The 57671-nt window shown below is 37.2% G+C and carries 59 protein-coding genes and 4 pseudogenes; 49 read left to right on the top strand and 14 right to left on the bottom strand.

The window, feature by feature from the left end; translation table 11 throughout:
• The 5 genes and pseudogenes from V7108_RS17810 to V7108_RS17830 form a co-directional block, all read left to right on the top strand.
• On the top strand, nt 1-182 hold a 182-nt coding region (locus tag V7108_RS17810), incomplete at its 5' end, for a hypothetical protein (protein WP_335568975.1).
• A gap of 233 nt (nt 183-415) precedes the next feature.
• Nucleotides 416-853, top strand: coding sequence for a MarR family winged helix-turn-helix transcriptional regulator (locus tag V7108_RS17815; protein WP_335568976.1), 438 nt, complete (start codon nt 416-418; stop codon nt 851-853).
• A gap of 73 nt (nt 854-926) precedes the next feature.
• A complete protein-coding gene (locus V7108_RS17820) occupies nt 927-1871 on the top strand; it encodes a ring-cleaving dioxygenase (RefSeq protein ID WP_335568977.1) in 945 nt (314 codons plus the stop codon).
• A gap of 51 nt (nt 1872-1922) precedes the next feature.
• Nucleotides 1923-2900, top strand: coding sequence for a ring-cleaving dioxygenase (locus V7108_RS17825; protein ID WP_335568978.1), 978 nt, complete (start codon nt 1923-1925; stop codon nt 2898-2900).
• 265 nt (nt 2901-3165) lie between these two features.
• Nucleotides 3166-3391: pseudogene (locus V7108_RS17830) on the top strand (transposase); the annotation flags it as partial.
• A gap of 72 nt (nt 3392-3463) precedes the next feature.
• Here the strand turns inward: V7108_RS17830 and V7108_RS17835 are convergent.
• From V7108_RS17835 to V7108_RS17845, 3 genes are all read right to left on the bottom strand, one after another.
• The gene (locus V7108_RS17835; protein ID WP_335568979.1) at nt 3464-3919 is read right to left on the bottom strand and encodes a threonine/serine exporter family protein; all 456 of its coding nucleotides are present in this window, start codon (nt 3917-3919) and stop codon (nt 3464-3466) included.
• A 12-nt stretch (nt 3920-3931) separates the two neighbouring features.
• Nucleotides 3932-4675: a threonine/serine exporter family protein gene (locus tag V7108_RS17840; RefSeq protein ID WP_335569122.1), complete on the bottom strand. Its 744-nt coding sequence runs from the start codon at nt 4673-4675 to the stop codon at nt 3932-3934.
• Nucleotides 4676-5282: 607 nt separating this feature from the next.
• Nucleotides 5283-6731, bottom strand: a complete 1449-nt coding sequence (locus V7108_RS17845) for a GMC family oxidoreductase (protein WP_335510073.1) — start codon at nt 6729-6731, stop codon at nt 5283-5285.
• 263 nt (nt 6732-6994) lie between these two features.
• Here V7108_RS17845 and V7108_RS17850 point away from each other — a divergent pair.
• The 3 genes and pseudogenes from V7108_RS17850 (at nt 6995) to V7108_RS17860 (ending at nt 9815) form a co-directional block, all read left to right on the top strand.
• Nucleotides 6995-7402, top strand: a pseudogene (locus V7108_RS17850) (MarR family winged helix-turn-helix transcriptional regulator).
• 81 nt (nt 7403-7483) lie between these two features.
• Nucleotides 7484-8458 (top strand): annotated as a pseudogene (locus V7108_RS17855) (ring-cleaving dioxygenase).
• 343 nt (nt 8459-8801) lie between these two features.
• Entirely contained in the window at nt 8802-9815 is a 1014-nt protein-coding gene (locus V7108_RS17860; protein ID WP_335568980.1) for a pirin family protein, read from the top strand.
• 156 nt (nt 9816-9971) lie between these two features.
• Here V7108_RS17860 and V7108_RS17865 read toward each other — a convergent pair whose 3' ends face one another.
• Nucleotides 9972-10463 carry a hypothetical protein gene (locus V7108_RS17865; RefSeq protein WP_335568981.1) on the bottom strand — a complete coding sequence of 164 codons (492 nt, stop codon included), beginning with the start codon at nt 10461-10463 and terminating at the stop codon, nt 9972-9974.
• A 234-nt stretch (nt 10464-10697) separates the two neighbouring features.
• Here V7108_RS17865 and cdaS point away from each other — a divergent pair, with 234 nt between their 5' ends.
• From cdaS to wrbA, 11 genes are all read left to right on the top strand, one after another.
• Nucleotides 10698-11327, top strand: a complete 630-nt coding sequence (gene cdaS / locus V7108_RS17870; protein ID WP_335568982.1) for a sporulation-specific diadenylate cyclase CdaS — start codon at nt 10698-10700, stop codon at nt 11325-11327.
• Nucleotides 11328-11358: 31 nt separating this feature from the next.
• Nucleotides 11359-12684 (top strand): glycosyl hydrolase family 18 protein, encoded by a 1326-nt coding sequence (locus V7108_RS17875; protein ID WP_335509037.1) that lies wholly within the window; start codon nt 11359-11361, stop codon nt 12682-12684.
• Between the two features lie 205 nt (nt 12685-12889).
• Nucleotides 12890-13291, top strand: coding sequence for a transcriptional regulator SpxA (gene spxA, locus V7108_RS17880; protein ID WP_335509036.1), 402 nt, complete (start codon nt 12890-12892; stop codon nt 13289-13291).
• Nucleotides 13292-13385: 94 nt separating this feature from the next.
• Entirely contained in the window at nt 13386-13808 is a 423-nt protein-coding gene (locus V7108_RS17885) for a MarR family winged helix-turn-helix transcriptional regulator (protein ID WP_335568983.1), read from the top strand.
• A 63-nt stretch (nt 13809-13871) separates the two neighbouring features.
• Entirely contained in the window at nt 13872-14270 is a 399-nt protein-coding gene (locus V7108_RS17890; RefSeq protein WP_335568984.1) for a DoxX family protein, read from the top strand.
• A 91-nt stretch (nt 14271-14361) separates the two neighbouring features.
• On the top strand, nt 14362-15300 hold the full coding sequence (locus tag V7108_RS17895) for a ring-cleaving dioxygenase (protein ID WP_335509029.1): 939 nt from the start codon (nt 14362-14364) through the stop codon (nt 15298-15300).
• 25 nt (nt 15301-15325) lie between these two features.
• Nucleotides 15326-15934 carry a flavin reductase family protein gene (locus V7108_RS17900; RefSeq protein ID WP_335509027.1) on the top strand — a complete coding sequence of 203 codons (609 nt, stop codon included), beginning with the start codon at nt 15326-15328 and terminating at the stop codon, nt 15932-15934.
• A gap of 38 nt (nt 15935-15972) precedes the next feature.
• Nucleotides 15973-16917 carry a ring-cleaving dioxygenase gene (locus tag V7108_RS17905; protein WP_335509025.1) on the top strand — a complete coding sequence of 315 codons (945 nt, stop codon included), beginning with the start codon at nt 15973-15975 and terminating at the stop codon, nt 16915-16917.
• On the top strand, nt 16917-17531 hold the full coding sequence (locus tag V7108_RS17910; RefSeq protein WP_335509023.1) for an alpha/beta hydrolase: 615 nt from the start codon (nt 16917-16919) through the stop codon (nt 17529-17531). Before V7108_RS17905 ends, V7108_RS17910 begins: the two co-directional genes overlap by 1 nt.
• A 24-nt stretch (nt 17532-17555) precedes the next feature.
• Entirely contained in the window at nt 17556-17978 is a 423-nt protein-coding gene (locus V7108_RS17915) for a DoxX family protein (protein WP_335509021.1), read from the top strand.
• A 102-nt stretch (nt 17979-18080) separates the two neighbouring features.
• Nucleotides 18081-18692: an NAD(P)H:quinone oxidoreductase gene (wrbA, locus tag V7108_RS17920; protein WP_420489004.1), complete on the top strand. Its 612-nt coding sequence runs from the start codon at nt 18081-18083 to the stop codon at nt 18690-18692.
• A 98-nt stretch (nt 18693-18790) separates the two neighbouring features.
• Here the strand turns inward: wrbA and V7108_RS17925 are convergent, their stop codons facing one another.
• Genes V7108_RS17925 through V7108_RS17935 form a run of 3 tightly spaced genes read right to left on the bottom strand, consistent with a single transcriptional unit; the run spans nt 18791 to nt 20908 of the window.
• The gene (locus V7108_RS17925; RefSeq protein ID WP_335509017.1) at nt 18791-19579 is read right to left on the bottom strand and encodes an FAD synthetase family protein; all 789 of its coding nucleotides are present in this window, start codon (nt 19577-19579) and stop codon (nt 18791-18793) included.
• A gap of 46 nt (nt 19580-19625) precedes the next feature.
• Nucleotides 19626-20420 (bottom strand): 2-keto-4-pentenoate hydratase, encoded by a 795-nt coding sequence (locus V7108_RS17930; protein ID WP_335509014.1) that lies wholly within the window; start codon nt 20418-20420, stop codon nt 19626-19628.
• A gap of 14 nt (nt 20421-20434) precedes the next feature.
• On the bottom strand, nt 20435-20908 hold the full coding sequence (locus V7108_RS17935) for a flavin reductase family protein (RefSeq protein ID WP_335509012.1): 474 nt from the start codon (nt 20906-20908) through the stop codon (nt 20435-20437).
• A 526-nt stretch (nt 20909-21434) separates the two neighbouring features.
• Here V7108_RS17935 and V7108_RS17940 point away from each other — a divergent pair.
• Complete coding sequence (locus tag V7108_RS17940; protein ID WP_335509010.1) at nt 21435-22736, top strand: MFS transporter; 1302 nt, start codon at nt 21435-21437, stop codon at nt 22734-22736.
• 129 nt (nt 22737-22865) lie between these two features.
• Here the strand turns inward: V7108_RS17940 and V7108_RS17945 are convergent, their stop codons facing one another.
• Nucleotides 22866-24671: a V4R domain-containing protein gene (locus V7108_RS17945; RefSeq protein WP_335509008.1), complete on the bottom strand. Its 1806-nt coding sequence runs from the start codon at nt 24669-24671 to the stop codon at nt 22866-22868.
• 177 nt (nt 24672-24848) lie between these two features.
• Between V7108_RS17945 and V7108_RS17950 the strand changes: the two genes are divergently transcribed.
• The 6 genes from V7108_RS17950 (at nt 24849) to V7108_RS17975 (ending at nt 31215) form a co-directional block, all read left to right on the top strand.
• Nucleotides 24849-25745: an alpha/beta fold hydrolase gene (locus V7108_RS17950; protein WP_335568985.1), complete on the top strand. Its 897-nt coding sequence runs from the start codon at nt 24849-24851 to the stop codon at nt 25743-25745.
• A gap of 24 nt (nt 25746-25769) precedes the next feature.
• Nucleotides 25770-26939: an acyl-CoA dehydrogenase family protein gene (locus V7108_RS17955; RefSeq protein ID WP_335509004.1), complete on the top strand. Its 1170-nt coding sequence runs from the start codon at nt 25770-25772 to the stop codon at nt 26937-26939.
• 75 nt (nt 26940-27014) lie between these two features.
• On the top strand, nt 27015-27992 hold the full coding sequence (locus V7108_RS17960) for a VOC family protein (protein WP_335509002.1): 978 nt from the start codon (nt 27015-27017) through the stop codon (nt 27990-27992).
• A gap of 105 nt (nt 27993-28097) precedes the next feature.
• Entirely contained in the window at nt 28098-29150 is a 1053-nt protein-coding gene (locus tag V7108_RS17965) for an AbrB family transcriptional regulator (protein WP_335569123.1), read from the top strand.
• A gap of 1079 nt (nt 29151-30229) precedes the next feature.
• Entirely contained in the window at nt 30230-30943 is a 714-nt protein-coding gene (locus tag V7108_RS17970; protein WP_335568986.1) for a pirin family protein, read from the top strand.
• The gene (locus V7108_RS17975) at nt 30943-31215 is read left to right on the top strand and encodes a hypothetical protein (protein WP_335568987.1); all 273 of its coding nucleotides are present in this window, start codon (nt 30943-30945) and stop codon (nt 31213-31215) included. Before V7108_RS17970 ends, V7108_RS17975 begins: the two co-directional genes overlap by 1 nt.
• Before the next feature lie 96 nt (nt 31216-31311).
• Here V7108_RS17975 and V7108_RS17980 read toward each other — a convergent pair whose 3' ends face one another.
• Nucleotides 31312-33504 (bottom strand): glycoside hydrolase family 3 protein, encoded by a 2193-nt coding sequence (locus V7108_RS17980; RefSeq protein ID WP_335568988.1) that lies wholly within the window; start codon nt 33502-33504, stop codon nt 31312-31314.
• Nucleotides 33505-34040: 536 nt separating this feature from the next.
• Between V7108_RS17980 and V7108_RS17985 the strand changes: the two genes are divergently transcribed.
• The 7 genes and pseudogenes from V7108_RS17985 to V7108_RS18015 all read left to right on the top strand — a co-directional run bounded on the left by V7108_RS17985 (nt 34041) and on the right by V7108_RS18015 (nt 39168).
• On the top strand, nt 34041-34673 hold the full coding sequence (locus tag V7108_RS17985) for an FMN-dependent NADH-azoreductase (protein WP_335508992.1): 633 nt from the start codon (nt 34041-34043) through the stop codon (nt 34671-34673).
• A 100-nt stretch (nt 34674-34773) separates the two neighbouring features.
• Nucleotides 34774-35001 carry a Gfo/Idh/MocA family protein gene (locus V7108_RS17990; protein ID WP_335568989.1) on the top strand — a complete coding sequence of 76 codons (228 nt, stop codon included), beginning with the start codon at nt 34774-34776 and terminating at the stop codon, nt 34999-35001.
• A 25-nt stretch (nt 35002-35026) separates the two neighbouring features.
• The gene (locus V7108_RS17995; RefSeq protein ID WP_335568990.1) at nt 35027-35515 is read left to right on the top strand and encodes a hypothetical protein; all 489 of its coding nucleotides are present in this window, start codon (nt 35027-35029) and stop codon (nt 35513-35515) included.
• 127 nt (nt 35516-35642) lie between these two features.
• Nucleotides 35643-36968 (top strand): glycosyl hydrolase family 18 protein, encoded by a 1326-nt coding sequence (locus V7108_RS18000; protein WP_335568991.1) that lies wholly within the window; start codon nt 35643-35645, stop codon nt 36966-36968.
• Nucleotides 36969-37044: 76 nt separating this feature from the next.
• A complete protein-coding gene (locus tag V7108_RS18005) occupies nt 37045-37368 on the top strand; it encodes a 2Fe-2S iron-sulfur cluster-binding protein (protein ID WP_335568992.1) in 324 nt (107 codons plus the stop codon).
• A gap of 361 nt (nt 37369-37729) precedes the next feature.
• Nucleotides 37730-38359, top strand: a pseudogene (locus V7108_RS18010) (SDR family NAD(P)-dependent oxidoreductase).
• Between the two features lie 155 nt (nt 38360-38514).
• Nucleotides 38515-39168 (top strand): carboxymuconolactone decarboxylase family protein, encoded by a 654-nt coding sequence (locus tag V7108_RS18015; RefSeq protein ID WP_335568993.1) that lies wholly within the window; start codon nt 38515-38517, stop codon nt 39166-39168.
• Nucleotides 39169-39226: 58 nt separating this feature from the next.
• Here V7108_RS18015 and V7108_RS18020 read toward each other — a convergent pair whose 3' ends face one another.
• Nucleotides 39227-39538: a winged helix-turn-helix transcriptional regulator gene (locus tag V7108_RS18020; RefSeq protein ID WP_335568994.1), complete on the bottom strand. Its 312-nt coding sequence runs from the start codon at nt 39536-39538 to the stop codon at nt 39227-39229.
• Nucleotides 39539-39932: 394 nt separating this feature from the next.
• Here V7108_RS18020 and glpX point away from each other — a divergent pair, with 394 nt between their 5' ends.
• The 8 genes from glpX (at nt 39933) to V7108_RS18060 (ending at nt 46609) form a co-directional block, all read left to right on the top strand.
• Nucleotides 39933-40880: a class II fructose-bisphosphatase gene (gene glpX, locus V7108_RS18025; RefSeq protein ID WP_335568995.1), complete on the top strand. Its 948-nt coding sequence runs from the start codon at nt 39933-39935 to the stop codon at nt 40878-40880.
• A gap of 36 nt (nt 40881-40916) precedes the next feature.
• Nucleotides 40917-42335 carry an MFS transporter gene (locus V7108_RS18030; protein ID WP_335568996.1) on the top strand — a complete coding sequence of 473 codons (1419 nt, stop codon included), beginning with the start codon at nt 40917-40919 and terminating at the stop codon, nt 42333-42335.
• Nucleotides 42336-42463: 128 nt separating this feature from the next.
• Entirely contained in the window at nt 42464-42985 is a 522-nt protein-coding gene (locus V7108_RS18035; RefSeq protein WP_335568997.1) for a YbaK/EbsC family protein, read from the top strand.
• Nucleotide 42986: 1 nt separating this feature from the next.
• Nucleotides 42987-43796 carry an inositol monophosphatase family protein gene (locus V7108_RS18040; RefSeq protein WP_335568998.1) on the top strand — a complete coding sequence of 270 codons (810 nt, stop codon included), beginning with the start codon at nt 42987-42989 and terminating at the stop codon, nt 43794-43796.
• 263 nt (nt 43797-44059) lie between these two features.
• A complete protein-coding gene (locus tag V7108_RS18045) occupies nt 44060-44266 on the top strand; it encodes a hypothetical protein (protein WP_335568999.1) in 207 nt (68 codons plus the stop codon).
• 127 nt (nt 44267-44393) lie between these two features.
• A complete protein-coding gene (locus tag V7108_RS18050) occupies nt 44394-44927 on the top strand; it encodes a sigma-70 family RNA polymerase sigma factor (protein ID WP_335509746.1) in 534 nt (177 codons plus the stop codon).
• Between the two features lie 2 nt (nt 44928-44929).
• Entirely contained in the window at nt 44930-45337 is a 408-nt protein-coding gene (locus V7108_RS18055; protein ID WP_335509748.1) for a PadR family transcriptional regulator, read from the top strand.
• A 6-nt stretch (nt 45338-45343) separates the two neighbouring features.
• Complete coding sequence (locus V7108_RS18060; protein ID WP_335569000.1) at nt 45344-46609, top strand: FtsW/RodA/SpoVE family cell cycle protein; 1266 nt, start codon at nt 45344-45346, stop codon at nt 46607-46609.
• Nucleotides 46610-46895: 286 nt separating this feature from the next.
• Here the strand turns inward: V7108_RS18060 and V7108_RS18065 are convergent, their stop codons facing one another.
• Nucleotides 46896-47756, bottom strand: a complete 861-nt coding sequence (locus V7108_RS18065; protein ID WP_335509752.1) for an AraC family transcriptional regulator — start codon at nt 47754-47756, stop codon at nt 46896-46898.
• A 505-nt stretch (nt 47757-48261) separates the two neighbouring features.
• On the opposite strand from V7108_RS18065, the gene V7108_RS18070 reads away from it, so the two are divergent.
• Both V7108_RS18070 and V7108_RS18075 read left to right on the top strand, forming a co-directional pair.
• A complete protein-coding gene (locus tag V7108_RS18070; RefSeq protein WP_335569001.1) occupies nt 48262-49146 on the top strand; it encodes a YIEGIA family protein in 885 nt (294 codons plus the stop codon).
• Between the two features lie 27 nt (nt 49147-49173).
• Nucleotides 49174-49362, top strand: a complete 189-nt coding sequence (locus V7108_RS18075) for a capping complex subunit for YIEGIA (RefSeq protein WP_335509756.1) — start codon at nt 49174-49176, stop codon at nt 49360-49362.
• Between the two features lie 326 nt (nt 49363-49688).
• Here V7108_RS18075 and guaC read toward each other — a convergent pair whose 3' ends face one another.
• Complete coding sequence (gene guaC / locus V7108_RS18080) at nt 49689-50672, bottom strand: GMP reductase (protein WP_335569002.1); 984 nt, start codon at nt 50670-50672, stop codon at nt 49689-49691.
• A gap of 230 nt (nt 50673-50902) precedes the next feature.
• On the opposite strand from guaC, the gene V7108_RS18085 reads away from it, so the two are divergent.
• The 6 genes from V7108_RS18085 to V7108_RS18110 all read left to right on the top strand — a co-directional run bounded on the left by V7108_RS18085 (nt 50903) and on the right by V7108_RS18110 (nt 56218).
• Entirely contained in the window at nt 50903-51106 is a 204-nt protein-coding gene (locus tag V7108_RS18085; protein WP_335509760.1) for a hypothetical protein, read from the top strand.
• Nucleotides 51107-51671: 565 nt separating this feature from the next.
• On the top strand, nt 51672-52394 hold the full coding sequence (locus V7108_RS18090; RefSeq protein WP_335569003.1) for a CAP domain-containing protein: 723 nt from the start codon (nt 51672-51674) through the stop codon (nt 52392-52394).
• A gap of 294 nt (nt 52395-52688) precedes the next feature.
• Entirely contained in the window at nt 52689-53621 is a 933-nt protein-coding gene (locus tag V7108_RS18095) for an LCP family glycopolymer transferase (protein WP_335509764.1), read from the top strand.
• A 176-nt stretch (nt 53622-53797) separates the two neighbouring features.
• Nucleotides 53798-54415, top strand: a complete 618-nt coding sequence (locus V7108_RS18100) for an FMN-binding negative transcriptional regulator (RefSeq protein WP_335509766.1) — start codon at nt 53798-53800, stop codon at nt 54413-54415.
• Nucleotides 54416-54661: 246 nt separating this feature from the next.
• Entirely contained in the window at nt 54662-55177 is a 516-nt protein-coding gene (locus V7108_RS18105; protein ID WP_335509768.1) for a TetR/AcrR family transcriptional regulator, read from the top strand.
• Nucleotides 55178-55297: 120 nt separating this feature from the next.
• Entirely contained in the window at nt 55298-56218 is a 921-nt protein-coding gene (locus tag V7108_RS18110) for a hypothetical protein (RefSeq protein ID WP_335569004.1), read from the top strand.
• 136 nt (nt 56219-56354) lie between these two features.
• On the opposite strand, the gene V7108_RS18115 is transcribed toward V7108_RS18110, so the two are convergent.
• Both V7108_RS18115 and V7108_RS18120 read right to left on the bottom strand, forming a co-directional pair.
• A complete protein-coding gene (locus V7108_RS18115) occupies nt 56355-56897 on the bottom strand; it encodes a chromate transporter (RefSeq protein ID WP_335509772.1) in 543 nt (180 codons plus the stop codon).
• A gap of 20 nt (nt 56898-56917) precedes the next feature.
• A complete protein-coding gene (locus V7108_RS18120) occupies nt 56918-57541 on the bottom strand; it encodes a chromate transporter (protein WP_335569005.1) in 624 nt (207 codons plus the stop codon).
• Between the last annotated feature and the right edge of the window lie 130 nt (nt 57542-57671).

Raw genomic sequence — 57671 nt, forward strand, 5'->3', positions numbered from 1 at the left:
ACTTTCTTGACAGAAGACCAGAAAACTTGAAAATGGGGGATTTTTCTTTGCATAGTCGGAAAATATCCGCTTATTTACCCCGAAACGAGCACCATTCTGCATTTAACCGGAAAATCTCCGGTTATTTTATCTTTGCTGGTTACTCGATAAAGGACAAAGACATCCTATTTAAAAGAGAGTGAGTTTTTTCTCAAAATTCCAAGGAGAACCTCATATTGATGCATTACGGTGAACCGTATCACAAGTAAGTGGGGTTTTATATAAATAGGGTTTTTATCATTATTATCAAATCAATGGTTTTTTCATAAGAAGCAATTAAGCCATAATTGAATAAATATCTTGAATTCGAGATTTTTTTCTTGCATTCTATTCACTTGAGGTGTAAAGTGATAGTAACGAAAGGAAATGAGTCATATTGAGAAATAATACACTTGGTTCACTAATTTGGCTGCGTATTGCACGTTTTACACATCAAAGTAATTTATTATCAAATGATTTCTTGAAACAGTTTGGGATCACAGCTGCACAGTTTGATGTATTAAACCAAGTTTCGACTTATCAGCCGATCACACAAAGTCAACTTGCCGCGAAAGTAACGGTGTCGGAGGGCGGAATTTCACGTATGCTCACTAGACTTGAGCAAGAGGGATATATACAGCGTAAGCAGGACTGGAAAACCAAATGGATAACACTTACTTCGAAAGGGGAAGGTAAAATGCATGAAGTTTTTAAACATCAACTTACTTTCCAAACGTCCATTCTCAGTGAGTGCTTAGCAGAGGAAGAGCAAAAAACACTATACAAACTGATGACAAAGCTCCAAAAGCACACTGAGATTAAATTAGAAAGATAAGGATCCTTTTAATTGGGAATTATTATTTTTTCACAGTCACTTGACTAGTTAACTGAAGGGGATGAATAATTTTATGTATAAAATTCCAGGACATCATCACATTTCAATGATTACAAAAAATGCAAGTAAAAATAATCACTTTTACCGTCATGTGCTTGGGCTGCGTCGTGTGAAAGTGACGGTGAACCAAGATGATCCATCCATGTATCACTTATTTTTTGGAGATAAAACAGGCAGCCCGGGTACTGAATTATCATTTTTTGAAATTCCACTAGTCGGTCATACACATCGTGGTACAAATGCCATCACAAAAATTGGTTTACTTGTACCATCAGAAGCAAGTTTAGCCTATTGGAAAGCACGTTTTGAGGAACACGGTGTGACCAATAGTGACATTACAACGTATGCCAATCATCCAGCTTTACACTTTGAAGACTCTGAAGGTTTACGTATGGTACTTCTTGTCTCAAACGGTGCGAGAGTACAACACTGGGAAACGTGGGAAAAATCCGATGTTCCCAAGGAGCACCAGATTCAAGGAATGGGCTCTGTGGAAATAACGGTACGAAGAATTGATAAACTAGCAAGGACACTTACAGACATGTTTGGTTATACAGAGATAAGCCGAACAGATGACGAAGCGATTTTTCAATCCATAAAAGGAGAGGTTTTTGGAGAAATCGTTGTGAAATATTTAGAAGGCCCTTCTGAAAAACCAGGTCGCGGCAGTATTCATCATTTAGCGATTCGTGTAAAAGACGATGAAGAACTCGAATTTTGGGATAAGAAAGTACGAGCACGCGGCTTCCATTCATCTGGCATTGTGGATCGCTTCTACTTCAAGAGCCTGTATTTCCGTGAATCAAATGGAATTCTATTTGAAATTGCAACCGATGGGCCAGGGTTCACGATTGATGGAGATATTGAAACCCTTGGAGAAAAATTAGATTTACCGCCATTTTTAGAAGACCGCAGAGATGAAATTGAAAAAAATCTAACACCTATTGAGAAGTTTTAATGAACAAACCAGCTTACCATAAAAATTTGAATTTTTTAGGAGGAAATTATAATGAACCATCTAAAAGGAGTACACCACGTAACTGCGATTACAAGCAGTGCAGAAAAGAACTATGAATTTTTTACTTATGTTTTAGGTATGCGTTTAGTTAAAAAAACAGTCAACCAAGATGATATTCAAACCTATCATTTATTCTTTGCCGATGACAAAGGCAGCGCAGGCACAGACATGACATTTTTTGATTTCCCAGGTATTCCGAAAGGTGTACATGGTACAAACGAGATTTCAAAAACCTCTTTCCGTGTACCGAGTGATGCTGCATTAGACTATTGGCTAAAACGTTTTGATCGTCTAGAAGTCAAACATACTGGAATCAAAGAGCAATTTGGCAAGAAAACACTCTCTTTCGTTGATTTTGATGATCAGCAATATCAATTGACTTCAGATGAATTCAATAAAGGCGTGGAATCTGGTACACCGTGGCAAAAAGGTCCCATTCCACTAGAATATGCCATTACTGGTTTAGGTCCGGTATTTGTTCGTATTGCGAACTTTGATTACTTTAAAGAAATGCTGGAAAAAGTTCTATTATTTAAAGAGACTGCACAAGACGGTTCATTCCATTTATTTGAGGTGGGCGAAGGCGGAAATGGTGCCTCAGTTATTGTAGAATATAATGCGGTTCTTCCTCAAGCCCGACAAGGTTTTGGTACGGTTCACCATACGGCATTCCGTGTAGAGGATCGCGCTGTTTTAGAAGAATGGATTGAACGACTAAGTGGTTTTGGATTCCAAACATCCGGTTATGTAAATCGTCACTTTTTTGAGTCATTGTACGCAAGAGTGGCTCCGCAAATTTTATTTGAGTTTGCTACCGATGGTCCTGGTTTTATGGGAGATGAACCTTACGAAACACTTGGTGAAAAATTATCGTTACCTCCTTTCTTAGAGCCTAAACGTGAAGAAATTGAAAAATTAGTTCGTCCAATTGATACAGTGAGAAGTACGAAGGAACTCATCAAGGAATAAAAGGTAAAATATTCAACCAAACAGCTATTTATGAATAATCTCTAATAATGTGTTTAGCATGCTTTTAAATGTATCAGATGGTTCCCAGTGGATGACTAAACCACGAAAAGATGAGGCACAAAATAAGTCGGACATATATTAACTATTATGTGTTCGACTTTGTGTCAGCTTGCCTAGATTGTAGTATTAAAGCTAGGGAAAGGGTGAAACCGTAAAACTTTTCTAAAAGAGAATCCTTAGGTAGGTAAAAACTCTTTAAAAAAACAAGGTGTTCCAGAGTATGTCGCGAAAAGGAAACTGTTTAGACAATTCGCCCATGGAGAGTTTTTTCGGTTTATTGAAACAAGAAATGTACTATGGTGAACCACTGTGCTCTTTTGAGGAATTAAAAAAGAGAATTGAAGTATATCAATTATTATAATAACAAGCGTATAAAGCAAAAATTGGCAGGTATGAGTCCGGTTCAATACCGTAACCATACCTGCCAATAGCTGCTTAATATAAAACTCTAACTTTTGGGGGTCACATCAATTAGTAGGCTCTTTTTTCCTTTTTTCAATAACTTACTTGTGAAAACCATTTAAATGAATTTTCTTTCTTATTGTTAAAATCCGCATGACCGCTTCTGACAGCACCAGGCCAACAGCAATGGCACCTGCTGTCATAATGGCTTTTACGCCAATCTGAATTCCTAAGTTATAATGATCTTCAACAAAGTTTCTTGTTGCATCATAGGCTAAGCCACCAGGTACTAAAGGAAGGATACCTGAAATACTAAATACAATAACAGGAGTCTTGTAGATCTTCGCAAATATTTGGCTAATTACGCCAATGGAAAAGGAGGCGATTAAGGTAGCTTGCACTGTATTATAATCATGGTTCATCAACGTACTGTGTAAAAGTCTGCCTACCATACCAACAATGCAACATTGCAAGATATTCTTTTCTGGTATATTAAATATTACAGCAAAGGCCCCTGAAACAATAAAAGTACTCAATAGTTGTATAATCATGTCCATCTATTCCTCGATCTATTTAAAGAGTGAAAAAACAATCGCTGCACCAGCCCCAATGGCAAATGCAGTTAAGGCTGCCTCTGCACCTTTTGATAATCCAGAAACAAGATGCCCTGCCATTAAATCTCTTACAGCGTTCGTAATCAGAAGGCCAGGTACTAGCGGCATAATACTTGCGACTATAATATTAGATAGGTCCTGTCCCAAACCAATATATTTGAAGAAATAAGACATTAGACCCACAATTAGCGCTGCTAAAAATTCTGTAAAAAATTTAATATCTACTAAACGATCAATATAACTCACACAAGAAAAACCTGCACCACCGGCGAGGAATGCGGGAAAAAAGTCATTCCATTCCCCATTAAACATGACGAGGGAGAAGCCGCTCACGATGGAAGCTGAAATAATCTTTACATATAAAGGATATTTTAGGTTTCCTTTCTCGATTTTTCTTAAAGTAGAGTAGGCCTGCTCTGCTGAGATTTCCCCGCTGCTAATTTTCCTGGATATACTATTTACGATAATGACTTTGTATAAATCCGTAGACCGATTTGAAATTTGTACTAATTTGGTTTGTTCAGTTCCACTTAATGAAAATATAATTCCAGTCGGTGTCACATAACTGTTTGGGTTGTTTTTCCCAAAAGAACTAGCAATTCTCATCATTGTATCTTGAACTCGGTATGTCTCTGCTCCGCTTTCTAACATAATTTTTCCAGCAAGTAAACACAATTCTCCTAATTCATTAGTATTCATTCTTATATCCAACTGTTATCCTCTCCATTAAATGACATAAGACTATTGTTATCTTTCAACTTATTTGGGATTATATACATTTCAAGAAAATAAAGAATATATATATAAACACATGTTTGATTTGGTGAATATTCGGTGAAGATTTAGTATAGAAAAATAATTGAGATACTTAAATATTCGAAGGGTAATATTAAAGTTACTCCAATTTATTTGTTTTATATTTAGATTTATTAAGATAAAAATGGGGAGACCCCCAACTTTTTAGAATACCTCTCGAGGAAAGCGCCCGATTGTGGAAGACCGATTAATTGATTTCAACTGATGTTTATTGCAGAACTTTTTAGAATCAGATGTTTAAAAAACGTCTGATTTTTTAGTTAACAAAACTTGATGTTATAGGAAATTCAAAAAAATATTGGTTATCGTTTTAAGACAAAAAAAATTTCTAAAGAGGAAACAAAAGGAAGACGGGAATTCTTCTTTTTGCTTTATATATGAGAGGATTGAATGCTAAGATAATGATAAATACATTTATAAATCTATTAACATAATCTCAATTCTTCATTTTATAAAACTAAGAATTTTATAACATTTATTAGTTCAACACTCAACTAGACTGACGAAATATATGATCTGCAAGTCTAATGGCTAAAGCAGAGCCAGAAAGTGTGGGACCAGCTGCTGTAAGGGTTGGAAGAACACTGTTATCTGCAACATACAGACCCTGAACTCCATGTATTTGGCCATGACGGTTTGTTGCCGATGTTGCAGGATCATTCCCCATTCGACATGTGGAGGCCTCATGCATATCAGCACCCGGAGGTCGGAGCACTAATGAAGACTCATCAAGAGTCACTCCCATAGCTGCTGCCGATCGTCTAATTCCTTGTTCCACTTGTTCAGCTGTTTGACGATCTTTATTACTTAATGAATATTGCACTTGCTGCATTGGTACACCATATTCATCTTTTTGACTTTGTTCAATATATACACGGTTTTCACGTCTAGGTTCTACTCTTCCAAAGGTTGCATAAACAATCATCAACTGGTCTTTCAACTCTTTATCTTCGAATTGCTGGTAGGACCAATATTGGTCAGGACCAAGAATCTGAATTTGATAAGGATCCTCTTCAGTCTCAAATTTCAATATCGATAAATTACCGAGTCTATCAGAAAACTCTCTTCGACTTACTGTTCCTATTCCAATCATCGATACATGACCTGTTAAATAACGACCGATTGCATCCCCTTTTATGTTAGAGTTAAGCAATAAACGCGGAGTTTCTAGAGTACTTGCAGAAACCACTACATTTTTTGCCCGAATCGTATGGGATTTTTTATTAGCGTCATAAACATCGACACCAGACACTTTTGCCCCCTGAGTTCTGACTCGATAAACATAAGCGTCTACAGCAAGATCATAAGGGCGATCAAACAAGGCGGCAGCCATCGCATTAATCGAACTATACCAAGCATTGGAATGAACTTCTCCCTGCCTGGAAGGTGCTAAATCAAGAGCAAGCGGCATATCTTTTGCTTCCAAAATTCCAGCAGCATGGAGCCGCCTTAACATTCGTTCTTGTAAAGATGAACCTTTCGCCCAATCAGTTGTTACATTTAGTAATCTTTCTGCCATCCTATAATAAACATCTAGTTCATGGCGATTAATTGGCCATTCTCTCAGTTCTTCATCAATCGGTCTTGGAGTTGCGCAATTCCAAAGCAACGACCTTCCTCCTAAAGCATATATCATCGTAGCGCCAGAAAATTGAGGCAGGCGCTTACCTAGAGGTGTGGAATTGTATGCAATAAGTTGATCACGTGACGTGTTTACATTTTGTGTAGGGATATTTTGTCCATGGGAATGAAATAACTTATCTCCCTTTTCCAATATTCCAATCTTTTTTGCTCCTTGGTTTTTCCACAGCTGACAAAGTCTTTGTAAAGCAGCTCCCCCTCCAGGACCAGAACCTACAATTAGAACATCATATTCTGAGACTGACATTTCACTGAGAGTTTTGGTTGGAATCCAGTTATTCGCATATCGTATTACCACAATAGTCACTCCCTGTTCATGTTTTTCTTTTCATTAAAAGGTATGTACTACTGTTTATCCTATATACCAATTAATCTCCTGGAAATCCTAACTGCAAGTTTATTCTCTCGTATTATAGGAGAAGAAAAGTTCAGCATGAAATTTATAGACGGAATAAAAATATCTTTAATTCGAGATATTTTTATCGCCTTTTATTAACTTGAGGTGTAAAGTGAAAGTAACGAAAGGAAGTGAGCTGAGAAAAAAATACACTTGGTTCACTAATTTGGTTGCGTATTGCTCGATTTACACATCAAAGTAATTTATTATCGAATGATTTCTTAAAACAGTTTGGGATTACAGCTGCACAGTTTGATGTATTAAACCAGGTTTCGACTTATCAGCCGATCACACAAAGTCAACTTGCCACTAAAGTAACGGTGTCGGAGGGTGGAATTTCACGTATGCTCACTCGACTTGAGCAAGAGGGATATACAACGTAAGCAGGACTGGAAAACCAAATGGATAACCTTGACGAAGAAAGGGGAAGATAAAATGCATGAAGTTTTTGAACATCAACTTACTTTCCAAACGTCCATTCTCAATGAGTGTTTAACAGAGGATGAGCAAAAACACTATTCAATCTGATGACTAAGCTACAAAAACATGCTGAGAATAAATTAGAAAAATAGGGTTCTATTACTAGTGGTAAATGCGCGTCTATTAATTTTTTGCTTATCACTTGACTAGTTAACTGAGTGGAGGGATCATCTATGTATAAAATTCCAGGACATCATCATATTTCAATGATTACAAAAAATGCAAGTCAAAATAATCACTTTTACCGGCATGTGCTTGGGTTACGTCGTGTGAAGGTAACCGTGAACCAAGATGATCCATCGATGTATCATTTATTTTACGGAGATAAAACAGGTAGCCCAGGTACTGAATTATCGTTTTTTGAAATACCACTAGTTGGTCATACACACCGTGGTACAAATGCTATCACAAAAATTGGTTTACTCGTACCATCAGAAGCGAGTTTAACTTATTGGAAAGCACGTTTTGAGGAACACGGTGTAACCAATAGTGACATTATAACGTATGCCAATCACCCAGCTTTACACTTTGAAGATTCTGAAGGCCAACGTATGGTACTTCTTGTCTCAAACGGTGCGAAAGTAGAACACTGGGAAACTTGGGAAAAATCCGATGTTCCCACCCAGCATCAAATTCAAGGAATGGACTCGGTGAAAATGACGGTACGAAGACTTGATAAACTAGCAAGCACACTTACAGACATGTTTGGCTATACCGAGACAAGCCGTACAGATGACGAAGCGATTTTTCAATCCATTAAATGAGAGGTTTTTGGAGAAATCGTCGTGAAATATTTAGACGGCCTTTGTGAAAAACCAGGTCGTGGTAGTATTCATCATTTAGCGATTGGTGTAAAAGACGATGAGGAGCTTGAATTTTGGGACGAGAAAGTACGAGCACGTGGCTTTCATTCATCTGGCATAGTGGATCGCATCTACTTTAAGAGCCTATATTTCCGTGAATCAAACGGGATTCTATTTGAAATTGCAACCGATGGACCAGGTTTTACCGCTGATGGAGATGATATCGAAACACTAGGTGAAAAATTATCGTTACCTCCGTTCTTAGAGCCTAAACGTGAAGAAATTGAAAAATTAGTTCGTCCAATTGATACAGTGAGAAGTACGAAGGAACTCATCAAAGGGTAAAAGGAAAGGCTGTGTTATTATCAATTGTTGATTTTCGTGTAGGTATGAGATTGCATAGGCGGAGAAATTCCTGCTATTTATATAGAGGAAGCTTAAGAAGCAGAAATAAGCGGAGACATTCCGATTAACTGCTCTAAATAAGACAAAATCTAAAGACTTGGATAATATAAACGGAAAAAATCCCCTTATCTTTAAGGAAATATGGGTATTTCCCAATTTAGCCGGAATTTTACCGTTTATTTTCAAGCACAGTGAAATCAAGATTCAGTTATAACAAAGCCCAAGGAAAAATAGTAAACTTATTCAAACACAACAGGGTGGCTTTTAAAGGAGAGAAATAGAAATGAATAGTAAAATCATGAAAATACAAAAATTAGGATTTCCATGGGAGGCCGAAGATCCGTTTCTTATGACAGTACATCATAAAGATGCATATCCTTCAGGAAATGATCAGCAGGGTCCTAACGTTTCATTGGAAGGCAGAAATCTTGGCGAAGATTTTACGCTGCGTGATGGTTTTAGAATGTATCATGGCAAAACGGTTCCGGGATTTCCTGTACATCCCCACAGAGGTTTTGAAACGGTAACCGTCGTTCTTGAAGGTCTTATTGATCATTTTGATTCATATGGGTCCGTAGGACGATTTGGGAACGGAGATGTTCAGTGGATGACAGCAGGTAAAGGTGCACAGCATACTGAAATGTTTCCGCTCGTCCATCAGGACAAAGGCAACCCGCTTGAATTCTTTCAGATATGGCTGAATCTACCTGCAAAAGATAAATTCGCTGATCCTGAATATAAAATGTTATGGGCTGAAGATGTACCGGAAGTACAATCAGCGGCTGCTAATGGACAGAAAACGACCATAAGATTGATTGCCGGAAGTATGGAGGGCAAGTCTAGTTTAGAACCAAACTCTGCTTCTTGGGCAAACGATAAAAATCATCATGTGGGGATTTACGTTATTCATATGGAGCCGGATGCAGTCTTCACCCTACCATCAGTTTCAGAGACAATGACGAGAAATATTTACTATTATCAAGGAGATAAACTAAATATAGACGAAACAGCGATTGAAACGTACAACCGTGTAAAGCTTGCCGGTGATCAGGAAATCACGATTACTAATGGATCATCTGATAGTTATATGCTGCTCCTAGAGGGTGAACCGATACAAGAACCTGTCGTAAGCTACGGACCGTTTGTAATGAATACTGAGCAGGAAATTCGCAATGCATTCAAGGATTATCAAACTACACAATTTGGAGGCTGGCCGTGGGACCGTCCAGATCCTGTAAATAAGCGTGAGTCAGGAAGATTCGCACGCCATGCGGATGGAAGAGTTGAAAAAAGGTAACTACTATACATTGCAATTCGAATATCAGATACTATGTAAAAATAGTGTTTAATATTCGTTTTTTATACCCATTTTTTGAATTCGAATTACAGTAAGAACTATCCCAATTAAAAAGGAGAAAAGCCCGATAACCGGGTTTTTCTCCTTTTTATAAAACTAAGCTATTTTTTCCATTCTAATCATGAATTTTATATCTTCATTACGAACGTTTAATAATCTTTCTAGCACAGCCAGCTTAGCGTTTACTTCCTTGACTTCAAATACAGTAACAACATTTTTTCTCTTTAGGTTATTAATCATTTCTGATACCACTTGTTTAAAAGTTTGTGAATCAACTAATAAATATTGAATTAATTCGATTGCTGCTTCTTTTTCTTGTTTATTTTTAATGGCAAAAATACTTTGGACATCAGGCTCTATTACAAAAAGAGATTGTAAATCTTCTGAAATTCTTATAGTAACGTAACTTGGTTTATTTCCATAATACTCATTATCCCTAATTCGAATTAGATCAAGTCCTATCATAAATTCATAAAAAGAAGTGTTCTTATCAATACGAAACTCGTTAATTTCAATGTTTGATTTTTCTTCTATAAATATTTCTTTTTCAAATCTTGTTTGAATTACTTTTGATTCTAACATATTCATTTTTCTTACCTCGCTTTAAAAATATGATTATATAAAAAGTAACATGTATACTTTAAGTAACCTAAATACATTATAGTAAACATGAGAAAATAAATCAAATAAAGTTGCGTGAGATTATGTCGGAATGCTCATAAATAATTTTTAAACGCCAAACTAATACTATTTCTAACAAGTACTGTAAAAATGGAAGGGTTGTATTAAAGGCTTTTAGCTAATGGTTGGAGGAATATCTAAATGGAGAGTAATTGTGATTTTTCACCATTAAAGCAAAATTTGGAGGATGGTATTAAAAATATAATTAATTTACTCGAATCCAATTTAAATGTCTTAGATAACGAAAACTACTGTGTATTAGGAAGTCTAGAGGATGTAAAAGAACATTTAATGAAAATTGAATCGATGGCAGCCTCCTTTTATTTAAATTGCTATTTATCATCCTTTACTGATAAATATGATGATTTATCTATCGCTGCTCAAATCCTATCGAAGAACCGACATGGTGCACTTATTGTAGTGGAACGTAGTGATCCTGTTGGCACTCTTATCCAATGGGGAACAACAATAGGAGCACAGGTAACACCAAAATTATTGGGATCCATTTTTTATCCTGGAAATCCATTACATGATGGGGCAGTTTTAATACGAGGAAATACAGTCGTCTCTGCAGCAAATGTACTTCCGCTGACAACAGCAGTAACTGGAGATAAAAAAGTTGGAACGCGCCACCGGGCAGCCCTAGGAATATCCGAAAAAAGCGACGCACTTGCTCTTGTCGTTTCTGAAGAAACAGGGAAAATTTCATTTGCGTTAGATGGGAAACTATATCCAATAAACACAAGAAACCCTATTATGTTTCAGGCGTGAGAATGATTTTAAGGAATTAGGAGATAAATTTATGGTGAAAAAACTTAAATTGTTATTCATTGCAGTTTGTATCATTCTGTTGACCCCAAGTTTGACCAATGCTCAAGTCTTACATGAAGTGAAGCCTGGAGATAGTTTAAGTAAAATTTCAAAACAATATAAAATAAATAAAGATGAACTTGCAAAGGTAAATGGTGTAGCTAAAAATATTGGACTCGTTCCTGGACAGGCAATTCTAATACCGGGATCTACTTACATCGTACAGCCAGGAGACAGTTTTTGGGAGATAGCAAAACGCCATGCGATTAGTGAACAAACGTTAATGAATCAAAATGGTTTGACAAGTCGAGTCATTGTTCCTGGACAAAAACTGACTATCCCCCGTCCACCCAAAGTGGATGTTTGGACTGGAACCTACTTTGTTCCAAAAGATAAGAGTGCGAATACTTGGATGATTAATAATTATAAAAGTACCCTTTCTAGTATTTTTGTGTTTGAGTATAAACCTGATGTACAAGGTAATCTGATTGAAGTGCAAGAGAATGAAGCACATAAAATTGCATGGAAAAAGAATCTGGCTCCATATGCGACTTTATCCAATTTAAGTGAAAAGGGATTCGACCCTGAGCTAATCCATAAATTATTTAGTACGGATTGGCTGAGACAAAAATTTATTAACAATATCTATTCCCTATTGGATAGCCATCACTATAAAGGTGTTGTTATCGACTTTGAACAAGTTAGACCTAAAGATCGAAACCTCCTTAACCAATTTATTAAAGAATTAGCAGATAAACTCCATCCAGCAGGAATGGAGGTCATGATGGCTGTCCCGCCTAAAAAAGGAGACCAGGAGCCATCCTATTCTGCAGGTTATGATTATCAAACGCTTGGGAAGTATCTGGATCGATTATTTTTAATGACGTATGATTGGCATTGGCCGGGTGGACCATCAGGCCCAATCGCTCCCATTGATGAAGTAAAAGCAACACTTGATTATGCTGTATCCGTTGTAGATAGAAAGAAGTTAATGCTTGGAATACCTCAATATGCTTATGATTGGACAATAAAAGAGAAGAAACAGTCTGGAAAAGCTTATTCTACTCAGCATGCTTTAGATTTATTAACAGGCTATCAAAGTGCTGTTCATTATGATGAAAGGGCGGCAGCACCATGGTTTCGTTATGTAGACAGTAAGGGAGTATTACACGAGGTGTGGTTTGAAGACCCACGAAGCCTGCTTACTAAGTTCCGGTTAGTTGGACAATATGGACTAGGTGGAATGGGGTGCTGGCACTTAGGTCTAACGATGCCTCAAACGGAGAAAATGCTGCTAGAGGAATTTAATGTGCAATAAACCTGCTCCCCTTTATGAAAAATTACATAAAGGGGTTTTTATTATTATTTTATTATTTGCCGTTGACAAATGTATAAGGTGATATATAATAAAAATATCTCTAATTCGAGATAAAACAATTCGAGATACGCTGATTTAAGATAAATGGGAAAGCTAATGGATAGAAGTCGAACTGACGAAAAAACATAATAGGAGAGTGTTCATAATGGTAACTTTATATCTATCACCTAGTTGTACTTCATGCCGAAGAGCAAAGGCATGGTTTGACGAACATCAAATTCCTTACAAAGAAAGAAACATTCTTTCTGAAAAGCTTTCAGTTGATGAGATAAAGGATATCCTTCGTTTTACAGAAGATGGCACCGATGAAATTATCTCGACAAAGTCAAAAACATTCCAAAAGTTAAATGTAAATATCGATACGATTTCACTTGGAGAATTGTATACACTTATCAAAGAGAATCCAGGGCTATTAAGAAAACCTTTAATCCTTGATGAAAAAAGATTACAAGTAGGCTTTAATGAAGAAGAGATCCGGAGCTTTTTGCCGCGTAAAATGCGTGTATTCCAACTGGATGATGTCTATAATTTTGAAGAAGCTCAATAGAGAAAATTAGATAACAGCAATTTGTAAGTATGTATTGACAATATCTTTAATTCGAGATATATTAATTAAGGATATTTAATCAGGAGGTGTAAATATGGAAAGAAAATGTACAAATCAGCCTTTTTTACTGCTCATGCAAACCTCAAAAGCCATACAGGAACGGCTAAGAGATGAAATGTCCAAATTTAATCTAAGCATTACAGAGTTTTCAGTCTTAGAAGCACTTTTTTACCAAGGAAAACAAACCATTCAGCAGATTGGAAATAGAATCTTGATCTCTAGCGGTTCTATGACATATGTAATAGATAAACTTGAACAAAAAGGGATAATAAAACGAAATGACTGTAGAGAAGACAGGCGGGTTATTCATATTACTTTAACGGCTGATGGCATGAACATGATGGAAAACATCATGCCGAAGTATCAAGAATTGGTTGATTCTTTTTTTGGAAATTTAACAGATGATGAATCCGAGTTATTGGTCAACGCTTTAAAAAAAGTAAATAACAAAATTTAATCGTATTTTTTTTTGGTAAATATCTCGGAATCAAGATAAAAAGAAAATAGGAGGTCTAATTTAATGATAGGTATTGGATTATTAATGATTAGGTTAGTGATTGGGCTGTCGTTCATGGCTCACGGAGCACAGAAATTATTTGGCTGGTTTGGCGGTTATGGTTTAAAGGGTACAGGAGGATGGATGGAATCACTCGGATTAAAACCAGGTGTGACAATGGCTCTCATGGCTGGTCTGGCAGAATTAATAGGAGGATTATTGTTTACTTTAGGATTCCTTACCCCGCTTGCAGCGATCATGATTGCAGGTACAATGGTAATGGCAATTGTTAAGGTTCACGCTCAAAATGGTTATTGGTCCACACAAAATGGCTATGAATATAATTTGACAATCATTGCCGTTGTCATTGGGGTAGCATTGATTGGACCTGGTAAATATGCTTTGGATGCATTATTCTTCTAAATTATCTCGAATTAAAGAATCTCAATTTAAAATGTTTATCAATAAATTAATTAAAAAATAGACATCATACTATAAAAGGAGTGTCTTCAAAATGAGTAAGAAAACTATGGGAATACATCATATTACTGCAATTGTAGGTCATCCACAGGAGAATGTTGATTTTTACGCAGGTGTTCTAGGGCTGCGTTTAGTAAAACAAACGGTAAACTTTGATGATCCTGGCACGTATCACCTCTATTTTGGTGATGAAGGAGGAAAACCTGGAACCATCATCACCTTCTTCCCCTGGGCTGGAGCTCGTCAAGGAAAAATCGGCGGTGGTCAGGTAGGAGTAACCTCCTATGTTGTTCCCGAAGGTGCACTAGAATTTTGGGAAAATAGATTAGAAAAGTTCAAAGTCCCTTTTACGAAGACAGCACGATTCGGCGAACAATATTTGCAATTTGATGATCCACATGGTCTTCATCTTGAAATTGTGGAGAGAGAAGAAGGGCCAGTGAATGAGTGGAATTTTGGCGGAGTAACTCCAGAAGTTGCCATCAAAGGGTTTGGCGGAGCCACTTTATTATCCACTCAGCCTAATAAAACGGCTGACTTGTTAGAAAATGTTATGGGCCTTGAACTCGTGGGAAAAGAAGGAGAATTTGCACGTTATCGTTCTTCAGCTGATATCGGAAATGTCATTGATCTAAAATTAACTGTTAATGGACGCGGGCAAATGGGTGTGGGAACTGTACATCATATTGCTTGGCGGGCTATTGATGACCAGGATCAATTGGATTGGCAAAAATATGTTGCAGCGAATGGTTACGGCGTCACTCCAGTACAGGACCGAAATTATTTTAATGCCATTTATTTTAGAGAACATGGGGAAATCTTATTTGAAATTGCAACCGATCCTCCAGGCTTTGCGCATGATGAATCACAAGAAACAATGGGCGAGAAATTAATGCTGCCTGAACAGTATGAGCCACATAGAGGACAAATTGAACGTGGGTTGCTATCATTTCAAGTAAGAGAACTAGACTAATTTTATTAGGAAAGGGTATGATTTCTTGCTTTCAATTGATCCAGCCTCATTGTCCGAAAGAGAAAATTATAAATTTTTAACTGGCAGTATTATTCCAAGACCGATCGCTTTTGTTACCACGCTTTCAAAAGATGGAATTTTAAATGGTGCACCTTTTAGTTATTTTAATATTGTTTCATCAAATCCCCCGATGGTTTCGCTATCAATTCAGCGTACAGAGGGGCAGCCAAAAGATACAGCGAGAAATATTCTGGAGTCCAAAGAATTTGTGATTCACATCGTTGATGAACAAAATGTTGAAAAGATCAACCAAACAGCAGCAAGTCTTCCTGCTGATGAGAGTGAAATAGAATTAGCTCAACTAACACCTATAGAAAGTGTGAAAATTTCTGTACCCGGCGTAAAGGAGGCCAAAATTCGTATGGAATGTTCATTAGAGCATTCCCTTGAATTAGGCGGTTTGGATTCACCTGGGTGTGACCTTATAATAGGAAGAATTGTTCAGTTTCATATTGAAAATGACATTTATGAAAAGGGAAGAATTGACCCTAGGGGCTTAGCGGCTGTTAGCCGGCTGGCTGGAACCAACTATGCAAAAATCGGCGAGCTGTTTTCTATTAAAAGACCTAAATAAAATAGTAAAAAAGCCTGAGGTGAAACGGAGGGAATACAATGCAGAAGACATCTGGCATCCATCATATCACAGCGATGGTCAATGACGCTCAAAGAAATATTGACTTTTATGCTGGTGTACTTGGGTTAAGGCTTATTAAGAAAACAATCAACTTCGATCGTCCTGAAGTGTATCATCTCTATTTTGGAAATGAAATGGGTGAGCCGGGAACGGTTATTACCTTCTTTCCTTGGGAGAAGCAGATAAAAGGGCGAATTGGACAAGGGCAGGTCGGAGTAACAAGTTATCTCATCCCAAAAGGCAGTTTTCCGTTTTGGGAGAATCGATTGAAAAAATTCAATATTGAAACGCATGTCTCTAATCGCTTTGGAGAAAAGTATCTTTCCTTTCAGGATCCAGATGGCTTGCTGCTGGAACTTGTGGAAAGAGAGGAAGGACCGATCAACTCTTGGAGTTTTGGCGGTGTCCAAGCAGAAAACGCAATTATAGGTTTTGGTGGTGCGATTCTTTACTCTGCTCAGCCGCATAAAACAACAGAAGTCCTAGAAAATGTAATGGGCTTAGAATGTATTGGTCAAGAAGGTGATTTTCTAAGATTTAAGGCAGAGGGACATATCGGAAACACTGTCGATATTCAGCTGAATCCAACTGTGCGGGGCCTAATGGGGGCTGGCACTGTTCACCATATAGCCTGGAGAGCGAAGGATGAAGAGGATTTACTCAGATGGAGATCACTTCTCCAAGACAAAGGCTACTATCCAACAGAAATTCGGGAACGAAACTATTTTAAAGCAGTGTATTTTCATGAAGAAGGTGGCATTCTTTTCGAAATTGCTACCGACCCGCCAGGTTTTTCTGTAGATGAACCTGTCACTGAACTTGGAGAAAAACTTATGCTGCCATCTTGGCTAGAATCTAAACGAGAAGAATTAGAAGAGACTTTACCGCCGGTAGAGGTTCGAGTTCTGGAAGGAGATAAATAATGAAACATATATTCAATAAGGGAAAAAATCCGTCAAAGCCAACGTTGTTACTGCTGCATGGTACAGGAGGAAATGAATTAGACCTGCTGCCACTTGCAGGAATGATTGATGATGAGGCAAATGTATTAAGTGTTCGTGGAAACGTATTAGAAAACGGCATGCCTCGGTTTTTCCGCAGATTAGCAGAAGGTATCTTTGATGAGGAAGATTTAATTTTTCGAACAAAGGAATTGAACGAGTTTCTAGATGAAGCTGCCCAAAAGTATGAGTTTGACCGCGATAATATTCTTGCAGTGGGTTATTCAAATGGAGCCAATATTGCTGGAAGTTTATTATTTCACTATCAACATGCACTAAAGGGCGCGATTCTTCATCATCCAATGGTGCCGCGAAAAGGAATTGACCTGCCTGATTTAACAGGGAAAGCAGTTTTTATTGCAGCCGGGACGAATGATCCGATTTGTTCTCCGATGGAATCTACAGAGCTTCAGTCTTTATTAGAAAAGGCAAATGCGAAGGTAGAACTTCATTGGGAAAATAGAGGGCATCAACTAACGAGAGAAGAAGTAGAGGCTGCTGCAGCTTGGTATCAAAAGCATTTTATAACTAAATAAAAAAACTAACGGGGGAAATACTAGATGTTAAAACATGAAATTGGAGCACTTTTATTACGCATTACATTAGGAGCAATCTTTTTTATTCATGGAGTTGTAAAGTTTCAAGGCGGAATAGAAAACACGGCTGGCTGGTTTGAAAGTCTTGGCTTACCAGGAGTAACTGCATACAGTGTTGCATTACTCGAAATAGTTGGGGGCATTCTATTAATCGTTGGATTGGCAACAAGACTTGTAGGAGCTTTATTTGCCCTATTAATGATTGGGGCAACAGTAAAAGTAAAACTAGCAGTTGGATTTTTAGGAAATGGTCAAATGGCCGGTTATGAATTAGACTTAGCATTTTTAGCAATAGCAGTTTACCTTGCAATCAATGGGAGCAAGCTATTATCAGTTGGTCAATTGTTTTTTAAAAAGGAATCGAATGAGATAAAAAGAGCAGCTTAATAGTGAATGGAAATTTTAAAAAAAGAAAACAATAGGTGGTGTTACAAAATGGGTTTCTTATCTCGATTATTTGGTAATAAAACTGAAAAGGAGGAAGAAAAAATGACAAATGTAAAATTAGCCGTGATTTATTACAGTATGGGTGGAACAAATTATCAATTAGCAAGATGGGCAGAAGAGGGTGCAAAAGAAATTGGTGCCGAAGTAAAAGTATTAAAAGTGCCTGAACATGCTCCGCAATCTGCTATCGAAGGAAATCCTGTATGGAAAGCTACAGTTGAAAAAACAAAAGATGTACCAGAGGTTACATTAGATGACTTAGAATGGGCAGATGCGATTATTTTCAGTGTGCCTACTCGCTTCGGTAACATGCCGGCTCAAATGAAGCAATTCCTAGATACAACTGGGGGTCTCTGGTTTAATGGAAAACTAACGAATAAAGTGGTAAGTGCCATGACTTCTGCACAAAACCCTCACGGCGGTCAAGAGGCAACTATTTTATCTCTTTATACATCGATGTATCATTGGGGTGCCATTGTTGCTGCTCCTGGTTATACAGATCCCGTTACATTTGGAGCTGGCGGTAACCCATATGGAACAAGTGTAACAGTTGGTCAAGATGGAAAAATGATTGAAGATGTTCAAGCAGCTGTTAAACATCAAGCAAAGCGTACGGTTACCGTTGCTGAATGGGTGAAGAAAGCGAACCAATAAAATCTAAATCAAATTAAAAAGCTAATCGAAGCCTTTCGATTAGTTTTTTAAATGGAAAAGTTTATCTGTGTATTTCAATTTACTTTTACCAAGTATAATCAGCTTGGTATTGTTTCGAGTTGGTCAACCCATAGTATCGTTAATAAATTCGGCAGTGTGGACATTTCATTATGAATCTGAATATATCTATTACACTTCACAGTCGCCACACACTCAATAAAAGAATGCCGATCTTCAATTAATACTTTATAGCTGCCAACATTCGGTAACGAATAATTCGGCAGTAAACCGTTCTTTTGACAATACTTAGTTTTATAAAAATCACCTAATAGACTTGGTAATTCACTAAGCTTTCGTTCTGTTAAGTAGTTTCTAATTAAAGTCGAACTAATTTTTTTATTATTCCACTTTAGTTCTTCAACAACAGTTAGGCCTGCTCGCTGTTTAGCAGCATAAACTGCCAGTGTTTTAACAGTACCACTTGCTTTTGCTCCATATGTATAGTCGAAGCCGCAAATAATTTCCTGGGCATTCATACCTATAATATAATCATCTAAAAAATCGTTCGCTTCTACTTTAGCTAATTCCTTTGTAAACTCTACGATATAAAAAATGTCTACTTCAAGCCTTTCCAACTTTTCAACCTTTTGTTCTAGCGGCTCTAGATATGAGACTTCTTTGTCCGAAAATAACACACTTTTTGGATGCGGGAAAAAAGAGAGGACAGCTAATGATAAATTTTGTGCTTTTGCTTTTTCTTTAGCTGTTTGAATTACTTTTTGGTGCCCTAAATGCACACCATCAAAATAACCAAGTGCCATCGCTGCATGGGGAGCTGATTGTTTAATCTCTTGTAAGTTATTAGCATTCACATAGATTACCCTCATTGCGATTCTCTCCTTTTTCTTTTAATTGTGTTACACCATAAAATTTTTATTTTTTCACTACTGCCTTCGAAATGTTAATGCTTACTCTCCCGAGTATACCGAAGTCAACTTCAAATTCATCGCCTGTTTCAAAGGAAACAGCTTTTGATAGAGCTCCTGATAAAACAAACATGCCTGGCTCGATAGAAATGCCAAATGTACTCACTTCATTTGCTAGCCAAACAACTGCATTGAGTGGGTTACCTAACACGGCAGAGCTCGTTGCCTTGTCTAAAAATTCACCATTTTTCTTCACAACCATTGGGATATTAGTAATGTCTTCAATATCTTTAAGCAGCGTATGCTTTTCGCCTAAAATTGCACCTGCTGAAGAACCATTGTCCGCAACTGTATCCTCGAATTTTATTTTCCAATTTGCGATACGGCTATCGATTACTTCTACTGCTGGTATAACATAAGCCGTGGCATCGATTACATCTTGCGGTGTCACTTTTGGCCCTTTTAACTCTTTATTGAAAACAAATGCGATTTCAAACTCTACCTTTGGTTGAATAAAGGACTCAGCAACTAAACCATCTGCTTCGTCATATACCATCGTATCTAAAATAAAGCCGTAGTCTGGTGTATATACATTCAACATTTCCTGCATCGCTCTACTTGTTAAACCAATTTTTAATCCTTTTACTGTCGCCCCTTTGTCAATCTTTTGCCGAATTTGCGCTAATTGCACTGCATAAGCATCAGCAACTGTAATATTTTCATAGGTTTCAGTTAAGGGAGCGATTGGCTGTTTCGTACGTTCTGCTTCAAGCAATGCCTCAGCCATTATTTGAATATTCATAGAAAATTCTCCTTTTATGACTTAACTGTTTCTACCTCAATCAATTCACGATATTTACCACTGAAGAATAATAACGGATTTTTATCCTCAAGACGTAAATCGACTACTTTACCAATGAATAATGTATGGTCACCTTCTACATGTTGTGATACAACTTCACAAGCGATTTGAGCGATAGCCCCTTTTAGTACCGGCAGCTCAGCTAACGTTTCAAATTCTACTGCTTCACCAGGCTTCCCAGCAAAATGACGTGAATAATGCTCTTGGTCTTCCGCTAAAATATTTACAGTATATTTTTTAGACTGTGAAACTTTCTCTAAAAATTTTGCTTTATGTCCAATTGAGATTAAGACAAGCTTCGGCTCCAATGATACGGACATGAAACCGTTTGCAGTCATTCCATGTGTTTCTCCCTCGTTCTCAGTTAAAAGAACTGTTACGCCTGTGGCGAACTTTCCCATTGCATCTCTAAATAATCGATCATCCATCCCAAATTCCTCCATTCTTAATCGAATGATTTAATCATAACGGAGTCTATTTAAAATTGTCATTGCTATTTTTATTGAAAATTGAGAAAAAAACAATAAAATTTATGCGAAAACAGATTTGAATTTTTTGTGAAAGATTTTTTAAAAAAGTCAGATTTGTCAATATATCTTAATGTAAAAATTTCAACTTTTTGGAATTAGAAATTTAATCGTTTCTTTCTTGTTCTCTTTCAAACCCAAATTAGTATCAATTTTTTTTTCTTGTAAATCTCTTTTTTTTCAAATAGAATTCATTTCATGGAAGATTCGTATACTGAATTTTCCCATTAAACACCATTATTGTTTTAAAGAAAGTAAAAAAAATGCTGAAATGAATGCATTTCTAGCAAAACAAATGGAGGTGTGAAATTATCCTAACATTTTATTGAAACCGCTAACAATTACCTTAAATAATTTCAGAAAAATCTAACAACTTGGTTGCGAAATGATGTGGATGGGAAAATACAGTAATACAAGGGGGATTTACATGCATATGCGTTGGGTTGTATTAGGATTTCTATTCTTGCTATCAGTTTTAAACTATACGGATAAATCAGTTTTAGGATTAGCCGCAGAACCAATCATGACTGAACTAAATCTATCTTACGATCAATTTGGTTTAGTAGGAAGCAGCTTCTTCGCTGCATACGCTGTCGGTAGTATTGTTTTAGGTACATTAACGTATCGCTTCAACTCAAAATATTTATTAATGATGATTGCTTCTGGATGGACAATTTCATTAGCAAGCGCTTATTTTGTAGAAACGTTAACACACTTAATTCTACTGCGTGTTGTCTTAGGTTTCTTCGAAGGTTCTACGCTCGGTTTTTGCCTGGTACACCTTGCACGCTGGTTCACTAGTGCACAACGTGGTGTCGCTACAGCTATTATGACTTCTGGTACAACAGTTGGTACGTATTTAGCTGCCCCACTCTTAGTTGCGGGGATTACAAACTTTGGCTGGCAGCATACTTTCGCATTGTTAGGGGTAGCAAGCTTTGTATGGGCACTGTTCTTCTTCTTTATGAGAGACGAGCCAAAGCAGCCGCTGGTCGAAGACGTAAAATCCTTAGCTTCTAACAAGGAAGTACCATTCAAGTATATTTTAAAAGTGTTAATCAACCCGTATGTATTGTCAATTTTAGTTGTAGGTTTCGTGTCAATGTGGATTACAACTTGGGTTCTTACATGGGCACCAACCTACTTAACACAAATCGTTGGTCTTGAGCAGCAAAGCATGAGCATAATCTTCGCTGGAATGGGAATTACAGGTACAGTTTTCGCAATTTGTGCAGGTAAATTTACAGACGTCTTATTCAAGAAAAATAAAAGCCTTATCAAATCTTATGATCGTGTATTGGTTACAGTATTACTTGTTGGTGCGGCCTCTTACTCAATGACAACAATCGTATCTTCACCAGTCTTAGCATGTATCTTCTTAGGGGTGGGCTTAGTAATGAACACAAGCTTATTACCGTTAAATGCTGCCATTAAAACGTTAATCATTCCGAAAAACTTAGTAGGCAGTGTAACCGGTATTTCATTATCTATTGCAAGTATGGCTGGTATAATTGGACCATGGATTACCGGTTACTTAATTACTCTTGCAGGCGATGACGTTCGCTCTGGCTTCAACTCAGGGGTATTAGTGATCGTTAGTTTATATGTTGTATCCGCAATCGTGTTATTAGCTACACGTAAATTAAAAATTACAACAACTGAAAATGAAGAGGCACTTCGTACTACGGAAGAAAAGAAAATGAGCCTAGATGTTTCTGTAGAACAATAAACCCCAACATGATTTTTCCCATCAAAAAGACTGTAGACGAATTTAAAAAATAAGTTTGTCTACAGTCTTTGTTGTTAATAGGGGAATTCACTATTTGCAGCTAATATACCCACTTTAAACCTCGTTATTTTATCGTGCAAATTCCTCAAAGCATAAACTATCTGACAATATTAGCGCTTGAATCACTAATAAAGTATACGCTGCCGTTGAGGCGTTTTTTAGTGAAATTTGCAGCAGCTCTTCAATTTGCTTTATACGATATTGGATACCGCCGATTGATAACGTCAACTCATCCATCGTTTCTTTTAAGCGCTGGCTATTTAATAAATAGACGTAAAGCGTGTACAATAGCTCCTTTTTACGAGGATCGTCGAAATTGTATAAGTCTTTTAACGTCTTTTTCGCCATTTCATGGAGCTGTTCGATACTCATGTTTCTTACGATATCGCCAAGCATTCCTAAATCTTCGTAATCTGTCAGCAACTTTTGATTTGGGAAGCGCTGTGCGACACGCGCCTCTTGCAGGGAACGTTCGAAATCTTTAAAGTTGCTAAACGTTCCGCTAAGGCCGATTGAATATTTAAAATTGCTGTTTTGCTTCTCCATTTTTTGAAAAATTTTCGTGATTTTCTTTTGCCAGCCTTGTTTATCGCTATTTAGTGAGTTAAGGAGAGCAATTTCTTCCCCGAGTACTGCAAAAATACAAGGTAAATCCGACTCTTTTGCCAACTTTGACAGCTGTGTGAGCTGATCATGAATGTCAATAATTTCGTTATTTTTCTTTTTCTTTTTCACACTAATAATACCTGTCGAAAACGGCGGCCGAAACATAAACGGTAAAAACTTATAGTAAGATTCGATATCTTTAATATTTCGATTATGAATTAAGCGCTCTAATAGCGAGCTGCGCATACGCTGTTGCTCTTCAAACTGCGCCTCCTCGTATAAAATACATAACGCCACGACCGTCGAAATACGCTCTAAAAATAAGTGATCGTTTTCATCCATACTCTCTTCATCAAAGTAAAAAAAAGAACAAGTGGCATAATTTTTTTTATTAATAAGAACGGGTGCCGTCAACTTCCAATATTTAGTGCCTTTATAATGCGAAACGTTGTGCTTATCATCAAAATGCGATAATTTCGCCTTATCTTTTTTAATTACGATCTGCTGTTCTTCGGTTAAACCAATTTGACTTAACGGACTGCCGTGAATATCCTCAATTAAAACCGGGATGTTCAACAGCTCATACGCTGCCTGTACAATTTCATCCATTGAATGCTTATCTGTTACTTTTTGTGTCAGCTGACCATGAAACATCGAAATTTTTTCGAGCATTTGCTTATGATGCAAAAGTGCATCATATGTCATTTCAAGCTCAGATAAAATGTTGTCGTTTAGATAAAGGTGAATAAGATCCTCCTTCTCTTTGAGCCAATCGCGCTCCAAACGCACTTTAAACTCGCAGCATGGATCACCTTTTGCGACGCACTTGTACTCAACGGCAATAATTGACTCGCCAAACTCATATGTCAATGCACCACTCGCAAAGCCGCATAACATATGACAAACACATTCATTTGCTAAACCGTAATTTTTAAGGTGTAATGCTGCTTCGAATGATTCTATCCATTGTCCCCACGTATCGATACATTCAATTGTGCCGTCCGGATGGCGCACAATTTCCCCCATGAAAATAACATCTTTTACGTGACCTAAGCGCGAATGTCTTTTGCCGACAGGACTCATCGAGTTTTTATTTTGCATTCTATTTTTTGCTGATTCCATCCCAAACTCTTTACCAAATCGGAATAAAAAACCTTTCGTTTTATGAGAGCCAATGTTGTTAAATAAATTGTTTTTTAATGTGTGGAAGGCATTTGCCGACATTAAAATATTTTTTGTTTCGCTAGAATCAAATGCAATTTCACTCATTAAAGTCACATCCCCTAGGTTTTTCTATTTACCATGTTACTAAAGGTAAAAACACTTTTCAATAAATTTTAATGATTCAAACTATTCATTCAATAAAAATCGCTATTATGTTTGGATTTTTTTACAGTTATACTCAAAACAGAAATTAACAGCCAATCAGCACAAGGAGGAAAAAGGATGACAATTTTTGAAGGATTTCATAATAGTTACGTATTAGCAAATGGTGTACGTACACATTATTCCTGGGCAGGAACAGAAGGACCAGCTGTAATTTTATTACATGGTGCAGGACCTGGAGCCTGCGGCGCAGCGGGTTGGCGTTTTATGTTGCCTGTATTAGCTAAAGCTGGCTTCCGTGCATACGCAGTAGATCAACTATCAATGGGATTCACAGATGCACGTCCTCACGCGTGGCCGGTAAAAGGTCATCAAAGTTTAGTGGATCATGTACATGATTTTATTGAAGCATTATGCCTAGATGAAGTATCACTTGTCGGCAACTCACAAGGTGCTTACGTTGCAGCTAAATATGCAATTGACCATCCTGAGAAAGTAAATAAGGTTGTTTACATCGGCAGTAATACAATTTATCAAGCAATGCAAGAAGTACCAATAAGAAAGCTACGTTCATTCCTAGAAGTGATTGGTTACGATTATACAGAAGAATCATTACGTAAATTTATGTATCGCAATTCAAGTGAAGACACAGTCATTCCTGAAGAACTAATTCAACTGCGTCATCAAGCAGCCACTCGCCCTGGCATAAAAGAATCAAATCAAGCGTTCGATGCTTACTTAGCCAGAATGAATGAAGAACCAAAGCTTTGGGATCGTTACTGCATTAAAGATGCTTTACCAAAATTAAAAATTCCTGGCATATTCATTTGGGGTAATCAAGATACTGTCGCACCAGTGGAGACAGGTTATAAGCTTGAGAAATTATTACCGAACATTAAATTCGAATATATCGAAAACTGTGGTCACCAAGCACAAACTGACCAGCCAGAAGTCGTGAACAAACTTGTCATCGATTTTTTAGCAGTTGAAAAAGACCAAGCAGCTACAGTACAATAAACTATTTTTGAAAGGAATGATCAGATGTTAACAGTAGTTGAAAATAAAGCTACTTATGAAGAAATTATGCAAAAAGCAAAGCGTATCGGTGAAGCTGCAGAGTTAGAAGCAATCGAAGCCGATTTAAACTCGACCATTTCTTCACGCCTCGCGGACATAATCCGCGAGGAGGAAATTCATCGTTTAATTTTACCGAAAGAGTTCGGCTATCCTCAACTTAATTGGCGCACATTCGTTGATATGGTAAGCACAGTTGGTTACCACAACTTATCTGCTTCGTGGTTAACATACTTCTTCTCCGTGCACAACTCTTGGGTATGCTACTATCCGAAGCACATTCGCGATGAAGTCATTAACCAAGGCGGCTTCGTAGCTGATGTATTTGCACCAATCGGCAAAGTAGAACCAGCTGAAAATGGCTATATTGTTTCAGGTAAGTACAATTTTGTAAGCGGAATCAACTACTCCGATTGGGTTGGCGTTGGAGCAATGATGAAATTCGAAGACAACGACAAGCCTGAGCGTGTAGGTATTTTATTAAAAGTTTCTGACTTAGAAGTTGTGAAAACTTGGGATTCATTGGGTCTTCGTGGATCAGGCAGTAATACATTAATTGTCGATAATGTTTTCGTTAAGCCTGAGGCAATATTACGCTTTAACAAAATTATCGAAAAGAGCCAGCCACCGTATGAAGATTTCGATCAAGACTACTTATACTACAACACACCATTCTACCCTGGCTTTTATGTAGGGTTCGCAGCCATGGCCGTTGGCGGTGCAGAGCGTGTACTTGACGAATTCGAAAAGCATACAGCAGGCCGCGTACGCTTCTCCGGTATAAACGAAAAAGATTCTCCAACGAGCCAACGTGTGCTTTCGGAGTTAAAGCTTGAAATGCTCTCGGCTAAAAGTCTATTAAATGAATACATCGCAATGATGGAAAAGGATAAAGGCGGCCCATACGAAGGGGCAAAATATAAAGCGATCCGTGCAATGATCATCGATAAGTGTACACAAATCGGCGTAAAATCACTACTTACTTTAGGTGGACACGCATTATTAAAAGGTCACCCAGTAGAGCTATTCACTCGTGACTTAATGGCAATCGCAGTACACATTACTTCTTTATATGAAGACGGCATTTTAGGTTACGGCAGGCATTTATTCGGCGTTAATACAAACATTCAAGGGTAATAGAAGCATTCGAAAATGATTCGTTTTTCTTATATTCTTTTATAAAAAAACAATTAAACTATGAGGTGAATATAATTGGAAAAATTTCTTTACGCACCGGAAATTGCAAAATTAGGACACGTAGCTTTAGTGTCAGAAGATCTTGAAAAATCTTTATGGTTCTTCCGCGACACAATCGGCTTAGAAGAAACAGAGGTTATAGATGGCGTACACTACTTACGAGCGTGGGGGGACTTCGAACACCATACATTGTCCATTACAGCTGGTGAAACTTCTTACATCGATCACATCGGCTGGCGTACTAAACGCCGCGAGGACGTAGCAACGTTTGCAAAATTATTAGAAGAAGCTGGAACAGAAGTCCGCTGGATAGAAGCTGGTGAAGAAGTAGCGCAAGGTGAAGCAATCCACTTCGACTTACCAAGTGGCCACCGCTTCGAACTTTACTACGATATGGAAAAAACACCTGCTGATGCAACTCGTAAATCAGTACTTAAAAACCAAACTTATAAATCGTGGGCGAAAGGTGTATCTCCACGCCGTATCGACCATGTAAACTTACAAACTTCTCACGACAATGCTGAGATTGTGAAATATTTACAAGAAGCATTAGGGTTTAAGTTGCGCGAATATTTTGTAAATCCAGACGATGTACAAGTAGCAAGTTGGTTATCAGTAACAAACTTAGTACATGATGTAGCAATTATGTCTACTTCACGTTCAAAACAGCCAAACGAAATGCACCATATCGCTTACTGGTTAGACAACGCACAAGACTTACTGCGTGCTGCTGATATTTTATGCGAAGCTGATGTACAATTCGTAGGTCCTGGTAAACACGGTATTTCTCAAGCGATGTACATTTACGTAAAAGATCCAGGAAGTGGCTTACGTCTTGAAATCTTCACAAACGGCTACTTAATCTTCGAGCCGGACTGGGAACCAGTGAAATGGACTTATGAAGAATATTTGAAAAATGGTTCTGCATACTGGGGTGATCGTCGCCGCGATGACGTAGATCGTGAAGCACAAGTAAAAGAATTAGTGAAATAATATAACTAAACCACCAGTATTCATGATAATGAACGCTGGTGGTTTCTTAAGTAATAAATATAGATAGGAATATTTTTATAGGAAGGGGTGTTACGGTTGAAGGCGATGTTAAAGGTGTTAATCTTATCTTTAATTGGCGGTTATATTTTTAGCCTGCTGCACATCCCTATTCCATGGATGCTTGGCCCAATTGTTGTCGTCATGTTAGCCCAATTTTTTTATAAAGGACCGCTCAATTGGTCCGGCCAAATGCGTGATATAGGTGTCGTCATGGTTGGTACCGTAATAGGTGTACAATTTAACACCGATTTATTCGGCATGATGGGCTCAATTTTGTTTTATATGATAACGTTAAACGTTATTTTAATCGGCGGTTCAATCGGCATTGCCTGCTTAACGAGCCGATGGGCAAAAATTCCGATGAAAGCAGCAGTACTAGGCGCTATTCCAGGCGGTTTAGGTCAAATCGTCGTATTTGCAGAAGAAGAAAAAATTAAAGAAATTGGCGTTATTTCTTATTTTCAAGTAATTCGGTTATTGCTAGTCGTTGTATTTGTACCATTTATTGTCTCTGGTCAAGTAATGAGCAAGCCGCCAACTGATGCGAAGCTAACGATTAGTTTAGTATTATTAATTGCACTTGCATGGGTTTGCTCATATTTAACGAAACGCATCCATTTGCCAGTCGCATTTTTCATCACGCCAATTATTTTGTTAATTACGTTGCAACTCGCAACACCCATCGCAATGCCACAAGTACCTGGTATCGTCATGGACGTTGCACAGCTGCTCATCGGCGCCCATATCGGCTTAATGCTCAAGCCGCATATGATTAAGCTTCCAGTACGTGTACTTGCAGGCGGCATTTTCAGCGCATTCGCACTGATTGCACTAACATTCGGCTCAAGCTTCTTAATGTCATTTACATTGGACACAACATTCGCGACAAGTTTCCTAAGCACAGCCCCAGGCGGCTTAGATCAAATGGTATTATTAGCAGATGCAGTTAATGCAGAGGTCTCACTTGTTTCGATGTTCCAAACGTTCCGGCTGCTGTTCATCTTTATAATAATTATGCCTTTGATGAAAGTGTTTTACCGTTGGCGAGGAAAAAAAAAGATTGTCTACAACCAAGAAAGAAGTGTAGTAAAGTATTAATATGTAAGGGAAATTCGAAAAGTTTTTATTAGAATCAAGAATTATGACCAAGGCGCTCTAATGATTGAATTTAAATCAGTGGGGCGTTTTTTTTTGATATTAATTAGGATGAAAGTTAATCATAAATAATAGAAGGAACTCGTCAAAAGTTTAATATTTTGGGCTTGAAGCTTAACCAGTTTAAAGAGGGTCCGCACTTATTGGGTGGGGAATCAGGTTAAGCACAAGCTCTGTGATAAATAGACGGAGAAATTCCGCCTATTGACTCGAAATTTAATAAAAATGGAGATTTTGCTTTCCATAACCGGAAAACCTCCGCTTATATATCCCTGAAACGAGCCCCATTCTGCAGTTAACCGAAAAAACTCCGCTTATTTATTTTACATTGCTGGTGGACAGGACATCTTATGTAAAAGAAAAGCACCCAAAACGGAACCACTTATTAATCAGTTTGGAGCAGCTTTTTTTGACATTGAAATTTACTTCGAATACAATTATCTTGAATTAAAAATAGATGAAGGAACAGTCCAATTCTTAAAATCCATTCGTCCATGCGTTTGTGGATAAAATATCAGGCATAATGCTAAGTAAGATGGAGTTGGATTATATAGCAGAAGAAATCCTGTTATATGTTCCAACTTTTTGTTTTTTGAGGACAAATCGCAAGAGTATCCAAAAAGATTTGTCTTTAATCGAGGGTCTTGAGGACAAATCGCAAGAGTATCCAGAAAGATTTGTCTTTAATCGAGGGTCTTTAGGACAAATCGCAAGAGTGCCCAAAAAGATTTGTCTTTAATCGAGTGTCTTAAGGACAAATCGCAAGAGTGTCCGAGAAGATTTGTCCTTAATCGAGTGTCTTAAGGACAAATCGCAAGAGTATCCAAAAAGATTTGTCTTTAATCGAGTGTCTTAAGGACAAATCGCAGAGTGTCCGAGAAGATTTGTCTTTAATCGAGTGTCTTAAGGACAAATCGCAAGAGTATCCAGAAAGATTTGTCCTTAATCGAGGGTTTAAAGGACAAATGCATGAGTGTCCAGAAAGATTTATGAATAAAAAAATTAGATAGGAGTGTTAAAAATTGATTCAACTTTATCCTGCAGTGACAAGATACACAGTAAAAAATGAATGGCTGGAGAGTAATCTAAGTTTTTCTTTTGGTGAGTATTATGATACTTCCAATATACGATTTGGTCCACTGCGTGTTTTTAACGACGACACAGTTCAAGCTGGACGCGGCTTTGGTATTCATCCACATCGAGAGGCGGAGATTGTTTCTATCGCATTGAAGGGACAGCTCAAACATGAAGACAACTTGGGTAACTCGGGAATTATCAGCTATGGAAATATTCAGCGTATAAGTGCTGGAACAGGAGTACTCCATTCAGAATTTAATGCTTCTAATGAGGAAGAGGTACGATTTTTACAGCTATGGTTTACACCAAATGAAAAAAAGTTAACACCGTCCTATGAAGATATTTCCTATGATGTTGAACAATTAGAAAATAACTTATTACCTGTCATCTCCCATACTGCCTCCGAAGGTGTGGCCGGAATCCATCAAGATTTAACCCTTTATTTATCGAAGTTAGATGGAAAGAAGACCTTAAACTTTCAGCAGGAAACGGGCAGGAGGATTTATGTCTTTACGATAGAGGGGGAGATTTCAATTAATGGAGACACTGTTTTAAAGTCCCAGGATGCTGCTCGGATCACAGACATTCACGAAATTACGATCCAGGGAAATGAAGATAGTTTCTTTTTATTAATTGATTTACCAGGGGGTGACTTCTAATGTTGATGATTCGTCATTCTATTGGCAGCCGATTGTTGTGTCAGACGAATGTATACTATGTTGAAAAAAAGGATGACCGATGGCAGATTTCACTTCCTATTGATGAGGAAACCGCTTCAAATGTGTTGGAATTTAGGGATGAGTTAAATATATTTGATGCAAAGGAGAACGAAAAGACTTGGTATTATTCGTCTGATGCACAAGTAAAATTTCAACCTAATGAAAATAAATTGGTAATCCTTGCAGATCATAAAACTGTTTACCCGGTATAGTGATTAACTCTATTAAATTGAATGAAAATAAAAAAGTCTGATGGGAAATCATTCCACCAGACTTTTTTATTTGGATCAAACTATTTAGCATTTTTATTATTTTGAGGATTTCTCGGCATGAGCAGGTTTTCCAGTTTCGCCAGCATGCTCAGGTTTTCCTACTGCTTTTCCTTGATTGTAGGAAAGTCCAAAACCAAACCAATACTCCTGTCCAGCTTTGTTTTTGTACACATAAGATGGGTCTTCTTCATATCCAGGAATGTCCCCATTTTCATTCGCTACTGCCTCTTCGTCCGCAGGGATTGTAAATGGAAGTTTTCCAGTTGGATTAAATTTACCACGGATCACATCAACTAATGCTTCAGCTTTTACTCCAAATGTACTGATTACTGCTGCTGCATTTGGTTCAATTTCATCAATTAACCATGGGTTTGTCATGTTAATCGCAGTAATTGTTGGAACTGTTTTTTGAATTTCTACAATGCGATCTACATTTGCAATTCCTGTTTCAGGCCCTAATTTAATGGAAGGATTTGCTGTTGTATTGTTTGGATGTACCCAAACTAATGCATGTGTTGCTTCCTCTAAATTATCGACAACCTGAATCGACTTGTCATAGTTTGCAATTGTTTTTCTTAAAGCTTCTGAACTGCCTGCTGCATTATTTCTTGTGAATACTTCCACATAAAGCTTAATCTTTTTGATTTGGCCATTATTTAATGGAAGTAGTTTTTTATCATTACGTAAAAGAACGACTGATTTACGGTGTGCTTCATCTGCAAGTTTCTGAGATTCAGGATTAGACGCAACTTGAACTGCATTTTCAGGATCCACATAAGGATCTTCAAACAATCCTAATTTCATCATTTCTGTTAGTAAGAATTCAACTGAATCATCCACAAACTCGATTAATTCAGGTTCAGCAGCGATTGCCTGAATAATATATTGTGGATCTGCTTCACCAGAGAAAATATTCACTCCAGCTTTTAATGCATAGGCAACTCTTTGGGCACGTGTTAAATCTTCAACACCCCAAGGCATTGCAGTTGTAATACCTGTATCCGTGTTCACATAGCCTTTGAAACCGAGCTGGTCACGTAATAGATCGCCAATAATCGCTTTATTATAAGCAAAACCAACTTCTTCGAACGGTTCATCAGTGCCTAATTGACCTGGTGCACTATGTTCATTGCTTGGATACGCATAGTAAGGCATGATTGATGTCGTGCCTGCTTCAATCGCAGCTTTGAACGGAGGGATATGGTACTTAAGTAAGCTTCCCTCTGTTGGATATGGATTAAAGTTCCCATCTAAGTAATGTGGGTCCTTCCCATCATCACGTGCTCCGCCGCCTGGGAAATGCTTCGTTGTTAAAGAAACACTACTTGAAGTTAATTGATCTCCTTGGAATCCTTTCACAATTGCATAAATCATATCTGCCGCAAGTTCAGGGGACTCACCAAATGTTCCATTTGTCCTACCCCAGATTGGGTCTGTAATGATATCAGCCATATACATATAACCCTTTTGGATTCCAGAAGCTCTCCATTCTTTTGCAGCAATTTGACCGAATTTCTTAACCAACTCAGCATCTCTTGTAGCTGCTAGGCCAAGTTCACCAGGCCATACAGAAAATACTCCACTTGCTTCCGCAAACCCAAATGCCAGGTTATTATTGATATGGTTTCGTGGATTAGACGTCATCACGACTGGGATTCCTAATCTTGAGCCTTCTGCTTTTTCCTGCAGTTCGTTTGTCCATTGTGCTAATACATCAGCCTTTGGATTATCACGAATGATGAAATAGCGCAAGTTTCGCTCAAGGATCCCTGTTGTCGCTGCAGATGCATCTAACACTGGCTCATCAAAATAATAATTCGGGTCACCAGGCTGGGCCCACATATTTGTATCGCTCCATGTATCTGTCTCACAAAGGAGTGTACCTTCTTCTGGAGGGCATTTAGCTGTTCCAAAGCCGCCACCCTGCATAAACTGTGAGGAAATGAGCATTAAACCAGCTTTTTCTTCAATGGTCATTTGTTCTAATAAATCTTGTACTCTTACTTCTACTGGTAATCTCCAGTCTTCATATTTATCTAATTGTTTATTCGCATTTAAATCTTTGAATTTTTTACCATCTACCTCTAAAATTCTCTTTGCTCTCGCCTCTACATTCTTTACGATTACATCCTCGTTTGCACTCGCTTGCGGAATAACGAGTGGTACGAATAACAACGCTGATAATAACATAATCGTAACCCTTTTCCATTTGGACGATTTCGCCATCATAACTATCCCCTTCTATAAATGATCATTTAAAAAGCAAAATAATAGTTTTCGACACCTATCCTCCTTTTCAATTGAAGTGCTGCCAAAAAACTAGGAGATAACGCTTTCATAAAATGATTGTATAATTCATAATGTTCTGCCTATTAGGGAATTTTTTCAGGTTTTTTTGTGTTTTTTTTACTTTTCATAAAAATAGGAAAAAGGTCTATAGTCCATTCTGTTTATAATATTGTGGAAGCTCTAACCTCTTATAGACCTATTATCCTATTTGAACTGTTTAAAGATATTGATTTTTTACTCATTTGAATTTCTGATCTCATGCAGATCCTAAAACAGTATATCCGATATAGTAATTAACACGACTAAGTGAATAAAAACAAAAAGGTCTGATGGGAATTATTTATATATCAAAATTTATGGAAAGTACTAAAACAGGAAATATCTACTATGGACAGGAATACTAGAATCATATATTATTAATTCGAGATAATTAATTTCAAAATAATAAACTTCAAGATAAAAGGAGAATAATATAAATGAATATATTAGTAGTGAAAGCAAACAATCGTCCAGCTTCTGAGGCTGTATCAAGTAAAATGTATGAAACTTTTATGGAGAACGTAGAGGGTGCAAATGTAACAACTTTTGATGTTTTCGCTGAAGATATGCCTTACTTTGGCCAAGATTTATTCAATGCTTTCGGTAAATTGGAGTCAGGCGAAGAAATGACTGATCTAGAAAAACGTCTTCTAGCTGCAAAACAAAAAGCAATGGATGCTCTTACAGCAGCAGACTTAGTTGTATTCGCATTCCCATTATGGAACTTAACCATCCCAGCACCATTACAAACGTTTATTGATTATGTATACCAAGCTGGTTTTACATTCAAATACGATGAAAATGGTCAAGCAGTACAATTAATGACACACAAAAAAGCAATCATCCTAAGTGCTCGCGGCGGCGTTTACTCAACACCAGAAGCAGCACCAATGGAAATGTCTGCAAATTATATTAAAAACGTAGTTGGGGCTGTATTCGGTATGGAAATCGTAGACGAAGTCATTATCGAAGGTCATGCTGCAATGCCAGCTCAAGCTGAAGCGATTATTGCTGAAGGACTAGAAAAAGTAAAAGAAGTTGCAAAAAAATTATCACCAGTAGCTGTATAATAGTAATGTAAACAATGGCGCTTGGATCTATCCAGGCGCCTTTTTTTGTGTGTTGAATTTTGGGAAAATAGAGGAAATGCAATAATACAGAAATTAATAATTGAGAAATTTTCAGGGAAGAATAATTGACAGGTTATTATTTCAGTACTTTATGGGAGAGGTAGAAAGTGCATACGCACATACAGCCATTTTAGCTCATGAAGGAATTGGAGTAGAGGATGTGGCTGAAGCTACGGTGAAATTTAAAGACGGCAGGTTAGGAACCATCGTTGGAACGACAGCTGGCTACATAGATGGTGATGAAAAAGAAAGTATTAGAATAGCATAATTAAAATAAACGTGAGGTAATCAAAGTGAACTTGTTAGAAGCCAAAGTTATCCAAACGAAGTTAGAAAAAGAAATATTTATAGATCAAAGCTCAAACATTGAAATAAAGATATTACAATTTCTTGAAAAGGACTTACCCTATTATGAGTTTATGATTGGGTTAGGGTTTCTTCGTATAAGGGAAAATGAGTATTTTGGAACAGAAACAAAGTATTTTGGTATTCGCTTTACAAATCACATGGAATCTTTAATCGCTTTTGAACCTGATAAACATAGTATTTTTGCCACAAAGAACGAACAGGAAAAAAGTGCAGTTACGGAATTAATTATGTATGTATTAACTAAATCCTCCTTTTTTAAAGAAGTGGTATCAACTATGTTTAATAATCTTCAACATGAAAATGTAGTTTGTGAAAAGGAAGAGAATGAAATTGACGCAAAACAGGTACAGTTAGAAAAATTGTTAAATGTACAAATTGAAAATGTTAAATTTCATATTGATATGAAAGATTAAGTATTGGACCCTTAAAGATTTTTAAGGGTTTTTGTTTTGATCTTAATTGGGCTTGGATTAATTTTCCTATTCATATTATAGGATCGCAAACAAATACTATTTATATGAAATGAAAAGGAGAGTCAGTATGGTTAAACCTATCTCAATGTTTTTGATATTTTTAATTTTATCTTTCAATTATTCCAATGCTGCATTTGCTCAAGTCATTCATAAAACCAGATTGGGAGACACCTTAAATAAAATTGCCTCCCAATATAATAAGAAAATCAATACAATAGCAAACTTAAATGGTTTACAAAAAAACCATCATCTTGTATTGGGACAAGCTCTCTTGATTCCAGGTTCTTATTACATAGTTCAACAAGGCGATAGTTTGTTCGAAATTGCCAACCGTCACGCTATTAATACAAAATCTTTGATGAATTATAACAATCTAAAAACATCATTTATTATCCCTGGGCAGAAATTATCTCTTCCTCCTTCTTCAAAAAAGAATATTTGGACTGGAACTTACTTTATTCCAAAAGATAAAGATACAAATACTTGGATGATTGAAAAATATAAACGAACCCTTTCAGGGCTATTTGTATTTGATTATCGGCCAAACGAAAAAGGACAGCTTATTAGAGTCAAAGAGAATGAAGCTCATAAAATTGCATGGAGAAGGGATTTATATCCTTATGCCACCCTAACAAACGTGAGCAGTAAAGGGTTTGACCCAGATCTAGTTCACAAGGTAATTAGTGATCCTGCATTAAGAAAAACCTTTATAAGTAATATTTATTCATTGTTGGATAGTCAAGATTATCAAGGGGTAGTTATAGATTTTGAGATGGTAAGACCTGAAGACAGAGAAAATCTAAATCAGTTTATAAAACAATTAGCTGCAAAACTTCATCGGTTTAAAATGCATGTTTTAATAGCCTTGCCTCCAATGACAGGTGATAAAATACCACAATATTATAGTGGGTATGATTATCGAACACTTGGAAAGTATGCAGATAAATTATTTTTAATGACCTATAACTGGCATTGGCCAGGTGGTCCTTCTGGTCCCATCGCACCGATTAGTGAAATTCGCCCGGTGTTAAATTACGCAATTTCTGTTGTGCCAAAGTCCAAACTTATGCTGGGCATACCACAGTATGCCTATGATTGGACAATCAACGGTGAAAATCGCAAAGGGGCTGCCTATTCTACACAGAATGCCATTAATCAGTACATTAAGCATGAAAGTGAAGTTTTCTATGATGAAAAGGCTTCATCACCATGGTTTAGGTATGTAGATGAAAATCAAAAATTACATGAAGTATGGTTTGAAGATCCTAGAAGCCTTCTAGCTAAGTTCAGGCTTGTTAAAGAATATGGATTAGGAGGGATGGGGTGTTGGCATTTAGGTACCTCGATGCCACAAACAGAAGAAATGTTACTCAGTGAATTTAATGTTGAATAGGAAATAGCTGAAAAAATCTCATCGGATCATTCATCTTTAAGAAAGAATTCAAACCTATTTTAAGGGGAGGATAGATATGCCCAAAATCACCGTTATTGGATATAGAACTTTTGAAGTGGAAAAAGGAAGAAAGCTGGTACTAGCATTAGAAGACAACGGTGTAAATATTCTCCACCAATGTGGAGGGAAAGCAAAATGTACAACTTGTAGAGTAGAAATAATGAGTGGTGAAGTTTGTGCCGAAACAACTATCGAAAAAAACGCTTTTAGTAAGAAGGGAATATTTGAGGATAATTTACGACTATCTTGTCAAGTTCGAGTAGATGGAGATGTAGAAATTATCCCAATTATGACAGTGGAAAATTCAGGACTAGAACCAGGGCCAAGACCAGAGGAATGAAATTATACTAAGAATAGAAAAAGTAAAAGAAGCAGCAAGAAATTATGGGCACTTTGTTAAGTAACTCTATTGTTTTTTTAAAATATAGCTTGGTGATCGATAACCGACAATTTTCATACAATCTGAATGGTATGGAATACTTTAACAAATACTGATGGTTGAAGATGTTTTTTCTGCATCTAGTGAATTTTTTAAATAAATATATACCGTAAGAGGAGGATTCAAATGAATTTCCCAGTTTTAGAAGGAAAAGTAGCAATTGTTACCGGTGCGGCAATGGGGGTGGGTGAAGCAACAGCGAAGTTATTCGCAGAAGCAAAAGCTTATCATAGCAGATTTTAATGAAGAAAAAGGACGAGCAGTGACAGATGCTATAAATTCAAGTGGAGGAGAAGCTGCCTTTGTAAAAGTAGATATTTCAAAATCTGAAGAAGTGCAAAAAATGGTTAGGTTTGCAGTCGATACATTTGGGAAATTAGATGTAGCAGTAAATAACGCTGCTTTAACACCAGATGACAAACCAGCACCTGAATTTGATGAAGCGTACTGGAATCGCTTAATGTCAGTTGATTTAACTGGTACTGCACTTTGTATGAAATATGAATTACAACAAATGCAAAAACAAGGAAATGGTGGCTCTATTATTAACATTTCATCTGTTAGTGTATTCCGTCCACAGCCACATAATATTGCCTATGTTGCGGCAAAGCATAGTGTAGTTGGCATGACAAAAGTGGCTGCATTGGAAAATGGTCCACTTAACATTCGTGTTAACTCGGTTGCCCCAGGTGCAATAGATACACCAATGCTTCGTGGTGCATTAGAGCAATTCGGTTTGAAAGAAGAAGAATATGCTCCTCAGCTAAGTTTATTAAATCGTTTTGGGCAGCCAGGAGAAATAGCATAGGCTAGTCTTTGGTTAGCATCTGACGCATCCTCTTTTGTGACAGGCACAACAATTCATGCAGACGCAGGTTATACTTCTCGCTAATAGGTGCAAAAAAACGAAGAGATTGCTTCTTCGTTTTTTATTGGATATAAGTGATGGTGTAATAAAGCAAACATAAAAATTTGCGTTTTGCAATAGAAAAAGGAACCTGTTAGTATCTTGCTACTTATCTTTATTAGAAAGAAAGGATGTCTATAATGACAAACCATTTATATGATAAAGGAAATTTAAAAAATCTTAGTAAACTTAAAGACTTAGCACCAGAACAGCTGCAAGCCTTTTCCGAATTTAATACCGCGGTAATGACAGAAGGTGCACTTAGTAAAAAGGAAAAAGAAATCATAGCGGTTGCAATTGCCCATGTAACGGAATGCCCTTATTGTATTGATTCACATACACGTCGTGCAAAAGCAGAAGGTGCTTCTCTAGAAGAATTAGTGGAAGCAGTCTTTGTCGTAGCTGGTGTAGAAGCTGGTGGAGTTGTAACACATAGTACACATATACATAATGCGATGGACCCAGAAGCTGATGATAGTCTTTATCGACGATCTAATCTTAAAAAACTTGTAAAATTAAATAAATTTGCTCCTGAAGGCTTTAGGAGGTACTCCGCGTTTAGTAGAACAGCGTTGAAGGACGGAAAATTGGGTGGGAAGTTTAAAGAGATTATTGCTGTGGCAGTCGCTCATGCTACTCAATGTCCATATTGTATTGATGTCCATACGAAAAATGCAGTAAAGCTTGGAAGTACTAATGAAGAGCTTGGTGAAGCAGTAATGGTTACGTCCGCATTACTTGCAGGAGGAGCTTATGCTCATCTAGCAAATTTGATCCAAAGCTATGGTGAATAACGATAAGGTATTAACATACAGTGAAAAACCTCTCTGGAAATTAGAGAGGTCATTTAATTTATAACCATTTTTCTGCCCATTCTTCTAAAGTTTTGAGCGATCGTCCGAGTTCTGTTCCTTTTTTTGTTAATGAATATTCTGTTCGTACCGGACGGTCTGCAATGACATTTCTTAATACAATTCCATTTTCCTCGAGCTCTTTCATCCGTTCATTTAGTACTCTTTTACTTAAGTCTGGAATAAAGGTATGGATTTCACTAAATCTTTTTGGCTCCTCCATTAATGTATGAATAATGAGACCTATCCACTTCTTTCCCATAATATGATAGCATTCTTCAACTTTATTGCATAACTTATGTTCTGTCTCCATCTTTTTACACCCCCCCTAATTGTATCTTGGTTATTTTTAATAACTGTATATTAATAATAACAAAATCAGTTGTTAAAATAAAGTATTTACTGGAATAAAGTTACCAAATAAATAGACTACGCCCTTATTTGTTCACGAATTTGACACATATTAATTGACAGCTAAATTTAAAAAAGTTATTATGGTTACATTAAGTTACCAAGTAATAAATAGATAAAAGGTTATCATGTTTAAGCGATAAAATTAGATTGTCGGGGGTGACACATTAGGGAAGGTAGGCATTATTTTTTTTATCTAATATCTCGAATTCGAGATTACTTAATTCGAGAATAATAAATATGGAATAAATTTAGTAAGAGAAAATTATTTTTAACAATAAATGGAGGTAGTAAGAATGGATAGAAATTTATCAATGGAACTTGTTCGAGTAACGGAGGCTGCAGCACTGGCTGCCGGACGGTGGTTGGGCAGAGGTAAGAAGGAAGAAGCAGATGCAGCAGCGACACAAGCTATGAGGGAAATGTTTAATTCAATTCATATAAAAGGGACGGTTGTTATAGGGGAAGGTGAAATGGATGAAGCACCGATGTTGTATATTGGAGAACAATTAGGTACATGTGATGGGACAGAAGTTGATATTGCTGTAGATCCTTTGGAGGGAACCAATATTGTTGCTGCAGGTTCTTGGAATGCTCTTGCTGTCATTGCCGTTGCAGAGCGAGGAAATTTATTACATGCTCCAGATATGTATATGGAGAAGATTGCTGTGGGTCCAGAATCAGCAGGGAAAATTGATATTAATGCACCTGTGATGGAAAATTTAAAGGCGGTTGCAGCAGCTAAAAATAAAAAAATCGAAGATCTTGTTGTGGCTATATTGGATCGAGAAAGACATGAAAAAATGATTGAGGAAATCCGAAATTCGGGAGCAAGAATTAAACTGATGCAAGATGGTGATATTGCTGCTGCAATCAATACAGCATTTGATAATACAGGTGTTGATATCATGCTTGGCTCTGGTGGTGCTCCTGAAGGTGTAATTGCAGCAGCTGCACTCAAGAGCTTGGGTGGAGACTTTCAAGGCAAGCTGATTCAACAAACGGAAGAAGAAAAAATTCGGTTAACTAAAATGGGCATTACCGATTTTAATAAAGTTTTGTTAATGGGTGATATCGTAAAAGGCGATGATGCCTATTTTGCTGCAACAGGTGTAACCAATGGGGAGCTTTTAAGAGGTGTGCAATATAAAGGGAAAGTTGGAACAACACACTCCGTTGTTATGCGTGCAAAAACAGGGACAGTTCGTTTTATCGAAGGGCAACATAGTTTGGAGCAAAAATGATAATCTTTTTTGGGATTAAAGAAATGAGGGATTTAAATGAGTCAAAGTGCAAGTCAAAAAAGGATAGATGCTGAAACAGTCTCTTCAAGTGACAAGGTTAGACCATTTGGATTTAGAGATAAAATTGGCTATATGTTTGGGGATTTTGGGAATGATTTCTTCTTTATTTTAGTAAGCTCCTTCTTAATGGTTTATTATACCGATGTTTATGGGATTAGTGCAGCTTTTGTTGGGGTTCTCTTTTTAGTAGCACGGTTGTGGGATGCCATTGCAGATGTCACCTGGGGGAGGTTTATTGACACTAGAAAACCTAGTAAACATGGTAAATTTAAACCTTGGATTTTTAGAATGTCATTTCCTCTGGTTATTTCTGGAGTATTAATGTTCGTACATATCCCTGGAATGTCTAACGGGTTTTATGAAGCATATGCTTTTGTCACTTACATTCTATGGGGAACGTTATATAGTACGGTTAATATTCCATACGGTTCAATGGCCTCAGTCATAACCAATGATCCAATTGAGCGAACATCTTTATCAACATACAGAACGATGGGTGCGATGTTGGCAAGTTTAATAATTAATGCAGTTGGACCTTTACTTATTTTTGTGGACAATCAGGCAAGTGCAGATGGGTTTTTAATGGCAGCTGTAATTTTTGGTATTCTATCTTACGCGTGTTACCTTGCCTGTTATAAATTAACGACTGAACGGATTGTGCTGGATGAAAATGAGTCAAAAGCTAAGCTAGGTCAAACAATTAAAGGACTATTTAAAAACAAGCCATTAATTTCAATCCTTGGAGCATCACTAATATTCATGATGAGTACGATGCTGATTGGTGCAGTTAACGTCTATTTGTTTAAAGATTACTTCAGTAATACAGCCGCATTAAGTATTGTAGGGATCATTCAATCTGTAGCTGTATTTATTGCCATTCCCTTAGTAAAACCGTTGGTGAACAAATTCGGCAAAAAGGAAACAACTTCAATAGGTATGTTACTTGCAGCAGCTGTATATATTCTCTTATTTTTCCTGCCGAATATATCTACAACTCAATACATTGCCTTATCAGCTATTGGAATGTTTGGATATGCCTTCTTTAATACGATGATATGGGCATTTGTTACAGACGTCATTGATTACCATGAATTTTTAACTGGACTAAGAGAAGATGGGACTGTATATTCATTCTACTCCTTTGCCCGCAAAGTTGGTCAAGCCATTGCTGGTGGAATTGGCGGGTTTGCGATTACAGCCATTGGTTATAATTCGGCTCGTGAAGTACAAACAGAGGGTACCTTGGAAGGAATCTATGCATTGGCTACCATCGTGCCTGGTATTATCTATCTATTGATTTTTTTAATATTAGTCTTTCTATATCCATTAACGAAGCAACGGATGAAACAACTTACCATTGATTTAACCGAACAAAGGAAGAATAAAAAAAGATAAAGATTTCAATAGGGTATTCATATTGGTATTCAGGAATTAGTAGGTATGATTGGGTAGTGAGCATCTTTTCGCTTTTCCTAATATGTGTTATTATTTTCCATAACATATATTAGGAAAGGATGGACAGGATGTCAATCGAAAGTGTAAAAGCTCATTTCAGGCAATGGGACAGAGAACAAGATGTGAGGGAATTTGACACATCGAGTGCAACAGTGGATTTAGCAGCCGAAACAATTGGAGTTATTCCAGCCCGCATTGCAAAAACATTATCCTTTAGAGGTGAAGGGGAAAAAGCCCTTTTGATTGTCGCGGCGGGAGATGCGAAAATTGATAACAAGAAATTTCGTCATACCTTTGGGTTCAAGGCCAGAATGCTGACTCCAGAAGAGGTGCTGGAGCAGACCGGCCATGCAATCGGTGGAGTTTGCCCATTCGGGTTAAAAAATGAACTAGATGTTTACTTAGATGTTTCCATGAAAAGATTTGATACTCTTTTCCCAGCCTGTGGCAGTACCAATTCTGCAATTGAACTAACGAATGTAGAGATTTATCGCTATTCATATGCAAAAGAATGGGTGGATGTTTGCAAAGGTTGGGAAGAGTCTGAGCAAGAAGAGAAAGTAAAAAAGAGTATTATTTACGAGGTATAACATGATAGAAGAAAAACGTGAAGTCATCTATCGACAAGCTAAAAGATGGATTTTAGAGGCAGGAGAATTAATCCGCAAGAAAATAAATGATCCACTGATTGTAGAGACAAAATCAAATCCGAAGGACCTCGTTACAGAAATTGATAGAGAGACAGAATATTTTCTAGCAAAAAATATCAAGAGTACGTTCCCAGATCATTTTTTATTTAGTGAAGAAGGCTATGGCGATGATTTAAAAACATTAGACGGCGTGGTCTGGATTGTGGATCCAATTGATGGCACGATGAATTTTGTAAAGCAAAAAAGAAATTTTGCCATCTCGATTGGGATTTTTTATAACGGGATTGGCGAAATCGGTTTGGTTTATGATTGTATGGGTGGTAATCTTTACACAGCTATGAGGAGGAAAGGCGCCTATAAAAATGATGAAAGATTACCTGAATTAGCCCCAAATCTTACGCTTGAAGAATCGATTCTCGATTTTAATCATTATTTGTTATGTGAAAATGATGTAATCGATGAAACTGTTATGCAGCGGTTAGTGGAAAAAATCCGCGGAGCAAGATCGTATTGTTGTGCCGCTTTAGCACTTGCTTACGTTGCAGAAGGAATTGTCGATGGTTATTTGACCAAGAAACTTGCCCCATGGGATATAGCGGGAGGAATGATTATCGCCAATGAAGTGGGTGCTGTTACAACCAAATTGGATGGGAATCCCGTCAATCTGTTGATGAATCAAGCTACTTTAACATGCCATCCTGCTATCCAGAAAGAAATCATTCATGATTATTTGAGAAAAGGGAAGAAGTAAATAGGAGATTTGCGATGGGATATTAAAAAAACTCGGATTTGGGGCTTTGACAAGCGGACCCAAATGGCGAGTTTTTTTGATAAATGAAGTTTTCCAACTTTATAGGTTACGAATGCAAAAGAAAACTAGGAACAAATCTATGAACCCTTAATAAGCAGCCAGTCTCACTTTTCTGTTATATTAAACAAGACCGCTACTTTAATAGCTAAAGTTTGAATATTATAGTGATGTAATTTTGAATAAGGAAATTAGGGGTGGACCAATTGAAAGACTTTCTTTTAGGAATAATTAGTATTTCATTAACAGTTCTTATCTACGAAGGGGTAACGACACGTATGGGTTTTAATTATGAGTTGTTTAGTGATGAATTTAATTTTTTATCATTATTGATTGATATAGGTATTTACGCTGCAATTTTTATGCCCATTTATATAGTTACAAAAAAAGTGATATTTAGAAAAGTTAATTAATCTTAGTCAAAAGAAGCTTTAGGATAAGGTTAACTTATTCTTGGTTTCTTTTTTTTTTGAGAAAAATAAAGAACTTAAAAACTTCCTGCCCTGTTACATCGTCAAAGTATAGGAAGGAGTGAAGGTAGTGGAAGAATTGATTATAGATGGGCTTTTAACAGAAGATAAAGAACTCCTAATGGATGGAATCATGAATCAATATGGACAGGAGATCCTACAGCTGACCTATTCCTATGTTAATAATAGAGCAATTGCAGAGGATTTAACGCAGGACATCTTTGTTAAATGTTATAAAAGCCTCCATACATATAGCGGTAAATCTAAATTGAGAACATGGCTGTGGCGGATTGCCATCAATCATTGCAAAGATTTCCACAGAAGCTGGTACAACAAGAATGTGGTCATAACGGGTGAAGAGATTCCTAGTAACGGTACCAAGAGAGAACTAATCGAGCAGACTGTGATTCAAAAGGAAGAAGATGATGAATTATTAGCCGCAGTAATGAATCTCCCGATTAAATATCGGGAAGTGATTTACCTCTTTTATTATGAAGAGCTTCCCCTTAAGGAAATCGCACTGGTCATTGATGCAGGGGTGAATACCGTTAAAACCAGACTAAGACGGGCCAAAGAACTTCTAAAAGAAGAATTGGAGGAATAGGTGTGGAAGATCGCTTAAAGAATTTAAAGAAAGTCATGGATAAAAGAACATTTACAGACTTGAACTTTTCAGACAAGCACCAAAAGGCAATACGCAAAAAGATAAACCATTTGGAAGTGAGTGATGAGGAAATCCTGTTAGCACTTATGCAGCTTCTTGTTCAAGAAAAAACAGGGCATGAATTAACTTCACTTCTACGGGCAAGAGGAATACAAAAGTTCGAGAATAACGAAGGTTTTTTGTATACCCTGTTACATCGTCTAGAGCAGTCTGGGAGCATTGAAACCAACTGGGACGAGAATGGGGCTAAATATTATTGGTTAAAGGATAAAGGCAGGAAGTTATTAAACAAAGCTGAACAAAAGCGAACAAAACGCCGATTTGTATTTAAGGAATTGTTAGAGGGGTAAATGATCATGACCAATAATAAAAAACAAATATTCTTAAATGAGGTCACTGACCAAATACGATCAAAGGAAGCCAAAAATTATGTGGCGAACGAATTAAATTATCATTTAAGTGAAACAAAAAGGATGTGGGTGGAGAAGGGATTATCAGAGGGTGAGGCGGAAGAAAAGGCCGTTGAGCATATGGGCAGCCCGACAAAACTGGGAATCCAAATGAACAAGCTGCATCGTCCGAAGGTGGATTGGCCGCTATTAATTCTGTTAGCTGCAGCTCTAGGACTAAGTTTCTTGCCTATGATAACTTTGGGCTATTTGGATAGTCGTCACTTTTTAATTAATAAAATTCTCATTGTCGTTCTCGGAATCATTGCTACAGTGGGGGTAATGCTGATTGATTATAGAAAATGGAATAAGTATGGTTGGTTGTTTTATATAATGGGTATTTTCTTGTTGGTGATTATACGTCTTTTTTCAAACACGGTGATTAATGGGCTGCATCTTTTAAGTCTGGGACCTATTACAATTGAAGGTTTAATGGCTTTGCCCTTCTTCATTCCTGCATGGGCTTCGTTTTTCAATCATAACAAATTAAAGGTTTGGCAATTCTTTCTATTATTCGTGTTCCCGATTTTTCTATTTCTCTCATTACCGAGTTTTTCAACTATTTACATTTATTTTGTGATGGTATTTGCAATGCTTTGGTGGAGTAAATTCAGTAAAAAGATAAAATGGTTGGTAACAACAGGCACATTTGGCTTACTATTATTAACTGGCATAGTAGCTTGGCAATTTATTCAGCCTTATCAGATGGCAAGAATGCTAGCCTTTATAAATCCAGAAAAATATGCGGATGGCGCGGGATTCACCATTCTAAAGATTCAGGAACTTCTGTCAAAAGCGGGCTGGTTTGGAAGCACTTCATGGGGATTTATTCCTGAAGCCCATACTAATTTTGTCTTTGTAAGCTTTACTTATTATTATGGCTGGCTTTTAGCGATTGTACTAGTGTTAATCCTTTCGCTTTTTGCTGCTAGAATGATGGTAATCCTTCCAAAGGTCAAAGATTCATATGGGAGGCTTCTGCTGATTGGTGGAATGGCCCTTTATGGGGTGCAGTTCGTTAGCAATATTGGCATGGCTTTGGGAGTATTCCCATTAACATCGATGTCTTTGCCATTTTTGAGTTACGGGTTAATGCCCACTGTTCTAAATGCCGTAATAATAGGTGTTGTGTTAAGCGTTTATCGCCGTAAGGATTTGGTATTTTTACGTTAAAAGAGAAGAACCCCTGATACCGGACTGTTATCAGGGTTCTGCTTTTTTTATTATGGTGAAATTTGATAAAAAGTATATGGGGTTCTGCGAACCTTTTATAGTGACCGTGCTCCCCGCATTTATGTGCATTCGGTCGCTATAGAGGTCTTATAGTGACCGTGGATTTTATATTTTTAAGTTACGGTAACTATAGAGGTCTTATAGTGACCGTAGCTTCTGCATTTTTGAGGTTACGGTCACTATAAAGTTCTTTTACTGATTCTCGCTCTTTCTTTTATAAGTGCCTTTATTTAAGCGGAATCCAAATTTCAGAGTAATATTCAGGATTAGATGGATTGCCATTTGAATAGACCTCTAAGTCTGGTGTACCAGCATGCTCATAATGACTTGATGGAAACCATTCTGAGAATATTTGTTTCCAGGCATGATGCATAGCATCCGGCATAGCTCCGTGAACTTCGAAAACTCCCCACTTTGACGCAGGGATCTCCAGCTCCAAGAGACCTTTAGGTGTATCACCAGTATGATCTGTTGCAATCCAGTAATCCATAAATTGGGACTCTGAATCTCGTTTATCCACACATACGCCAAGGACTCCTTTGATTTGTCCATTATTCAACTGGAATAATAAATCATTGGTTCCATCTTGATGAACATCAGCCCACATTTTTGGTATCATAACTTGATTTTCTCCATTGACGCATGAAAACTCACGCTTTACGCCAACGACTTTAAAGCTTCCTTTTTCCACAATTTTGTAATTCATAGGTTCCGCTCCTTTCAAATTTACCTGAATGGTCAAGCGATTGTATGATGTTAACTTTCCGCTGTTACTTCGTGCTTGACTTGGTGTCAGACCGTGCTGCCTGCGAAATGCCTTTGTAAATGACTCTGGAGTGTCATAGCCATATTTAAGGGCGATATCAATCACCTTACTTGTTGTTGTAGATAGCTCTTGTGCTGCTAATGTTAGACGCCTGCGCCGAAGATATTCACCAACAGGTATATCCGTAAGGATGGAAAAGATACGTTGAAAGTGAAATTCCGACATATTCGCCTGTTTGGCAATTGTTTCAACGGAAAGTTGTTCTAGTAAATGTTCTTCTATATAGTCTAATGCTTTTTGTAAAGATTGAATCATCCCCATATCGCTCACCCCTAGTGTAAATAGTAACACCCATTCTTATTGCAATCCTGTCATTTTCTGCTTTGTTTAAACAGATTTCCTTCAATTTTATTTTTCGGTATCTTTCGCTAAAAGTCCATATTCGTTTGAAAAATAAAAGATGAGCAAGATTATTAACGGGATCCTTTCTCTATCACAAACATTTGAAAAAATGTACTTAAGCTAACTAGAAAAAATATTATCTGATATTCAGAGAAGGAAGATTTTTAAAAAAGCGAGTACCGTAAGCCATTAATTAAAGGCGAGAACATACTGACTAAATATTGAGTTATAAACTTCTATTGCTGACCAAAAAAGAAAAACAATCCTATAGAGCCAATTTACATATAGAATTTTGCTTGGTTAAGGTAAGTTTATATTAAAATCATAAATTTTTGCAAAACGGTAAAACATATATCCTGTCTCTATGTTTTTTAAAAACTTTCCATGGAGACAAAATAAGATGTAAGGGAAGGAAAGGAAAGGGATGGATAAATATATACTGCCAGTTATAGTTGGCACCTTGTTGGGTTTTGTGGCAAGAATCATATTGTTACGTACAGATTTCCGTCAATACCCTACATATCCGACAGGGAGAATTATACACCTTTCATTTGGATTTATCGCTGCATTTATTGGAGCTGTAGCTGTACCCTCTATTATGGAATCAGATTGGGCTGCCGTCACATTTTTGGGACTTGCCGCTACACAGTTTCGGGAAGTACGAAAAATGGAAAGAGAAACACTTGAAAAGATAGACTCCATGGAATTGGTAAAGCGTAGGGTAGGGTTTATTGAAGGGATGGCACAGGCATTTGAAGGTCGAAATTACGTAGTTATGTTTTCTGCTCTTATTGCCACATTGTTTTCTGTTTATAATATTTGGTTTGGAATCATAATCGGACTTATCCTTGTACTATTTGTAAGAACTAGGATAAAGGGGAAACTGTTAATGGAAATGGCCGATATTTCAGAGGGTGATATTCGGTTTGAGGGCCCAAATTTGTTGGTAAGTGATATTCATATTAAAAATGTTGGATTAGAGGAAAGCCGCAAGGTTATTATGGAACGAGCAGTTGGGGCTATTATTACCCCTGAAAATGAAAATAGCGTTGTAACATTATCTCATCTTGGGCAGAGACAGGCCATGTTGCACCATTTGGCAAATGTACTAGGTTCCTATCTTGATTCAGGAGAACCGGATTTGATTCCCCTTTCCAAGAGAAATATGGATGATGGAAGAGTTGCCTTGTTTTTCCTACCAAAAGAAAAAGATTTTAAACAAATTAAAGAAGTTTTAAAACATGTTCCTATCCTTGATAGCGCCATTCGTTTACCACGTCAATCTGATAAGGGAAAAGGAAGCAGTTAAAAGAAAAAAAGAAGAAGGAGCAACAACATGGGGCAACCAACGAAAATTCTTGCGGTTATTACAACAAAAAAGGAGAATATCATGCCTGGTGGTGCACCGGTTTTTATTACGGAGAATAGAGAGACACTGCAAAAGATGGGATTTTCCTTATCCAAAACCCTTAATGCATCTGCACATGAGGTGGATTTAGACACAATGATCATCGTAGCACATTAGTGTTTTATTCAAAAATGGAGCCTTAAGCTTTGAACTAGTTAGTTTAAGGCTTCTATATTTGTGTGTCCATGGATAAAATGGTTCCTATGCTAATGGGCATAATTATAATAGTTTCTAATTTTTGGTAGTGTTGGAGGAATGAAACATGGAACGGATCTCTGTTGGGTAGTCACATATATGAAAAACAGTCATCATGATGCAAATCAAACCAACCCACTTAAATTTCAATGTTGATAAGTGTAAAAATCAAACTTGTTTTAAATAAGGAAGAGAAAAGATGAGCAGGGTACCACTCAAATTCCCTCTCAATTCTTATTTAAGGTAGACTAATATATGTTATCCCCGTTAAAGATGGAACTTTTAACGACGACATAATCAACATAGCGAATGGCTTCCAACTTATTTCCCCCAGCATAGGAAATAGAGGATTGAAGATCTTGCTCCATTTCGGTCAGTGTGTCTTGTAAAGAGCCTTTATATTCAACAAACATTTTTTTACCCTCTACATTCCTCTTTTCACCCTTTTGAAACTCGGAGGCCGAACCAAAGTATTCTTTAAAGCACTTCCCATCCTGCTCATATGTTTCTCCTGGAGATTCTTCATGACCAGCAAATAAGGAACCAATCATAATCATCGATGCCCCAAACCGAATAGATTTGGCAATATCCCCATGTGTCCGGATACCTCCATCTGCGATTACTGGTTTACTAGCTGCCTTTACGCACCATCTTAGAGCCGCTAGTTGCCAGCCTCCCGTTCCAAATCCAGTCTTAATCTTTGTAATACATACCTTCCCCGGCCCGATACCCACTTTGGTTGCATCTGCCCCTGCATTCTCTAATTCTCTGACTGCTTCCGGGGTTCCAACGTTTCCTGCGATTACAAAACTATTAGGAAGGTATTGCTTAATATGTTTGATCATCTTTACTACTGCATCAGAATGTCCATGTGCGATATCGATCGTTATGTATTCTGGAGAAAGTTGTTCATCTGCTACCTGTTGGATAAATTTATACTCCTCCTCTTTCACTCCAACACTAATAGAAGCGTATAACCCGCGAGAATTCATATCTTTTATAAAAGAAATTCTCTTCTCTGGCTCGAAACGGTGCATAATATAAAAGTAATTATTTTCTGCTAAATAAATGGCGATCTTTTCGTCAATAATCGTCTGCATATTTGCAGGCACCACTGGGAGCTTAAATCTACGGCCGCCAAAGGATACCGATGTATCACATTCAGAACGGCTTTTTACAATACTTTTGGCCGGAACCAATTGAATATCTTCATAATCAAATACATTATCCATAATACTCCTCCTCAGGACACGACAGGTAGACTTAAATTGAATAAAAAACATAGTCTTTGCAACAATAGGTTTTGAGGTTTCAGGGGATCTTATACATCAGACAAGTTTAAATGTGTGTTGCTAATGCTAGTAGAGAAGCTGTATACTGCTATAAAATGAAAGGACTGGTTGCATACCGGAGGATGTCCGGTGAAATTAGGGTACCAATCGAATCCTAAGGAGATGCTTTTATGAAATTCGGAATCAGGAAGCCAAGCTTGAAGAAAAGAATTTCAGCTAGAACGAGTATCAAGAGACAGATTGTCCATCGTGCAGGATTGAAAATGCCTCGGGGTTATGGATGGCTGAGAAACCCCAAAAAGTATGTCTATAACAAGGTTTATAATCGTACAACGTTTGATATTTTTAAATTGATTAAAAAGCTATTCAAATAAGAGAGAAGAAAGGGTGAAAGGAATTAGTAGAAATCAACCACTATCTAATTATCCTTAAGAAGAACTTATTTGAAGTATTGGGAAGATGTACGACTATGAAGTCGCGTATGTGTGATAGGAACTGTTCGCATTATAAAATGAGTGTCCAACTTTAGTGGAGGACACTTGTTGTATTTTCAAAAAAATATAGGCGTGGAATATCATTATGAAACGATAAAAGTTGAGTAGCAACACAGGCACTGAGATTGTCGACTAATTAATATTTCTGTTAGTAATGATACTTATCTGAAATATTTGTTAAATGCAGCCACTCATCAAAATGTTGTCAAGTCTTGAAATGGTAATAATTTTTGGTAGATTTTCCATTAATTATTACATGCTAAAGTAGAAGATTTTTGATTAAAAAATAACTGTAAAGGCTTATCTTTATAGTCTAAATACAATTTAGGGTTCAGTAAAAAGAGCAAGTAGTGTTTTTATATGTAAATTCTTCCCATAAATATGACAAAAATCGTATGGTACGATGAATCTGTAAATACGGCATTTATTTTAGGAGGATGTTAACATGATCAATAAAAAAGCACTTCTAACCGTAGCAGCTGCTGCAGCTGTACTAATGGCAAATCCATCATTAAATAAAGCAGAGGCTGCTTCCTATAACCCAGAAGTTCAGCAAAAGGTGTATGTTTATCAAGGCTCAAATCTGAATGAGATTAATAGTATCATTGAAAAATATCTTGCTAGTTTTGGCATAACAATTCCACAAACTGTCGAAAAGCAGCCAGTGCCGGCACAAACAACTCAACCAGTACCAGCACCAACACAACCTGCACAGACAACAACTCCAAAACCGGAGCAGCAGCAACCTGTAAAAGCGCCGCAACCATCTACACCAGAAGCAACAGGTACTTTAAGTGCGTATGAGCAAAAAGTGGTTGATCTAACCAATCAAGAGCGTGCAAAAAATGGTCTACCTGCGCTTAAAGTTGATTTAACACTTAGTAAAATGGCACATGAAAAATCTCGTGACATGTCTGCAAATGGCTATTTTAGCCATACAAGCCCAACATACGGTTCACCGTTTGATATGATGAAAAAATACGGAATTACCTATCGTTCTGCAGGTGAAAATATTGCGATGGGACAGCGGACTCCGGAAGAAGTGGTCAAGGCTTGGATGAATAGCGAAGGTCACCGCAAAAATATTCTTAGCTCGAACTTCAACTATATTGGTGTTGGTTATGTCTCACAAGGTAACTATTGGACACAGGAGTTTATCGGTAAATAAAACGTTTAGCTTGGGGTAAGTATTCCCCAAGCTTTTTATATGAAATTAGCAGCAAATGTGAATCTATTTGCAATGTTTGTAGGTTGGAAGTAGTAAAGGACCCCTTATTCGACAAGATATTTTCCAGGAAATAAACAAAAGCTCGTTTTTCAAATGGTTAAGGGGAATTTTGCCGATAAACTAGCAAATATGTAAAGGAAATTACCACAAATCGACATCTTCCTGTAATTTCATTGACACAACTCTTTGGTAATCTAATGATAAAATGCGGATTTTGTTAAGGAGGACCATGAAATGAGAAAGAGAAAAAGGAGGAGGCTTAACTGGCGTAATATAATAGGTTTGTTACTATTTATTATACTTATCGTCGGAAGCGTCTATGGGTTCTCTGTATATAAATCTTTTAATAAGGCAGCAGCAACTATGCATGAACCGCTGGATGGCAAACAACGTAAGGAGAAGCAGCCGGAAGATTTAAAAAAGAAAGAACCCTTTTCCGTTTTAATGCTGGGTATTGATGAACGGGAAGGAGATAAAGGCCGTTCCGACACGATGATTGTCTTAACAGTAAACCCAAACAATCATTCAGTCAAAATGCTGAGTATACCAAGGGATACCCGAACAGAGATTGTTGGTAAGGGGAAAGAGGATAAGATTAACCATGCTTACGCATTTGGCGGGGTTTCGATGGCGGTAGATACAGTGGAGAATTTCCTTGATATTCCGATTGATTATTATGTGAAAATCAATATGGAAGGCTTTAAGGATATTGTTGATACTGTTGGCGGAATTGATGTCCAGAATGATTTTGCTTTTAAAGTGGATAAATTTACTTTCCCTGCCGGAAAGATTCACCTGAATGGCGAGGAAGCATTAAATTATACAAGAATGAGATACGATGATCCGAATGGGGACTTCGGACGTCAAGAACGCCAGCGCCAGATCATTCAAGCCGTAATCAGTGAGGGTGCAAGCTTATCAAGCTTATCAAAAGTTCCAGATATTCTCCAGGCCATTGGCAGTAATGTCAAAACGAATCTTACCATTGAAGAGATGATTTCCATCCAAAAGAATTATAAAGATGCTAGTAAAAACATTGAGCAATTAGCTATCCATTCAGAAGGGAAAATGATTGATCATATCTATTATGGAATTGTAACGATTGCTGAACAATTGCGACTTCAGGATGAATTAAAATCACAATTGGAAATTGATAATGAAAGCTGATGATTCAACATATTAATAATGACGATCGAGTTTTAAACGAGCGATTAAAGGACTGAGTTTACTATTCTCAGTCCTTTTCTTTTTTCTAAACTATGAATTGTAACCATGGGGAAAAGAAGGTTATATTTAACTGAAAGAGAACCAATTTAACTACTTATAGAGTGGAGATGATAGATTTGTATATACCTAAACATTTTAAAATTGATAATGATGAAGTTATCTATAATTTTATTGAAAAGAATAGTTTTGCGACCTTGTTTTCTCAGCATAATGGTGAACCTTATGCCACTCATCTGCCTCTGCTTTTAAATAAAGAAGAAGGTTTTTTGTATGGACATTTTGCCCGTCCGAATGAGCAGTGGAAGGATATTGAAAATCAAAATGTTCTTGTAATCTTTCAAGGACCCCATTGCTATATTTCTCCATCCTGGTACGAGACCAATCAAGCAGTACCAACTTGGAATTATGTTGCCATTCATGTTTATGGTCAGTTGGAGATTGTCGAAAATGAGCAGGAAGTCTATGAATCGTTGCTGGATATGGTAAAAAAATATGAAAAACCAGGCAGTTCCTATCATTTAGAGGATGTTGATGACAAGTACATAATGGGAATGAGTAAAGGAATTGTAGGTTTTAAAATCAAAATCAGTAAAATAGAGGGGAAGGCAAAACTAAGTCAAAATCACCCAACTGAACGGCAAGAATTAGTCATTAAGCAACTGGAAAACTCTTCAGATCAAAATAATTTACAAATTGCTGAACTTATGAAGAGAAATCTGTTAAGTGGAAAATAAAATTTCACGAAATAGAGGCAAGGACCGATAAGATGAAACACAGTTTAGAGGGCAAGAGTGGATTCGTATTCCCCATTTTATGGAGCTTAAGTTTAGAAAGAGAATGTCCTTCAGGTCTAAATGAGGGGCATTTTATTTTACCTGCCTAATTGGTTTCCAACCATTGACAAATAGGAGTGTATTCATTATGATTTATTTATTAATCAATAAATAAATAAATAAATCATGATAAGGATGGTAGCAAACGTGGCAGTCCGAGAAGATAAGAAAGAAATCATTATCGAAAATGCAGTAGGGGTATTCGCTGAGAGGGGGTACTATAAAGCAACTACAGCAATGGTTGCAAAAGCTGCTGGAGTGACACAGCCGTATGTGTTTCATTTTTTTGAAAACAAGGAAGAATTATTCAAGGCCGTTATTGATACTGCATTTGGCCGTATTTATGATACTTTTAAGGAAGTGCATGCACCAGCAGACCAATTAATCGAAACGATGGGGCAAGCATTTGAACAAATTATCCAAACACATCGTGATGAGGTTTTAATGGTCATGCAAGCTCACGCTATTTCCGATACAGGCATTCGCGAACACGTCAGGAGCTTATTTCTCCAAATGTTTGAATCATTAACATATAAGTTTGAAAATGCGGGTATTCCAAATGCCAAAGAGACAGCCGCACATTTTATTGGCACAGGATTATTAATTACAGTTGCAGAAGTTTTGAATCTGCCGCAATTAACGACTGGAAAAGATCATTGTTAAAAATAGGAGCAATCTTGCTCTCCTTTTTTTAATAATGCATATATTGATTAATAAATAAATTTTTTTGATTTTTTATTTATTGATTGATAAATAAATAATATAAGAGAGAAGGGACTATTTATGTTGAAGTTTTTGAAGGCTAATGTAAAAGAAGGTGTACCATCTGTTAAGCTTTTTGAAGGAGAACAAGCTCTAGTAATCACGGGTTTAATTGGTTTTATCCTATCAGCTGGCATTGCTATTTTTATCTTTTTTAACGGGCATGCCATTGCACCAGAAGGAAATATGAGAGATGCCTTTTCCTTTAATGCTGCGATAGGCATGTTTATACTATCGATAGCTGCAATCATGCCGCTTGCGGGATTTGGATCAAGGAAAAGGAAGACTGTACGTTTTTTTTTTATCATAGCAACCATGTATTCCTATGCTATTGAAACCATTCAGAACTTCCGAGGCATTAATCCAAGGTTTTCTCGTGAAGGAACGGTAGTCGATATAGGTGCAGGAATGCTATTTGGGGTTATTTCATTAGTACTTGTAACTTTAGCCATTGTGCTTATGATCCAATTCTTAAAGATGAAACCGCCTTATGAACAACCCTTGCTTATACAGGGAATTCGATATGCATTTCTCTCTGTCTTTGCAGCAAATATGGCAGGTATATGGATGATTTTGTTACAGGACCGCCTTACACAGGATGGAGGTAATATCATTATCCTGCATGGATTAGGTTTTCACGCGCTTCAGACATTAATCTTGCCTGCATGGCTTTTGGAAAAAGTCCATGTACAGGACCGCTTGAAAAAATGGCTGATCCAAACTGGCAGTATGGCTTGGATGCTGTCCATTTTACTAATCGGCATCCAAACTGCATTAGGTCAGACTGTTTTTGAGTTAACCTTATTACCAATTCTTGCAGGCCTGTTATTGCTTATTTGGTTTGGAACAGTAATGGTATCGTGTGGGTTATTAATGAAACAATTGAGAATAGAAATACAGATTACAATCACTAAAAAAGAATTGGTTAAAACTAAAAGTTAATGAAAAGAAACCTAGGATAACCAGATGATTAGCTATTCTAGGTTTCTATATTGTTAGTTAACTTATTTTAGGCAAAGAAGTGATTTATGTATCCTTCAAAAAGTGGGTGATCCACTTTTTGTTAATAATGGCTGTTTTAAGAGTAAAGGGCTATTCCGACCAGCCCTGAAAGTAAAATAACATAAACAGGATTCCAACGAAGTTTTAATAAGGCAAATAAAGATAATCCAAAGATGATGACATAGCTAATTGAACGGAAAGTGATACCCATGGTTATCATGTTATTGGCAAGTGCAAATTTTATTGCCGCAAAAATGATTAGGCTTGTAACTAAAGGTTTCAATCCATAAAAAATTCTTTCGACCAAAGGATTATGATGTAATTTAACAAAGAACGCTGCTACCGTGGTGACTAGGAGTAAGGAGGGCAGCAAAATTCCAATGGCTGAAACAATAGCCCCTCTGATGCCTGCAGCTGAATATCCTATAAGAATCGCACTATTCGCGGCGATTGGTCCCGGGGACATTCCTGCAATTGCAAACATATTTGTCAGCTTTTCTGCAGACATCCATCCGTATTCCGTTACAGCCTTTTCAATAATTGGAATCATCGCATAGCCCCCTCCAAAGGAGACAAAGCCCGTGATAAAAAATGTTTTAAAAAGTTCCCATAATACCATTTCTTTGCACCTCCTTCTCCTTAGATTCCAGCACCCATGAAATAATCGGGGTTAATGGTTGGATCATCTTCCTTCCTCTTTTGCATGTCAATGCTGTAGCCCAATTTTCTTTTAAGGGGGACAATAATTAATCCAGTTATGGCTCCAAAAAGAATGGCGATTACCGGATGGATGAAAAACAATACAGGCACCCCAGCAGCCATAATAAAGAAGGTAGTCTTGTCGGAAATGGCTGTTTTTGCTATTTTAATCGCGGCATATACAATGATTGCAACAATTGTCACTCGTATTGATACGAATGCTGCTTCTAATTTTGGATTATCGTGAATGAAATAATAGGAAACACCTAATGTAAGAACAATAAAAAAGGTCGGCAGCGAAACCCCCAGCATAGCTGCTAGTGCCCCTCTGATTCCACCTATTCTGTGACCGATAAATGTTGCTGTATTTACAGCAACCGCTCCCGGTACAGTTTGAGATAGGGCAATCACATCGTTCATTTCATCATTTGTTAACCATTTTCGCTTATCTACAATTTCCTTTAAAAGAGCCGGGATCATGGCAAAACCCCCGCCAAACGTCAAAGGACTAATCTTAAAAAAAGTCCAAAAAATATAAAACAACAACTTCCATTCCACGTGCATCAATACCCTTCTTTCCAAAAGGCCTTAGAACAAACATCCAATTCAACCTATAAATATAGTAAATAGTTCTAGCAGTCTATAATAAAGGTACCAAAATAGAGAGGAACGGTAAATGGCAACAAATGTAAAT

The organism is Neobacillus vireti (genome assembly GCF_036962345.1).
Taxonomy (GTDB): Bacteria; Bacillota; Bacilli; order Bacillales; family Cytobacillaceae; genus Neobacillus; species Neobacillus vireti_A.

Excerpts from the sequence above, each read along its gene's own strand:
- V7108_RS17820 (WP_335568977.1), top strand. The coding sequence starts at position 927 with ATGTATAAAATTCCAGGACATCATCACATTTCAATGATTACAAAAAAT.
- V7108_RS17825 (WP_335568978.1), top strand. The coding sequence starts at position 1,923 with ATGAACCATCTAAAAGGAGTACACCACGTAACTGCGATTACAAGCAGT.
- V7108_RS17835 (WP_335568979.1), bottom strand. The coding sequence starts at position 3,919 with ATGGACATGATTATACAACTATTGAGTACTTTTATTGTTTCAGGGGCC.
- V7108_RS17840 (WP_335569122.1), bottom strand. The coding sequence starts at position 4,675 with ATGAATACTAATGAATTAGGAGAATTGTGTTTACTTGCTGGAAAAATT.
- V7108_RS17860 (WP_335568980.1), top strand. The coding sequence starts at position 8,802 with ATGAATAGTAAAATCATGAAAATACAAAAATTAGGATTTCCATGGGAG.
- V7108_RS17865 (WP_335568981.1), bottom strand. The coding sequence starts at position 10,463 with ATGAATATGTTAGAATCAAAAGTAATTCAAACAAGATTTGAAAAAGAA.
- cdaS (WP_335568982.1), top strand. The coding sequence starts at position 10,698 with ATGGAGAGTAATTGTGATTTTTCACCATTAAAGCAAAATTTGGAGGAT.
- V7108_RS17875 (WP_335509037.1), top strand. The coding sequence starts at position 11,359 with ATGGTGAAAAAACTTAAATTGTTATTCATTGCAGTTTGTATCATTCTG.
- spxA (WP_335509036.1), top strand. The coding sequence starts at position 12,890 with ATGGTAACTTTATATCTATCACCTAGTTGTACTTCATGCCGAAGAGCA.
- V7108_RS17885 (WP_335568983.1), top strand. The coding sequence starts at position 13,386 with ATGGAAAGAAAATGTACAAATCAGCCTTTTTTACTGCTCATGCAAACC.
- V7108_RS17890 (WP_335568984.1), top strand. The coding sequence starts at position 13,872 with ATGATAGGTATTGGATTATTAATGATTAGGTTAGTGATTGGGCTGTCG.
- V7108_RS17895 (WP_335509029.1), top strand. The coding sequence starts at position 14,362 with ATGAGTAAGAAAACTATGGGAATACATCATATTACTGCAATTGTAGGT.
- V7108_RS17905 (WP_335509025.1), top strand. The coding sequence starts at position 15,973 with ATGCAGAAGACATCTGGCATCCATCATATCACAGCGATGGTCAATGAC.
- V7108_RS17910 (WP_335509023.1), top strand. The coding sequence starts at position 16,917 with ATGAAACATATATTCAATAAGGGAAAAAATCCGTCAAAGCCAACGTTG.
- V7108_RS17915 (WP_335509021.1), top strand. The coding sequence starts at position 17,556 with ATGTTAAAACATGAAATTGGAGCACTTTTATTACGCATTACATTAGGA.
- wrbA (WP_420489004.1), top strand. The coding sequence starts at position 18,081 with ATGACAAATGTAAAATTAGCCGTGATTTATTACAGTATGGGTGGAACA.
- V7108_RS17925 (WP_335509017.1), bottom strand. The coding sequence starts at position 19,579 with ATGAGGGTAATCTATGTGAATGCTAATAACTTACAAGAGATTAAACAA.
- V7108_RS17930 (WP_335509014.1), bottom strand. The coding sequence starts at position 20,420 with ATGAATATTCAAATAATGGCTGAGGCATTGCTTGAAGCAGAACGTACG.
- V7108_RS17935 (WP_335509012.1), bottom strand. The coding sequence starts at position 20,908 with ATGGATGATCGATTATTTAGAGATGCAATGGGAAAGTTCGCCACAGGC.
- V7108_RS17940 (WP_335509010.1), top strand. The coding sequence starts at position 21,435 with ATGCATATGCGTTGGGTTGTATTAGGATTTCTATTCTTGCTATCAGTT.
- V7108_RS17945 (WP_335509008.1), bottom strand. The coding sequence starts at position 24,671 with ATGAGTGAAATTGCATTTGATTCTAGCGAAACAAAAAATATTTTAATG.
- V7108_RS17950 (WP_335568985.1), top strand. The coding sequence starts at position 24,849 with ATGACAATTTTTGAAGGATTTCATAATAGTTACGTATTAGCAAATGGT.
- V7108_RS17955 (WP_335509004.1), top strand. The coding sequence starts at position 25,770 with ATGTTAACAGTAGTTGAAAATAAAGCTACTTATGAAGAAATTATGCAA.
- V7108_RS17965 (WP_335569123.1), top strand. The coding sequence starts at position 28,098 with ATGTTAAAGGTGTTAATCTTATCTTTAATTGGCGGTTATATTTTTAGC.
- V7108_RS17975 (WP_335568987.1), top strand. The coding sequence starts at position 30,943 with ATGTTGATGATTCGTCATTCTATTGGCAGCCGATTGTTGTGTCAGACG.
- V7108_RS17980 (WP_335568988.1), bottom strand. The coding sequence starts at position 33,504 with ATGATGGCGAAATCGTCCAAATGGAAAAGGGTTACGATTATGTTATTA.
- V7108_RS17985 (WP_335508992.1), top strand. The coding sequence starts at position 34,041 with ATGAATATATTAGTAGTGAAAGCAAACAATCGTCCAGCTTCTGAGGCT.
- V7108_RS18000 (WP_335568991.1), top strand. The coding sequence starts at position 35,643 with ATGGTTAAACCTATCTCAATGTTTTTGATATTTTTAATTTTATCTTTC.
- V7108_RS18005 (WP_335568992.1), top strand. The coding sequence starts at position 37,045 with ATGCCCAAAATCACCGTTATTGGATATAGAACTTTTGAAGTGGAAAAA.
- V7108_RS18015 (WP_335568993.1), top strand. The coding sequence starts at position 38,515 with ATGACAAACCATTTATATGATAAAGGAAATTTAAAAAATCTTAGTAAA.
- V7108_RS18020 (WP_335568994.1), bottom strand. The coding sequence starts at position 39,538 with ATGGAGACAGAACATAAGTTATGCAATAAAGTTGAAGAATGCTATCAT.
- glpX (WP_335568995.1), top strand. The coding sequence starts at position 39,933 with ATGGATAGAAATTTATCAATGGAACTTGTTCGAGTAACGGAGGCTGCA.
- V7108_RS18030 (WP_335568996.1), top strand. The coding sequence starts at position 40,917 with ATGAGTCAAAGTGCAAGTCAAAAAAGGATAGATGCTGAAACAGTCTCT.
- V7108_RS18035 (WP_335568997.1), top strand. The coding sequence starts at position 42,464 with ATGTCAATCGAAAGTGTAAAAGCTCATTTCAGGCAATGGGACAGAGAA.
- V7108_RS18040 (WP_335568998.1), top strand. The coding sequence starts at position 42,987 with ATGATAGAAGAAAAACGTGAAGTCATCTATCGACAAGCTAAAAGATGG.
- V7108_RS18060 (WP_335569000.1), top strand. The coding sequence starts at position 45,344 with ATGACCAATAATAAAAAACAAATATTCTTAAATGAGGTCACTGACCAA.
- V7108_RS18065 (WP_335509752.1), bottom strand. The coding sequence starts at position 47,756 with ATGGGGATGATTCAATCTTTACAAAAAGCATTAGACTATATAGAAGAA.
- V7108_RS18070 (WP_335569001.1), top strand. The coding sequence starts at position 48,262 with ATGGATAAATATATACTGCCAGTTATAGTTGGCACCTTGTTGGGTTTT.
- V7108_RS18075 (WP_335509756.1), top strand. The coding sequence starts at position 49,174 with ATGGGGCAACCAACGAAAATTCTTGCGGTTATTACAACAAAAAAGGAG.
- guaC (WP_335569002.1), bottom strand. The coding sequence starts at position 50,672 with ATGGATAATGTATTTGATTATGAAGATATTCAATTGGTTCCGGCCAAA.
- V7108_RS18085 (WP_335509760.1), top strand. The coding sequence starts at position 50,903 with ATGAAATTCGGAATCAGGAAGCCAAGCTTGAAGAAAAGAATTTCAGCT.
- V7108_RS18090 (WP_335569003.1), top strand. The coding sequence starts at position 51,672 with ATGATCAATAAAAAAGCACTTCTAACCGTAGCAGCTGCTGCAGCTGTA.
- V7108_RS18095 (WP_335509764.1), top strand. The coding sequence starts at position 52,689 with ATGAGAAAGAGAAAAAGGAGGAGGCTTAACTGGCGTAATATAATAGGT.
- V7108_RS18110 (WP_335569004.1), top strand. The coding sequence starts at position 55,298 with ATGTTGAAGTTTTTGAAGGCTAATGTAAAAGAAGGTGTACCATCTGTT.
- V7108_RS18115 (WP_335509772.1), bottom strand. The coding sequence starts at position 56,897 with ATGGTATTATGGGAACTTTTTAAAACATTTTTTATCACGGGCTTTGTC.
- V7108_RS18120 (WP_335569005.1), bottom strand. The coding sequence starts at position 57,541 with ATGCACGTGGAATGGAAGTTGTTGTTTTATATTTTTTGGACTTTTTTT.